Origin of the sequence: Bacteroides luti (genome assembly GCF_900128905.1) — a bacterium.
Classification (GTDB): Bacteria; Bacteroidota; Bacteroidia; order Bacteroidales; family Bacteroidaceae; genus Bacteroides; species Bacteroides luti.
This window is the reverse complement of sequence record NZ_FQTV01000010.1, coordinates 1-57,671: the sequence shown is the minus strand read 5'-3', so window position 1 is coordinate 57,671 and position 57,671 is coordinate 1. Positions and strand designations below refer to the sequence as shown.

39 protein-coding genes and 1 tRNA gene are annotated in these 57,671 nt (G+C 36.6%); 25 read left to right on the top strand and 15 right to left on the bottom strand.

Features of this window, described 5'->3' with window-relative positions; genetic code table 11:
- Positions 1-187: 187 nt before the first annotated feature.
- Complete coding sequence (locus tag BUC21_RS10205; protein ID WP_073401890.1) at positions 188-1,096, bottom strand: glycoside hydrolase family 25 protein; 909 nt, start codon at positions 1,094-1,096, stop codon at positions 188-190.
- A 150-nt stretch (positions 1,097-1,246) separates the two neighbouring features.
- Positions 1,247-2,893 carry a diphosphate--fructose-6-phosphate 1-phosphotransferase gene (locus BUC21_RS10200; RefSeq protein WP_073401887.1) on the bottom strand — a complete coding sequence of 549 codons (1,647 nt, stop codon included), beginning with the start codon at positions 2,891-2,893 and terminating at the stop codon, positions 1,247-1,249.
- Positions 2,894-3,268: 375 nt separating this feature from the next.
- Here BUC21_RS10200 and BUC21_RS10195 point away from each other — a divergent pair, with 375 nt between their 5' ends.
- The 7 genes from BUC21_RS10195 (at position 3,269) to BUC21_RS10165 (ending at position 12,454) form a co-directional block, all read left to right on the top strand.
- On the top strand, positions 3,269-3,538 hold the full coding sequence (locus tag BUC21_RS10195) for a hypothetical protein (RefSeq protein ID WP_073401885.1): 270 nt from the start codon (positions 3,269-3,271) through the stop codon (positions 3,536-3,538).
- A 24-nt stretch (positions 3,539-3,562) separates the two neighbouring features.
- Positions 3,563-4,114, top strand: coding sequence for a 1-acyl-sn-glycerol-3-phosphate acyltransferase (locus tag BUC21_RS10190; RefSeq protein WP_073401883.1), 552 nt, complete (start codon positions 3,563-3,565; stop codon positions 4,112-4,114).
- 12 nt (positions 4,115-4,126) lie between these two features.
- A complete protein-coding gene (locus BUC21_RS10185) occupies positions 4,127-4,906 on the top strand; it encodes an amidohydrolase (RefSeq protein WP_073401881.1) in 780 nt (259 codons plus the stop codon).
- A gap of 158 nt (positions 4,907-5,064) precedes the next feature.
- Entirely contained in the window at positions 5,065-7,047 is a 1,983-nt protein-coding gene (locus BUC21_RS10180) for a glucosamine-6-phosphate deaminase (protein WP_073401879.1), read from the top strand.
- 115 nt (positions 7,048-7,162) lie between these two features.
- Positions 7,163-10,147 (top strand): golvesin C-terminal-like domain-containing protein, encoded by a 2,985-nt coding sequence (locus BUC21_RS10175; RefSeq protein WP_073401877.1) that lies wholly within the window; start codon positions 7,163-7,165, stop codon positions 10,145-10,147.
- A 60-nt stretch (positions 10,148-10,207) separates the two neighbouring features.
- On the top strand, positions 10,208-10,537 hold the full coding sequence (locus BUC21_RS10170; RefSeq protein WP_073401875.1) for a hypothetical protein: 330 nt from the start codon (positions 10,208-10,210) through the stop codon (positions 10,535-10,537).
- Positions 10,538-10,627: 90 nt separating this feature from the next.
- Positions 10,628-12,454: a YgiQ family radical SAM protein gene (locus tag BUC21_RS10165; protein ID WP_073401873.1), complete on the top strand. Its 1,827-nt coding sequence runs from the start codon at positions 10,628-10,630 to the stop codon at positions 12,452-12,454.
- 460 nt (positions 12,455-12,914) lie between these two features.
- Here BUC21_RS10165 and mfd read toward each other — a convergent pair whose 3' ends face one another.
- Positions 12,915-16,277 (bottom strand): transcription-repair coupling factor, encoded by a 3,363-nt coding sequence (gene mfd, locus BUC21_RS10160; RefSeq protein ID WP_073402116.1) that lies wholly within the window; start codon positions 16,275-16,277, stop codon positions 12,915-12,917.
- Between the two features lie 221 nt (positions 16,278-16,498).
- Between mfd and BUC21_RS10155 the strand changes: the two genes are divergently transcribed.
- From BUC21_RS10155 to BUC21_RS10130, 6 genes are all read left to right on the top strand, one after another.
- Entirely contained in the window at positions 16,499-17,242 is a 744-nt protein-coding gene (locus BUC21_RS10155) for a polyprenol monophosphomannose synthase (RefSeq protein WP_073401871.1), read from the top strand.
- The gene (locus BUC21_RS10150) at positions 17,239-18,576 is read left to right on the top strand and encodes a dihydroorotase (protein ID WP_073401869.1); all 1,338 of its coding nucleotides are present in this window, start codon (positions 17,239-17,241) and stop codon (positions 18,574-18,576) included. Before BUC21_RS10155 ends, BUC21_RS10150 begins: the two co-directional genes overlap by 4 nt.
- Before the next feature lie 3 nt (positions 18,577-18,579).
- Entirely contained in the window at positions 18,580-19,464 is an 885-nt protein-coding gene (locus BUC21_RS10145) for a vitamin B12 dependent-methionine synthase activation domain-containing protein (protein ID WP_073401867.1), read from the top strand.
- Positions 19,465-19,715: 251 nt separating this feature from the next.
- Positions 19,716-20,219 (top strand): RNA polymerase sigma factor, encoded by a 504-nt coding sequence (locus tag BUC21_RS10140; RefSeq protein ID WP_073401865.1) that lies wholly within the window; start codon positions 19,716-19,718, stop codon positions 20,217-20,219.
- Positions 20,220-20,229: 10 nt separating this feature from the next.
- Positions 20,230-20,832 carry a hypothetical protein gene (locus BUC21_RS10135; RefSeq protein WP_073401863.1) on the top strand — a complete coding sequence of 201 codons (603 nt, stop codon included), beginning with the start codon at positions 20,230-20,232 and terminating at the stop codon, positions 20,830-20,832.
- A gap of 81 nt (positions 20,833-20,913) precedes the next feature.
- Positions 20,914-22,086 (top strand): metallophosphoesterase, encoded by a 1,173-nt coding sequence (locus BUC21_RS10130; protein ID WP_073401861.1) that lies wholly within the window; start codon positions 20,914-20,916, stop codon positions 22,084-22,086.
- A gap of 12 nt (positions 22,087-22,098) precedes the next feature.
- Here BUC21_RS10130 and BUC21_RS10125 read toward each other — a convergent pair whose 3' ends face one another.
- Positions 22,099-26,253, bottom strand: coding sequence for a hybrid sensor histidine kinase/response regulator transcription factor (locus BUC21_RS10125; protein ID WP_073401859.1), 4,155 nt, complete (start codon positions 26,251-26,253; stop codon positions 22,099-22,101).
- A gap of 397 nt (positions 26,254-26,650) precedes the next feature.
- On the opposite strand from BUC21_RS10125, the gene BUC21_RS10120 reads away from it, so the two are divergent.
- The 8 genes from BUC21_RS10120 (at position 26,651) to BUC21_RS10085 (ending at position 37,798) form a co-directional block, all read left to right on the top strand.
- Positions 26,651-28,066, top strand: a complete 1,416-nt coding sequence (locus tag BUC21_RS10120) for a sialate O-acetylesterase (RefSeq protein WP_073401856.1) — start codon at positions 26,651-26,653, stop codon at positions 28,064-28,066.
- A 31-nt stretch (positions 28,067-28,097) separates the two neighbouring features.
- Positions 28,098-30,107, top strand: a complete 2,010-nt coding sequence (locus tag BUC21_RS10115) for a glycoside hydrolase family 97 protein (RefSeq protein ID WP_073401854.1) — start codon at positions 28,098-28,100, stop codon at positions 30,105-30,107.
- Between the two features lie 371 nt (positions 30,108-30,478).
- Entirely contained in the window at positions 30,479-30,955 is a 477-nt protein-coding gene (locus tag BUC21_RS10110) for a DUF4494 domain-containing protein (RefSeq protein ID WP_073401852.1), read from the top strand.
- Between the two features lie 4 nt (positions 30,956-30,959).
- On the top strand, positions 30,960-31,628 hold the full coding sequence (locus tag BUC21_RS10105) for a YggS family pyridoxal phosphate-dependent enzyme (RefSeq protein ID WP_073401850.1): 669 nt from the start codon (positions 30,960-30,962) through the stop codon (positions 31,626-31,628).
- 12 nt (positions 31,629-31,640) lie between these two features.
- Positions 31,641-32,618 carry a dihydroorotate dehydrogenase-like protein gene (locus BUC21_RS10100; protein WP_073401848.1) on the top strand — a complete coding sequence of 326 codons (978 nt, stop codon included), beginning with the start codon at positions 31,641-31,643 and terminating at the stop codon, positions 32,616-32,618.
- 201 nt (positions 32,619-32,819) lie between these two features.
- Positions 32,820-34,478, top strand: coding sequence for an AMP-binding protein (locus BUC21_RS10095; protein ID WP_073401846.1), 1,659 nt, complete (start codon positions 32,820-32,822; stop codon positions 34,476-34,478).
- 229 nt (positions 34,479-34,707) lie between these two features.
- Positions 34,708-36,009 (top strand): hypothetical protein, encoded by a 1,302-nt coding sequence (locus BUC21_RS10090; protein ID WP_073401844.1) that lies wholly within the window; start codon positions 34,708-34,710, stop codon positions 36,007-36,009.
- A gap of 127 nt (positions 36,010-36,136) precedes the next feature.
- A complete protein-coding gene (locus BUC21_RS10085; RefSeq protein WP_073401842.1) occupies positions 36,137-37,798 on the top strand; it encodes a putative transporter in 1,662 nt (553 codons plus the stop codon).
- Positions 37,799-37,904: 106 nt separating this feature from the next.
- Here the strand turns inward: BUC21_RS10085 and BUC21_RS10080 are convergent, their stop codons facing one another.
- Positions 37,905-39,167 (bottom strand): nucleoside permease, encoded by a 1,263-nt coding sequence (locus BUC21_RS10080; RefSeq protein ID WP_073401840.1) that lies wholly within the window; start codon positions 39,165-39,167, stop codon positions 37,905-37,907.
- Between the two features lie 147 nt (positions 39,168-39,314).
- Positions 39,315-39,644, bottom strand: coding sequence for a cupin domain-containing protein (locus BUC21_RS10075; RefSeq protein ID WP_073401838.1), 330 nt, complete (start codon positions 39,642-39,644; stop codon positions 39,315-39,317).
- 390 nt (positions 39,645-40,034) lie between these two features.
- On the opposite strand from BUC21_RS10075, the gene BUC21_RS10070 reads away from it, so the two are divergent.
- Entirely contained in the window at positions 40,035-40,835 is an 801-nt protein-coding gene (locus BUC21_RS10070) for a sulfatase-like hydrolase/transferase (RefSeq protein ID WP_245797093.1), read from the top strand.
- 240 nt (positions 40,836-41,075) lie between these two features.
- Here the strand turns inward: BUC21_RS10070 and BUC21_RS10065 are convergent, their stop codons facing one another.
- The 3 genes from BUC21_RS10065 to BUC21_RS10055 form a co-directional block, all read right to left on the bottom strand.
- Positions 41,076-43,061: an alpha-L-arabinofuranosidase C-terminal domain-containing protein gene (locus BUC21_RS10065; protein WP_073402113.1), complete on the bottom strand. Its 1,986-nt coding sequence runs from the start codon at positions 43,059-43,061 to the stop codon at positions 41,076-41,078.
- A gap of 769 nt (positions 43,062-43,830) precedes the next feature.
- Positions 43,831-43,917 (bottom strand) — tRNA-Ser (locus BUC21_RS10060).
- 118 nt (positions 43,918-44,035) lie between these two features.
- A complete protein-coding gene (locus BUC21_RS10055) occupies positions 44,036-46,153 on the bottom strand; it encodes a DUF5686 family protein (protein ID WP_245797092.1) in 2,118 nt (705 codons plus the stop codon).
- 303 nt (positions 46,154-46,456) lie between these two features.
- Here BUC21_RS10055 and BUC21_RS10050 point away from each other — a divergent pair, with 303 nt between their 5' ends.
- Together BUC21_RS10050 and BUC21_RS10045 are read left to right on the top strand one after the other, a co-directional pair.
- Complete coding sequence (locus tag BUC21_RS10050; protein ID WP_073401834.1) at positions 46,457-48,655, top strand: glutamine synthetase III family protein; 2,199 nt, start codon at positions 46,457-46,459, stop codon at positions 48,653-48,655.
- A gap of 258 nt (positions 48,656-48,913) precedes the next feature.
- Positions 48,914-49,615 carry a Crp/Fnr family transcriptional regulator gene (locus BUC21_RS10045; RefSeq protein ID WP_073401832.1) on the top strand — a complete coding sequence of 234 codons (702 nt, stop codon included), beginning with the start codon at positions 48,914-48,916 and terminating at the stop codon, positions 49,613-49,615.
- Here the strand turns inward: BUC21_RS10045 and kdsA are convergent, their stop codons facing one another.
- The 4 genes from kdsA to gap all read right to left on the bottom strand — a co-directional run bounded on the left by kdsA (position 49,616) and on the right by gap (position 53,460).
- On the bottom strand, positions 49,616-50,416 hold the full coding sequence (kdsA, locus tag BUC21_RS10040) for a 3-deoxy-8-phosphooctulonate synthase (protein WP_073402110.1): 801 nt from the start codon (positions 50,414-50,416) through the stop codon (positions 49,616-49,618). It lies immediately after the preceding gene.
- A gap of 9 nt (positions 50,417-50,425) precedes the next feature.
- Positions 50,426-51,352 (bottom strand): diacylglycerol/lipid kinase family protein, encoded by a 927-nt coding sequence (locus tag BUC21_RS10035; protein WP_073401830.1) that lies wholly within the window; start codon positions 51,350-51,352, stop codon positions 50,426-50,428.
- A gap of 5 nt (positions 51,353-51,357) precedes the next feature.
- Positions 51,358-52,275, bottom strand: coding sequence for a tRNA (adenosine(37)-N6)-dimethylallyltransferase MiaA (miaA, locus tag BUC21_RS10030; RefSeq protein WP_073401828.1), 918 nt, complete (start codon positions 52,273-52,275; stop codon positions 51,358-51,360).
- A 174-nt stretch (positions 52,276-52,449) separates the two neighbouring features.
- A complete protein-coding gene (gene gap / locus BUC21_RS10025; RefSeq protein WP_073401826.1) occupies positions 52,450-53,460 on the bottom strand; it encodes a type I glyceraldehyde-3-phosphate dehydrogenase in 1,011 nt (336 codons plus the stop codon).
- Between the two features lie 237 nt (positions 53,461-53,697).
- On the opposite strand from gap, the gene mscL reads away from it, so the two are divergent.
- Complete coding sequence (gene mscL, locus BUC21_RS10020) at positions 53,698-54,129, top strand: large-conductance mechanosensitive channel protein MscL (protein WP_073401824.1); 432 nt, start codon at positions 53,698-53,700, stop codon at positions 54,127-54,129.
- A 226-nt stretch (positions 54,130-54,355) separates the two neighbouring features.
- Here the strand turns inward: mscL and BUC21_RS10015 are convergent, their stop codons facing one another.
- On the bottom strand, positions 54,356-55,573 hold the full coding sequence (locus tag BUC21_RS10015) for a glycoside hydrolase family 88 protein (RefSeq protein ID WP_073401815.1): 1,218 nt from the start codon (positions 55,571-55,573) through the stop codon (positions 54,356-54,358).
- A 43-nt stretch (positions 55,574-55,616) separates the two neighbouring features.
- The gene (locus tag BUC21_RS10010; RefSeq protein ID WP_073402107.1) at positions 55,617-57,269 is read right to left on the bottom strand and encodes a glycoside hydrolase family 43 protein; all 1,653 of its coding nucleotides are present in this window, start codon (positions 57,267-57,269) and stop codon (positions 55,617-55,619) included.
- Between the last annotated feature and the right edge of the window lie 402 nt (positions 57,270-57,671).

The window sequence follows — 57,671 nt, the reverse complement described above, 5'->3', positions numbered from 1 at the left end:
TCTGAATCTTGAACTGTTGCTTTTTTATCTTTAGAATTTTCGGGATAAAAAATAAAAACCAACGCAACTAATATCAGGATATATAGAATCATCTGACCTGCTATTTTAAATATTTCTTTCAACATACTGCAATTTTATTAGTTTCATATAGTTTTAGATTTACTATAAAAACGAATATGAACCAATATTATTGCGTCTTGGTTGAAATTTTTCTTTTAATAGTCATGGCTTTTAATTCTTCTATCGTTCCATTAAAAATATTAAGATCTACGCTTTCTTCCACTCCTGGAACAGTGCCTACATCTGTGTGTTGCCAGAATCTCCACTTACCTTTATATTCTACAGAATCTACATAATAATGAGCTATCCAGTAAGGATATGAATTAAAAATGGAATCATTCAAATAGCTGGTCTTGAACTTATAAGATGTGTATAAAATAGGTTTCACACCATAATGAGCTTCTACAATGTCTAGCCAAAGTTTTATAGCTTTCACAAGACTTTCTTTACTCCTTATTCCTTTTTTTTCTACATCCAATACAGGTGGAAGATCTGCACTGTCAAGTTTTACAGTATTTATAAAGAACTGAGCCTGCTTTGCCGCAGGTGCTCCTGGATTAAAGAAATGATAAGCTCCGCGAATAAATCCATATTTACGAGCTGAATCAAAGTTTTTCTGAAAAGCATCATCTCCTAAATCGCCTCCTTCTGTAGCTTTAACAAACACAAACTGCAAAGGATAGTCTGGTGACTGATATTCAACAAGTTCTTCCCAGTTAATATTCCCCTGATAGTGAGATATATCAATTCCATGAACTTCAAAACCGGAAGGCATACATACACCATATTCTTTATCACCGGAACATGATTTCCATCTATATGAATATGGACGGATAAAAAACCAATAGAAAAGAGCTGAAAAAAATATAATAAGTAGAAAAGCAAGCACACGAACAACCCAACGAGGTAAGTACCACGATGCACCACTGTTTTTACGGCCATTTCTTTTTCGCGATGAAGCTGGTTTCTTTTTTACAGAGACTTTTTTTCGCGGTTTTCGTTGACCGTTAGCTGCTAGTATGGGAGCTTTGTTCATTAATTCAGTTGAAAATATCTAATTCATATAAAATATTTCACCACAAATCCCTCAGATAAAGCAAATATAAATATTTCTATATATAAGTTGATACAATCTGAGTAATTTGTGGTGAATTTAATAAAGCTAATATAAAATATTAGCAGTTATTTATTTACTTTGCTCCAGTTGCAACGTTTTTGTTGGTTGATCGCAAACTTCTGTTGGACCAAAATATTGAATAGGACCTGGATATACATAATCTGTATTAATAGCCCATTCATCGCGTTTTGCAGCAAATGCCTGGAATGGTTTTCCATCAAGTTTCACAAGTGCTTTCTGGATTACAGGCTTCATCTCACCATGACGTTTTTCCATATTCATCATCATAGTAATAGGCACACCTCCGGCAATCCATTGATCAGCAGGAGCTGTTGTATTACGAATAGAAGACATATAGCCTGTTTTACCATTAGCGATCAATGCTGAAGCAGCATAACCTAAAGAATAACAATAGTCAGCATCGTAATTTGAAGGAGCAGCACAACGACCTTCATATCCAAAGAAGTGAACTTGAGAAGCAAATTTACCTACAAATTTACCTTGTTCTTTCCACTCAGCAAGTTTATTGCCAACCATCTCAGCAAGTAATTTTTCAGTTTCGATCAATGAAACCTGAACATTTCCGTGAGGGTCACGATCTAATGTAAGCTGACGAGCAACTCCTTCTGGAAGACTTGCATATATTTCAGCATTAACCTTAGATAATTTAGAAATAATATAATCACGTTGGTGAGACTTCTTAATATGAGAGAACTCTTCTGCATTGCTTGCCAAGAAATCGTTCAATTCAGAAATCAAAGCTTTCATTGCTGGAATAAATTCAATCAGACCTTCAGGAATTAATACTGTACCAAAGTTTTTACCTTGAGCTGCACGTGCTGCTACAGAATTAGCAACATAAGTAACAACATCATCAAGTGACATGTTCTTTGCTTCTACTTCTTCAGAAACGATACAAACATTTGGTTGAACTTGCAAAGCACATTCCAAAGCAATATGAGAAGCAGAACGTCCCATTAGCTTAATAAAGTGCCAGTATTTACGTGCTGAGTTACAGTCTCTTTGAATATTACCAATAACTTCTGAGTAAACTTTACATGCTGTATCAAAACCAAATGAAGTTTCGATCATCTCATTTTTCAAGTCACCATCAATTGTTTTTGGACATCCGATTACTTGTACTCCGTATTTCTTTGCAGCATAATATTCTGCCAAAACACAAGCATTTGTATTTGAATCATCACCACCAATAATAACGATAGCTTTGATACCTAGTTCACGAATGATTTTCAGACCTTTTTCAAACTGATCTGTAGTTTCAAGTTTTGTACGACCAGAACCAATCATATCAAAACCACCAGTATTACGATATTCATCAATAATATCAGCAGTTAATTCCATATAATTGTGATCAACCAGTCCACCAGGACCTAAAATAAAGCCATAAAGTTTGCTATCTGGATTTAACTTCTTTACTCCGTCAAAAATACCAGAAATTACATTATGACCACCAGGAGCCTGACCGCCTGAAAGAATAACTCCTACATTTATTGCAGGATATTCTACTTTTTGGTCTGATTCAACAAATTTCACGATAGGCATCCCATAGGTATTTGGGAACAATTCTTTGATTGCATGCTGGTCAGCAACAGACTGTGTAGGTTCTCCCTCACTAGCCTTTACAGCTCCACGCAATGCTTTAGGCAACTTTGGTTGATAAGCTGCTCTGGCAATTTGTAATGCGCTTTTAGTCATTTTTTCTATATTTGTTTAAAGTGTGTTAGGCTTTTATTAATAAGCGTCGCAAATTTCGCTTTTTTTTCTGAATTATAAAAACTATTCCAGCTTAAAACTATATTTTTCAAAAATCAATATTACAATATAAAGTTCATGTAACAAATCTCATAATTTTAAACTACTGCAAAGATGAATAAATGTTGAATAGATTAAAACTACTACATTTAATAACAACTATTTATCAAAAGTTACTGTGCAAACATTAAAAATTTCATATTATTGATATACTTTTTCTACTATAATATTTTTTAATAGAAACAACTCAGAACTTCAGAAAAAGTCTTTATCTTTACCACAATTTACATATTAGTATTAACTTAAAATAGAAAGATTATGTCAAGCAGAAGAAACTTAAAAAAACAAGTAAACTATATTGCCGGTGAATTATTTACAGAGTGTATGATCAACAGCTTATTCGTTCCTGGAACAGATAAAGCAAAAGCTGACGAATTAATGGCTGATGTTCTTGAAATGCAGCAAGAATTCATTAGTCGTCTTAGCCATACTCAACCTGGACAAGTTAAGCAATTCTATAAAAAATACCATGAAGATTTGAACGCAAGCATTAAAGCTATAGTTGATAAAATTGGTGCGCTTAACTAAAAATACAAGGACAACAACGAAAGAATGAAGAAAGCAATTTGTAGTTTCATCTATCACAAATTATTGGGATGGAAATCAGTGGTTAATGTAGAAGATTTCGATAAACAAATTATTTGTGCTGCACCACACACTAGTAACTGGGATTTTATTATCGGCAAATTATTTTATGCATCTATTGGACGAGAAACAGGTTTTATGATGAAAAAAGAATGGTTTTTCTTTCCTTTGGGTAGCATTTTAAAAGGTATGGGAGGTATTCCTGTAGATCGCGGAAGAAAAAATTCTATGGTTGAACAAGTGGCAGATATAATAGAAAGCAGTCAAAAATTTAGTTTAGCTATCACTCCGGAAGCTACTCGATCAAGAAACCCAAATTGGAAAAAAGGTTTTTATTATATTGCACTTAAAGCGAATATTCCTATTGTATTAGTAGCGATTGACTATCCTACTAAAACAATTACAGCAGAAAAAGTGGTTATTCCTTCTGGAGATATTGAAAAAGATATGCGTGAGATAAAGCTATATTACAATCAATTTAAAGGAAAAAATCCAGAAAATTTTGCTACTGGTTTATAAAAAACATATTTAATGAAGACGGCTTTGCGTATTTCACTGGCACAAATAGACATAGCGTGGGAAAACATACAAGAGAATCTTCGCAGACTTGAAATAAAACTTCAGGCATTAAGCGGAAAGACTGATATTGTGGTTTTACCAGAAATGTTTTCAACCGGTTTTACTATGCAAAGCCATCTTTTTGCTGAAACAATTAATGGAAATACCATTTCCACTCTAAGGAAATGGGCCACAAAATATAATTTGGCTCTTGTAGGGAGTTATATTTGTTCAGAAAATGAAGCATATTACAATAGAGCTTTTTTTCTGGCTCCCAATAATGAAGAGCACTTCTATGACAAACGTCATCTTTTTAGGATGGGCAATGAACCCAAACATTTCTCAGCTGGAAACAAACGCTGTATTTTCAGCTGGCAGGGATGGAAAATAAACTTGTTAATCTGCTATGATTTGCGTTTTCCTGTATGGTCGAGAAATGTAATTAATGAATATGATCTTCTTATTTATGTAGCTAACTGGCCTGCGAGTCGTAGTCATGTTTGGGATACATTGTTATGCGCACGTGCCATTGAAAATCAAAGCTATGTATGTGGCGTAAATCGAATAGGTAATGATGCAATGGGAATTTCATATAATGGTGGATCTGCTCTTTATAACATGAGAGGAGAAAATCTTGTTAACTTCAATAAAAATGAAGAAGGGATTTGTACCGTCAACCTTGAGATAGACACCCTCCGTTCTTTTCGAACCAAGTTTCCTGTGTGGCGCGATTCAGATTTCTTTTCCTTATAAAAGTAGACTTTATATATTTATTTTTCTTGTTTGCTACTTTAATAATAAACTTTTTTATTAATTATATATTATTTCCAATAAAATATAGATTAAATAAGAAGAAATATATATCTTTGTGATTCTGATAAAAAAATCTAATCGTAATAATAAAAAGTATTATGAAGACTAATCTAAGTTCACAAATCACACTAAATCGGGTTTCAACAAAATACTACAAACCTGAAAATGCATTTGAACGTTCTGTTCTAACTCGTTTTGAAAAAATCCCTACCGATATTTATGAATCAGTAGATGAAGGTGCTCATCAAATAGCTACAGAAATAGCCTTTACCATCAGGGAAAAACAAAAGGCTGGACGTTTCTGCGTCATGGCTCTTCCTGGTGGAAATTCTCCACGCTCTGTATTCGATGAATTGGTTCGTATGCATCGCGAAGAAGCACTTAGTTTTCGCAATGTTATTGTATTTACTCTTTATGAATATTACCCATTAGCACCTGATGCTGTAAACAGCAATCTAAAGACACTGCAAACAATGTTTTTAGATTTGGTAGATATTAATAAACAAAATGTATTTAGCCCTGACGGTACAATTCCTAAAGATACAATTTTTGAACATTGTCGTTTGTACGAACAAAGAATTGAAAGCTTTGGAGGAATTGATATTTTATTACTAGGGATCGGTCGCGTAGGAAATATTGGTTTTAACGAACCTGGATCACAGGCAAATTCAAATACACGTCTGATTTTATTAGACAACACATCGCGCAACGATGCTGCCAAGTTATTTGGTGGAACAGAAAATGTACCTATCAGTTCTATTACAATGGGTATTTCAACCATACTTGCTGCAAAGAAAATATTCTTAATGGCATGGGGAGATGACAAGGCTCAAATGATAAAAGAAACAGTAGAAGGTAAAGTATCTGATACAATTCCAGCATCATACTTACAAATGCACAACAATACACGTGTTGCAATTGACCTTTCTGCTGCATCAAACCTTACTCGTATACAACGCCCTTGGCTGGTTACCTCTTGCGAATGGAATGATAAACTAATTCGTAGTGCAATTGTATGGCTTTGCATGTTGACAAAAAAGCCAATCCTTAAATTAACAAACAAGGATTATAACGAAAACGGTCTTAGCGAATTATTAGCACTTTTCGGTTCTGCATATAATGTTAATATAAAGATATTTAATGATTTACAGCACACTATTACCGGATGGCCAGGTGGAAAGCCAAATGCCGATGACACATACCGTCCGGAACGTGCAAAACCATATCCTAAACGCGTAATTGTATTTTCTCCTCACCCTGATGATGATGTTATTTCTATGGGAGGTACCGTAAGACGTCTTGTTGAACAAAAGCACGATGTACATGTTGCTTATCAAACATCTGGAAATATTGCAGTTGGTGATGAAGAAGTTGTTAGATTCATGCATTTCATTAACGGATTCAATCAGATCTTTGATGCCAATAGTGATATTATTGATAAGAAATACAAAGAGATAAGAACATTTATCAATAGCAAAAAAGAAGGAGACTTTGATAATGCAGATATGCTTCGTCTTAAAGGATTAATTCGTAGAGGTGAAGCTCGTACAGCTTGTACATACGCAGGTATCAAATCAGATCATGTTCATTTCCTTGATCTTCCTTTTTATGAAACAGGAAAGATTCAAAAATCTCCTATTTCCGAAAAAGATGTTGAAATAGTACGTGCTCTACTTCAGGAAGTAAAACCTCATCAGATTTTTGTGGCAGGTGACTTGGCAGACCCACACGGCACTCACCGTGTTTGTACTGATTCAGTTCTTGCTGCTATCGATTTGGAGAAAAGTGAAAAATGGATGAAAGAGTGCCGTATATGGATGTATCGCGGTGCATGGGCAGAATGGGAAATTGAACACATTGAAATGGCTGTTCCAATTTCTCCGGAAGAATTGAGATTGAAGAGAAATACTATTTTGAAACATCAGTCACAAATGGAAGGTGCGCCATTCCTTGGTAATGACGAACGTTTATTCTGGCAACGTTCTGAAGATCGTAACCGCGGAACTGCAGCATTATACGATAGTTTAGGATTAGCATCCTATGAAGCAATCGAAGCATTTGTAGAATATATACCTCTATAAATTCAATTAATAAATTAAAGAATCCACGGATTAACACAGATTAGCAATAAATTCTGTAACAATCCGTGGATTCTCTTTATTTAAAAATGTACTTTTGTGTATAAAATCACGAAAGATGAAGAAAAAGTACATTTTATTTCTCCTTTTAATCGTTTTCGCGGTAAAAGGCACAGCACAAGATATAGACAAAAACGTAGAAGAACGTTTAAAAAACTTTTTTGAGAATTACACTTGTTCTACTGCACAAATTGGAAAAACTAATTTAAGCAGCTTTAAGATTGACTATGATGCCAAGAAATTGGATATATATGCTTCGGAAAGTTTTGCTTATCAACCGTTTCTACCCGAAATAGTTGAAGGTATTTATCGCCATATTTCACAGATCCTTCCTGGCCCTGTATGCTATTTTAAAACTACAGTTTACAGTGATGGTAAACCTATCGAAGAACTGATTCCTAACATATACAGAAAAAGAAAGAAAGACAAATCGCGCTTATCGGGAGATATTGATTATAAAGGGACTCCCTGGGTAAATAACATCTCGCACCCTATTGATATTTCACGAGGACTACAAAGCAGACACATTGCGCTTTGGCAAAGTCACGGTAAATATTTCAAAAACGGAAACGGGAATGAGACTATTAACGGGGATGGAAATGGAGCTGGGAAAGGAAACGGCAGTAAAAATGGTACCGGAGATGGTAAATGGCTATGGCAACGTCCTCGATTATTTTGCACATCCGAAGATTTGTTTACTCAGTCAATAGTAATTCCATATCTAATACCCATGCTGGAAAATGCAGGGGCTAATGTTTTTACACCTCGTGAAAGGGATATACAGAAAAATGAGGTTATAGTTGACAATGATAATAAACAATCAGAATCATTATACATTGAAGTAAAGAATAGAAAGAGATACTGGAACACAAGTGATATTGCTGGATTTGCACAAAGAAAAAGCAGATATCAGGATGGAGAGAATCCATTTAAAGATGGAACTATTCGTTATATAAAAACTGAAAACAAAAAGAACAAAGCTTTTGCTGAATGGGTTCCTAATATTCCTGAAGAGGGAGAATATGCAGTTTATGTAACATACCAGACTTTACCGGAAAGTGTTTCGGACGCAAAATATACTGTAATCCATAAAGGTGGAGCAACTGAATTTACTGTAAACCAGAAGATAGGCGGAGGAACATGGGTTTATCTTGGAACCTTCTCCTTCGATAAAGGATCGAACGACTATGGGATGGTTATTTTGAGTAATGAAAGTAAAGAAAAAGGGGTTGTTTGCGCAGATGCTGTCCGCTTTGGAGGCGGTATGGGCAATATTTCTCGTGGAGGAACATTAAGCGGCGTACCTCGCTACCTCGAAGGAGCCCGATATTATGCACAGTGGTCAGGAATGCCTTATTCTGTTTACGGAGACGAAAAACGAATTAATGATTATGCTGATGATATAAACACCCGCTCACGGATGATTAATTACTTATCAGGTGGTTCAGTATATAATCCAAAAGAAAAAGGAGTTGGAATTCCTTTTGAAATGACAATGGCATTACACAGTGATGCAGGATATACTTCTAATGGCACAACCATTGGCTCTCTCGGAGTATACACAACAGATTTTAATGATAGCAAATTGCATTCGGGTATTTCTCGTTATGCATCAAGAGATCTGACTGATATAATGATTACTCAGCTAAAGTCGGACATAAATTCACAGTTCGACATTCAGTGGAACCGCAGAGGTATGTGGGATAAAAACTACAGCGAAACCAGACTTCCGGCTGTGCCTTCAGCAATACTTGAATTTCTATCCCATCAGAACTTTACTGATATGACATTCGGACACGATCCGAACTTTAAATTTGCAGTGGGACGCTCAATTTATAAATCAATTCTTCGGTTTGTAACTTCGCAACACGATGAAGAATGTGTAGTACAACCCCTACCCGTAAGTCATTTTGCTATAAAGTTCGGGAAAAAGAAGAATACAGTAAATCTTTCATGGAAACCGGTTGAAGATCCTCTCGAGTCATCAGCAAAACCGCATAGTTATATTGTTTATACCCGCATAGGTAATTTCGGATTCGATAATGGAGTAGTTGTAGAAGGAACATCATATACTGCTAAAATTGAGCCTGAATTGATCTATAGTTTTAAGGTAACCGCAGTAAATAAAGGAGGTGAAAGTTTTCCTTCCGAAATTCTTTCTGCCTACAAAGCAAAAAAAGAAAAAGAAAGAGTTCTTATTATCAATGGATTCGATAGAATAAGCGGTCCGGCTATAGTGAACAATCCCGATTCTGCAGGGTTCGACCTTAGAAAAGATCCGGGTGTATCTTACAAATACAACATTTCATACTGTGGATATCAAACTGGGTTTGACCGTAAGAATGCGGGTAAAGAAACTCAGGGAGGATTAGGATACAGCGGTAGCGAGCTGGAAGGATTAAAAATTGCGGGAAACACATTCGACTATGCTTTTATACATGGAAAAGCCATACAGGCTACTCCTGGATTTTCGTTTGTTTCATGCAGTAACGAAGCGGTAGAAAGTGGTCAGATAAAGCTAAACGACTATAAGATTGTTGATTATATTCTAGGATTACAAAAAGAAGATTCTACTACTATTAAGTTAATCAACAAAAGGTATAAGACTTTCACTCCTAAAATGAAAGAGCTTATTACCCGATACTGCCATAAAGGAGGTAATGTTATGGTGAGCGGTTCCTACGTTGGTAGCGATATGAGCTCAAACGAAGACAGAGGTTTTACAGAAGACGTACTTAAATACAGCTTCGAAAGCAGCGTGCAAAAGAGAGCATCAGGAAGTATCTTTGGACTGGGACGTACATTTACAATACCAAGAGAAATGAATGAAATAATTTACTCGGTTCCATCACCCGATTGTATTGTTCCTGTATCAACTGCTTTTCCGGTATTTAAATATGTAGATGAAAACAGAAGTGCAGGTACTGCTTATAAAGGTGATTATCGGACGTTTATCATGGGATTTCCTTTTGAAACAATAGATACAGATACTCATCGGGCAGAAATCATGTCTGGAATACTTCAGTTTTTAAATGGAAGATAGGTGGAATCTCATTATAATTTATATCTTTGTGAGTAGTATAAACCTAAAAACTAAAATACCATGTACACAATACAAGCAAACACGTCAGGTACCAGAACGATGGAAATTTCTGAGGAAAACCTGCAAACTATTCGTAAATTTATGCTTTTCCAGCACTTAATAAGCAGCACTGGTGTAGTAGAAGAACAAGATCTTGAAAAATTAAAAATGAATATTCGTTCATTGATAGCTTCTCAGGAAGATGACTGCAAAGATTTACTGGATTTGTGTATAGATATTATCTATCACAATAACATGAAAGCATTCGGACTTCAACAATTAATCAATCTTTATAAAGAATGGGATGCTAAATATCCTGCTGAAATTATAGAAGAAACTGTAGAAGAGTAATAATTACGTCTACTTCATTACACATTCATATTCCAGTCATTTAACCTGAATATACAATTATTTTAAGGTAAAATCCGTATCTTTGCTGCCATGAAAGAGTACAGATTAACAGATTGGCTGCCTACCACAAAGAAAGAAGTGGAGCTACGTGGATGGAATGAAGTAGACGTAATCCTTTTTTCCGGGGATGCTTATATAGATCATCCTTCATTCGGTGCGGCAGTTATCGGACGTATTCTTGAAGCAGAAGGACTTAAAGTAGCAATTATTCCTCAACCAAACTGGCGTGATGATCTCAGGGATTTTAAAAAGCTGGGACGCCCTCGTCTATTCTTTGGTATAGCTCCTGGATGCATGGACTCGATGGTGAATCATTACACTGCCAACCGCCGACTTAGGTCGGATGATGCTTATACTCCGGATGGCCGTGCTGATATGCGCCCCGACTATCCAACTATTGTCTATACTCAAATTCTAAAAAAATTATATCCTGATGTACCTGTAGTATTGGGAGGAATTGAAGCTTCCATGCGCCGACTTACTCATTATGATTACTGGCAGGATAAACTACATAAAAGTATCTTAATAGACTCTGGTGCCGATATTTTGATATATGGAATGGGTGAAAAACCTATTACTGAGCTTTGTCGGCAAATGCAGAAAGATATCCCGTTTCATAAAATAACAGAGATTCCACAAACGGTATACATTACATCAAAAGGTGATATCCTCAAAGGAGAAAAAGAAAACGATATTTTCCTCCATTCTCACGAAGAGTGTCTGAAAGATAAAAAGAAACAAGCGGAAAACTTTCGTCATATTGAAGAAGAAAGCAATAAGATGGAAGCATCACGCATACTGCAATCTGTTGATGATAAAGTGGTAGTTGTTAATCCACCCTACCCTCCTATGACGGAGGCAGAGCTGGACCGATCTTTTGATTTACCATATACCCGCCTTCCTCATCCTAAATATAAAGGGAAAAGAATTCCGGCTTTTGATATGATTAAATTTTCCGTTAATATCCATCGGGGATGTTTTGGCGGATGTGCTTTCTGTACCATTTCTGCTCATCAGGGAAAGTTTATAGTTTCACGTAGCAAAGACTCTATTTTAAAGGAAGTAAAACAGATTGTAGATCAGCCGGATTTCAAGGGATATCTTAGTGATCTTGGCGGGCCGTCAGCTAATATGTATCGCATGGGTGGAAAGGATATAAAGATTTGCAGAAAGTGCAAACGTCCTTCCTGCATTCATCCCAAAGTGTGTCCTAACTTAAATACGAATCATCGTCCGCTGCTTGATATTTATCATTCGGTAGATGCAATTAAAGGAATAAAAAAATCATTTATTGGTAGCGGAGTTCGTTATGACTTGTTACAGTACGATAGCAAGGATCCGGAAATAAACCGTTCTACTGTTGAGTATACCCGGGAACTAATTGCCAAACATGTTAGCGGACGCCTCAAGGTGGCTCCGGAACATACTTCTGATAAAGTGCTCAACTTTATGCGAAAGCCTTCTTTTTCACAGTTTCAGCAGTTCAAAAGAACCTTTGATAAACTGAACAAGGAACTAAACATGAAACAGCAGCTGATTCCATATTTCATATCATCGCACCCAGGATGCAAGGAAGAGGATATGGCTGAACTGGCTGTTATTACCAAGAACCTGGATTTTCATCTAGAGCAGGTGCAGGACTTTACTCCTACTCCGATGACTGTTTCTACCGAAGCTTATTATACCGGATATCATCCGTACACTTTAGAACCTATTTTCACAGCCCATAATCCGAAAGAAAAATTAGCTCAACGTCAGTTCTTCTTCTGGTATCAGCGCGAATATAAAAATCAGATTATTAATGAACTGAGAAAATTAGGACGAAAAGATTTAATAGACAAGTTATACGGAAAATAATGGATGGTTGTGTTTTAACAGCCATTCGCCAATAAATTAAATTCATTGGCGGAGGACTGAAATTCATTGGCGAAAGAATAAAAATGATTGGTGAATAACCGTTCAACTTTTACGGTTTCGTTTAAAGATATAAAAGAAGGTATGTTACAGCTCCGCAAGTATCTGTGCAACCCACTTTAGCTTCGTTTATAAGTATTGGAAGAGTGCTTTTACTTCGCATTATTATAACATTCTGCGAAAAAATAAATTTCATCCATAACTCCCTCACCTTTTCTTATAACATTATCAATTTTAATATATTAACTGGTGACTGTAGCATTTTCAACCATCACCAATCACTCAGTTTTAGTGTCATCTCTCACAATTTCAGCAATAAAATCGGTGATTCGCAGTGTATATTTCTAAAAACAGACAGGGGAAATAATGAATATTTCCCCTGTCTGTTTTCTATTTTTAAGCTTTACATAACATACATCTCGCTAAGAATACCGGCAGCTGTTTCTACATCATCGATGTTCTTTATAATCATACTTCTGCGATTATGCTGCTCGCGCAACTGACAATTACGGGAATATTTCTGCAAGTAAGTAATCACCTTATCGAAAGCCTCCGATTGATAGTATGGCGAATCGGGGTTGTTGACAAAGAAAAGCGTCATTTTTCCGGCTTTCAGGAATACTTTTTCTACTCCCAGCTTCTTTGCAAAACGGCGAAGACGAACAATACGCATCAGTTCAAGCCCTTCTTTTGGAATTTTGCCAAAACGATCTTCCAGGCGATGTTGGAAATCCAGCACTTCCTGATCTGTTTCCATACTGTCAAGCTCACGGTATAGCAACATTCTTTCGCTGCTACTAGGAATATATTCGTCAGGGAAAAGCAATTCCAAATCACTTTCTACCGTACATTCCTGCACAAAGCCTTCACCACTAATCTTCTCTTCTCCAACAGCAAGCTCCTCAGCATAAAGTTCTGCAAACTCATCCGTCTTTAACTCATGCACAGCCTCATTCAGAATCTTTTGATAGGTTTCATATCCTAAATCGGCAATGAAACCGCTTTGCTCAGCACCCAGCATATTTCCGGCACCACGAATATCAAGATCCTGCATGGCAATATGAATACCACTACCAAGATCACTAAAGTTTTCAATAGCCTGCAGACGGCGCTTTGCTTCTGTAGTCAGACTACTAAGCGGTGGCGCCAGCAAGTAACAGAATGCCTTTTTGTTTCCTCGTCCCACACGACCACGCAACTGGTGAAGATCACTCAATCCGAAGTTCTGAGCATTATTAATGATAATGGTGTTTACATTAGGGATATCAATACCACTTTCAATAATTGAAGTTGCAATCAATATATCATAGTCGTAATTAATAAAATCAAGGATTATCTTTTCCAGTTTTTCAGGTTCCATCTGTCCATGTCCCACACAGATGCGGGCATCCGGAACCAAGCGATGAATCAAACCTTCCAGTTCATATATGTTCTGAATACGGTTATTCACGAGGAATACCTGACCATTTCGGCTCATTTCGAAATTAATTGCCTCACCAATGATATCTTCATTGAAAGTATGAACTTCTGTCTGTATCGGGTATCGGTTAGGCGGAGGAGTACTGATAACCGAAAGATCGCGGGCACCCATCAAAGAGAACTGCAAAGTTCGGGGAATAGGTGTTGCCGTCATAGTCAGCGTATCCACATTTACCTTTAATTCTCGAAGTTTCTCCTTTACAGACACTCCAAACTTTTGTTCTTCGTCAACAATGAGTAATCCAAGATCCTTAAACTTCACCTGCTTACCGATAATTTTGTGCGTACCAATCAGTACACCAATCTTCCCTTCTTTCAGGTCGTTAAGTATATTTTTCACTTCATTCGGTTTACGGGCACGACTCAGATAGTCTACCTTGCAAGGGAAATCCTTTAACCGTTCACTGAATGTTTTGTAATGTTGTAAAGCCAAAACAGTAGTCGGCACCAAAACCGCTACTTGCTTATTATCCGTAGCAGCTTTAAAGGCAGCACGAACAGCAATTTCAGTTTTTCCAAAACCAACGTCCCCGCAAACCAAACGATCCATTGGCATTTCACGCTCCATATCCGACTTCACATCTTGTGTAGTTTTCAGCTGATCGGGTGTATCTTCATAAATGAATGATGCTTCAAGTTCGTGTTGCAGGAATGAATCGGGGCTAAAACTGAAGCCTTTTTCTTCTTTCCGTTGCGAATAAAGTTTAATCAGATCACGAGCTATATCCTTTATTTTTGTTTTAGTTCTATCCTTTAGCTTTTCCCATGCACCGGTTCCCAGTTTGTTTAAGCGAGGAGGTTCTCCTTCCTTACCTTTATATTTAGAAACCTTATGCAAAGAATGGATACTGACAAAGACCACATCTTCATTCTGATAAACCAATTTGATTACTTCTTGAGAGGTGTTTCCATTTGGAATCCTTATTAATCCGGCAAATTTACCTACACCGTGGTCAGTATGTACCACATAATCGCCAACCTGGAACTGGTTTAACTCTTTCAAAGTAAGAGCCACTTTACCACTTCTGGCATTATCACTCTTTAAGTTATACTTATGGAAACGGTCGAAAATCTGATGATCGGTAAAGAAACAGCAGCGCAACGTATTATCAACAAATCCCTCATGAATAGTTTTATCAACTGCTATAAAAGGAATATGATCGTTCCGGTCATCAAAAATAGCCTTGATACGATCCGTTTGCTTTGCACTGTCCGACAATATATAAATCTGATAGTTTTGCTCAAGATAACTCTTTAGCGAACCACTTACCAAATCAAAGTTCTTATGAAAAATAGGCTGAGCGGAGAAATCAAAATCCACCTTTGCCTCAGGAGTTCCGGTTGGTTTATTACCAAACTCAATACGGTGAAAATCCAAAGCACGGACAGTAAATTCAGAACCATCAATCAGCTTTTGCTCCAGATTCACATATTCTTGTCCATCTTGCTCCTGTGCAATCATAGCCTGTGGAGAAAGAGCCTCATCGTGTACAGCCTGAATTCGTTCGCGTAACCACAAAAAATCTTTGGTTCCAAGAATTGTCTCCTCCGGAATAAAGTCCAGGAAAGAAACTTCCTCACCTACCCCTTTTGTAAGTTCGGGCACAATCGAAATACTAGTCTTCTTTTCTTTGGATAGCTGAGTATCAACTTCAAAACTTCTGATACTTTCCACTTCATCTCCAAAGAAGTCTATACGATATGGATATTCTGATGAAAAAGAAAACACATCAATAATACTTCCACGCACAGCATATTGCCCGGGCTCGTAAACATAATCCACACGTTCAAAACCGTAATTATACAGAACTTCCGTAATGAATCCAGTATCAACTTGTTCGCCAACCTGCAGTTTCAATGTCTTATCGGTGAGTTCATTACGCGAAACAACTTTTTCGGCCAACGCATCCGGATAAGTAACAACACACAAAGGTTCTTCCGTTTTTTGCAAACGGCTTAGTACTTCTGTACGTAGAATCTCATTGGCAGCATCCTTTTGTCCGTACTTTATTGCTCTACGATAAGACGAAGGAAAGAATAAAATTTTATCTGACCCGTTTATCTGAGTAAGATCATGATAAAAATATCCCGCTTCCTCGAGGTCACCTAAAATAAAAACAAACGACTTTTTGCTACTTTTAAGAAGAGTGGAAAAAATAAGAGCTGCAGAAGAGGCACAAAGCCCCCCCAGAAAAATCTTCGTTACCGAGGATTCTTCAAGCAGCTTTGCCGTAGCCCCAATCCCGGGATGCTTGGCATATAAGCTTTGCAATTCTGATATATTCATAAAAACAATCTGTTTTTTCACCTCAGAATATGAATAAACTTGCAATTTCATCCTTATCGAAACTGTTATATAGATATAATAACAAACAAAAAACAAGGAATAAAAGCCAACTGTGGTGAAAAGATTTTAATCTTCCCTGCAAAATTACTAAAAAAATATGGTTCTCTTTTGCAGGTACAATAAATTAACTACTTTTGTCTTACTAAATATACAACAAAAATATGCAAGCCTCCGACAGTATCGTTATTATTCCAACCTATAATGAAAAGGAAAACATTGAAAATATAATCCGTGCAGTTTTCGGATTAGATAAAATATTTCACATACTAATCATTGAAGATGGTTCACCGGACGGCACAGCTTCTATCGTGAAACGACTACAACTTGAGTTCCCAGAACGTTTGTTTATGATTGAGCGTAAAGGGAAACTAGGACTTGGTACAGCATACATCACAGGTTTTAAATGGGCTATAGAAAATAAATATGATTTTATTTTTGAAATGGATGCCGATTTTTCTCACAGTCCTAACGATTTACCTCGTCTTTATCATGCATGTACAGTTTTGGGAGGAGATGTAGCCATCGGTTCACGCTATGTAAGTGGTGTAAACGTGGTGAACTGGCCAATGGGACGTGTTCTTATGTCATACTTTGCATCAAAATATGTTCGTTTTATCACAGGTATTCCGGTTGCAGATACCACTGCCGGATTTAAATGCTACCGCCGTGAAGTACTGGAAACTATAGAACTGGATAAAATAAAGTTCAAGGGATATGCATTCCAGATCGAGATGAAATTCATGGCTTACAAGTCTGGCTTCAACATATTGGAAGTTCCTGTTATTTTCATTAACCGTGAATTGGGTTCCTCAAAAATGAACAGTGGAATATTCGGAGAAGCAGTAATGGGAGTTCTTCAATTAAAATTTGATAGTTTCTTCCGTAAATACCCTCAAAAGAAATGAAACGTACACTTATCAAAGACGCCACGATTATAAACGAAGGGCGCAGTTTTACAGGCTCCGTTATAATTGAAGATGACAAAATAGCCAAAGTTATAGAAGGAGCTGTAACAACCGAAGACGCGTATACCGAAATAATTGATGCAAAAGGTAAATATCTTATCCCTGGAGTTATCGATGACCATGTGCATTTCCGCGAACCGGGACAGACTCAAAAGGCAGATATTACAAGCGAAAGCCGGGCTGCTGCTGCAGGAGGCGTTACTTCTTTTATGGATATGCCGAATACGATGCCTCAAACTACGGACCTTGATGCATTAAATGCTAAGTTTCAGCTGGGAGCCGAAAAGAGTTTAATTAACTACTCTTTTTACTTCGGCGCTACAAATACAAATTCCGATTTGCTTTCTCAGTTAGATCCTCACCGTGTGTGCGGAGTTAAACTGTTTATGGGCTCGAGTACAGGAAACATGCTGGTTGACCGCAAGGAAAGTCTGATGAAAGTTTTTGGTGGAACCGATTTGCTGATTGCTGCTCACTGCGAAGATCCTGTAATTATTGCACAGAACACTCGCCTTGCCAAAGAAAAATACGGTGATGATCCTGATATTATTTATCATCCGATGATAAGAAGTGAAGAAGCATGTTATGCATCTTCAGCATTGGCAGTTGAATTGGCTGAAAAGGCAGGTGCCAGACTACATGTTCTTCATATTTCTACAGCCAAAGAACTTGATCTATTTAAAAATGTACCGCTCAAGGAGAAGAAAATTACAGCAGAAGCCTGCGTTTCCCATCTTATTTTCGACGATACATGCTACAAAGATTTAGGTACACGTATTAAATGCAATCCTGCAATTAAAACGATGATTGACAGAGCCATATTATTGAATGCCATCACAGAAAACCGTATTGATGTGGTTGCAACAGACCATGCACCGCATTTGCTGAGTGATAAAGAAGGTGGTGCTTTACGTGCAACTTCGGGTATGCCTATGATTCAATTCTCATTGGTCTCTATGTTCGAACTTGCCGAGCCTCAGGTTTTCACAAAGGAACAGATTGTGCAAAAAATGTGTCATGCTCCGGCAGAGCTTTTCCAGATACATAATCGTGGATATATACGCGAAGGCTACCAGGCCGACCTGGTAATTGTAAACCCTAATGCAGAATGGAAACTTACTAATGATAAGATTCTCAGCAAATGTGGCTGGAGCCCATTGGAAGGTTTAAAGTTCAATCACAAAGTAGAACGTACTTTCGTTAATGGACATACTGTATACTCTGACGGACAAATAGATGATTCATATCGCGGACAGGAACTTAGATTCAGATAAACTATGGTAACTTCATATAAAATTCATGAGCTTGTAGAGTATATTGACTGGCTTTACTTTTTCCACGCTTGGAGATTGGGAGCACAGTTTGGTCAAATATCGGATATTCACGGATGCGATGCTTGCCGTGCACAATGGCTTGCCAGCTTTCCGGAGGAAGATCGTACAAAAGCGGCCGAAGCAATGCAACTTTTCAAGGAAGCAAACAGAATGCTTAACGAACTGGATAAAGATTATGAAGTTAAAGTAATGTTTGAGCTGTTTGATTCTAATTCAGACGGAGATAATCTTATCGTAGGAGACGTTGTGATTCCGTTGCTTCGTCAGCAGGTACGTAAAAAAGACAATGAGCCTTATTTATGTTTAAGTGATTATGTTCGTCCGTTTTCATCGGGAATAAAAGACACAGTGGGCGTATTTGCTTCGAGTGTTGATCCAGAAATGGAGAAAACATACGAAGACGATCCATATAAACATATATTGGTTCAGACATTGACCGACCGCCTTGCAGAAGCTGCTGTAGAAAAAATGCACGAGTACGTACGAAAAGTAGCCTGGGGATATGCCAAAGATGAGAATCTGACCATAAAAGATATGCTGAAAGTGAAGTATCAAGGCATTCGTCCGGCTGTGGGATATCCATCTATCCCCGATCAATCTATCAACTTTCTACTGAATGATTTGATTGATATGAGTAAGATAGGAATTAAACTCACAGAAAACGGAGCAATGTATCCGCATGCTTCTGTAAGCGGAATAATGATCTCGCATCCGGCATCAAGTTATTTTTCTATCGGAAAAATAGGAGAAGATCAGTTGAAAGATTATGCCCGCAGAAGAAACATGGAAGTATCTGTTATGAGAAAGTTTCTGGCAGCAAACTTATAATCGACCTTATAAGTTGAAACTCTGTTTTTTAAAGTAATATATAACCAATAATAATATAAAATTAATTGAATAGTTCATTTAAAGACCTACACCTTTATGGCAGAAAGTGTAGACTAAAAGAATAAAAGGTCTAGACCTTATTTATATATACCCTACTGCTTTGAAAAAACAATTAGTTAAAAAAAGTATTAGGTTCCCTGAAATTTTGTGATTTTTCCCTGTTACTCACGACTAATTAAGTGATTTAGCAAATGGACGAGACAAGAATAAACAAGGAATTAGAGCAGGAGTTTACGGCATGCATAAAAGAATATGAGCGTGTCATATACAAAGTCTGCTATTTATACACCACTAAGTCGGTAACGCTTAATGATTTATATCAGGAAGCAGTACTGAACATCTGGCGAGCTTTCCCGAAGTTTCGGCGCGAATGCAAAATATCTACATGGATATATCGCATTACGTTGAATACTTGTATCACATTCATTCGCAAAGAAAAAAATATACCAGAGATAGTTTCACTGACACAAGAAGCGGAATGGTTAACAGAGGAGGAAGACAGTTTCCGGGAAATGCTGGTGGAATTATATAGGCTCATAAATTGTTTGGGACAACTCGACAAATCTATTATTCTTCTCTATCTGGAGAATAAAGACTATGCAGAAATTGCAGAAATTACCGGATTAACGGTTACTAATGTTGCAACCAAGCTGAGCAGAATAAAAGATAAATTAAGAAAAATGCCTCACAACTAAATATTGAACAATGGAACTTGATGAATTGAAAAAGTCGTGGGATATACTGGATAACCGACTAAAAAAGAAAGAAATATTAGATGAGCAAACATTAAGCAAACTAATCAACGAACGAACAAAGCAAACGCATAGCTCGATGAAGAAAATGCTAATGTACTCAAAAGCGACTCTGATAGTAGGCTTTCTTGCAATTATTGGTTTAAGTTATTATTTACTGACAGCAGATCATAACAATAAAGAATACTGTTTATGGATTTTTATATGGGGAATGCTTTGCTTTGGTATGATATGGGATAGCTTAGGATATATGTATCTAAAAAGTATTGATATAGAAAAAATGCCACTAGTAACCATTGTAAAAAAGGTTACTGCCTATCACCGGAATTTTATCATTGAATGTTTTGTGGCAGCTCTCTTTTTCTTATCAGCTTTTTTAATGCAGGCATTCTGCCTTAATCTGCTTGCGCTGAATCTAGTTACCATATTAGTATTTCTCGGAGTATGGATTATTGGTTGCATTGCAGCTATTTGGGTTATAAAAAAATTATTTTACGATAAATTGAAAGATATTAAACGGAATCTTGCTGAGTTGAGAGAACTAGAACAAGATTAATTACATTACTTTACTAACAACTCTCAAAAAAAGTCTTTCCTGCTTACAAGCAGGAAAGACTTTTAAAAGCCCACAAAGAATATGATGCAGAAAGTCTTTTTATTCCTGTTATTGGTGCTTATCCTACCAGATATATTTATCTATAAGGTTTATATATCTAATTTTCAAACCAATGCTCTTATTAAGTATCTTTATTTTCTGCCTTCACTATTATTATTGGCAGGTATAATCTATCTGTTTCTCTTTGCTAATCACGACTTTATAATTGAACGAAACCGACTTGTAAGCTGGTTTATTATGTCATATTTTCTTTTTACCGTGCCCAAGCTTTCATTTATGCTTATCTCAATATTTGATCTTCCTTTGGGCTTTATCTTTAAACGTTCTTTTTCTACATTTACATACGCCGGAATTACTTCGGCTGTAATTTGGGTAGCAATACTTATTTATGGCTCATTTTGGGGCAAAACAAAATTCGAAATTAAGCCATTAACATACCAGTCATCGTTACTTCCTAAAGGATTCGATGGATACAAAATAGTGCAACTGTCGGATATTCATATCGGAAGCTGGGTAGGAAATGGAAAAGCACTGCAGGAAGCTGTAGAATTGGTAAATGCACAGCAACCTGATTTAATTGTGTTTACCGGAGATTTAATAAACAACAAAGCCAGCGAACTTAATAATTATGAAGATATTCTAAGCAAATTAAAAGCAAAAGACGGAGTATTTTCTATTCTTGGCAATCACGATTACGGGCCATACTATCGTTGGAATAATCCTAAAGAACAAGCTGATAATCTTATTTCTCTTAAACAAAAAGAAGCTAAGATGGGATGGGTTTTACTTAATAATGAGCACCGTATTCTTCATCACAAAGGTGACAGTATAGCCTTGGTTGGCGTAGAAAACTGGGGAGCACCTCCTTTTACTGGTAAGGGCGATTTAAAGAAAGCGCTTATCGGTGCAGAAGAAATTCCATTCAAATTATTACTCAGCCACAATCCCTCTCACTGGAAAAAGAAAGTATTACCGGAAAGCGATGTTGCTTTAATGCTTTCCGGACATACTCATGGTATGCAATTTGCACTCGGGAATCATTCTTTAGCCTCACTTTTTAGTTCACAATGGAGAGGTTTATATACACAAGGCAACAGATCTCTGTATGTAAACGTGGGATTAGGATTCCTTGGAATACCTTTCCGTTTTGGTGCATGGCCCGAAATATCTGTAATTACTCTAAAAAGTAAGTAACAAGTTCGTTACTTACATTTCTGCTTCATCTTTATCTTTTTTATCCTGATAGGTTGAAGGCAACATTCCAAATTCTTCTTTGAAGTATTTACTGAAATACTTAGGGTTATTAAATCCTACCTGATAAGCAACTTCTGAAATGTTTAACTGACTCTCACGGAGTAACTGAGCAGCCCTCTTCAAGCGTATGGTACGAATAAATTCAATAGGAGTCTTTCCCGTTATTGAAAGCAGCTTTTTGTATAAGTGCACTCGGCTCATACCTAAAGATTTGCTCAATTCCTCAACCGAAAGCTCACTACTGCTTATATTATCTTCTACATACTTGATAGCTTTCTGAATTAGCTTTTCATCTAAAGAAGTAATTGTAATATCGCTGGGCTTAACTTCTATTTGCTGACGGAAAGCTTCCCGGGCAGCCTCTCTCCTTTCCATAAGTTTACGGATTCTGAGCATCAGGATATCAAAATTGAACGGCTTAGTAATGTAATCATCCGCACCGGTTTCCAATCCTTCAAGCTTATGCTCTTCGGCAGTTCGTGCAGTAAGAAGAATCAATGGAATATGCGAAGTACGCAGATCGCTCTTTACCAGGCGACAAAGCTCGCATCCATCCATTTCGGGCATCATCACATCACTAATAATCATGTCTGGTAGAGAATCCAGTATTGACTCCCATGCCTCTTTTCCATTTGCAGCTTCCTGAACAATAAACTCTCCTTTGAGACTATCCTTCATAAAGGTACGGAAGTCATCATTATCATCAACCACAAGTATTGTCGACCGAACCGGAACTTCTTCATGCACTTCCTGCATATCAGTCAAGTCTTCCTGCTTTTCGGTAAGAACAGCTACTTTTCCTTCTGTTATTGTAACTTTCTTTTCTTCCTCCATTTTTCGATTTACAGGTATGGTAATAACAAAGATGCTTCCTTTTCCGGTATTGTTGTGTACTTCTACAGTTCCTTTATGCAATAGAACAAACTCTTTAACCATATTAAGACCTATTCCACTACCACCAAACTTGTGTTCATCAGTTTGTTTCACCTGATAAAAGCGATCAAATATTTTTTCTTTTTCATCATCGTTGATGCCAATACCTGTATCTGCCACACGAATTTCCAACAATTCCGGCTGACCGTCTCCCGAAGCTGGTAACAAATCAAGATGTACTTCCACGCGACCTCCTTCGTTTGTGAACTTAAATGCATTGGATAGTAAATTCATCATAATTTTTCCCATCTTATCCTCATCAAATTCCATACGCAATTCGTTTATAGCAGAATAGAAGGTTAGCCGGATATTTTTCTTTTCCGAAAGTTCGGCAAAAGTAGAGGATACACTTTTTATATAGGCTACAATATCACCATACGAAAGGTTTACCTGATGTCCCTGAACATCTAATCTACGGAAATCTATGAGTTGATTTACAAGGTGAAGTAAGCGGATTGCATTACGATGCACCATCTCGAGCTTTTGCTTCTGCTCATCGTTGTTTATTACTTTAATTACATTTTCCAATGGAGAGATAATTAAAGTAAGCGGAGTACGTAATTCATGACTTATATTAGTGAAAAAGCGTAACTTCATATCGTCAATCTCGTGATTACGTTTAGCTTCAAGTTCTATTTGCTCTAATTTATAACGATTTCGTTCACGTGTAAGAATCATAATTCTAGCACGAACCAGCAGACTTATAATAATAAGGATATAAAACAGATAAGCAAATCCGGAACGCCAGAAAGGAGGTTCTATTACTATTTTAAGTGAAGCTGCACTCTCATTCCAGAATCCGTCGCTATTTGCAGCCTTCACCATTAAAGTATAAGTTCCGGGGGCAAGATTGGTATAGGTTATTTTATGAACATTCTCGTCAGCTATCAACCAGTCCTGGTTAAAACCTTCAAGTTTATAGGCATATTTTGTCTTCTCGGGCAAAACATAATTCATAGATGAAAACTCAACAGAAAAAACATTCTGGCGATATTTCAGTTTAATTTCTTTTGTCCAGTTTAGGCCTTCTTTAAGAATTAAATTTCCGTCATAAACAGAATCAACTTTCACGCTATTGTTAAACAGTTGCAGGTCGGTAAAAACTACCTTGGGTAAAGTTCTGTTATATTTTATAATCTCGGGATTAAAAATGTTATACCCCCGAATTCCTCCCATCAGGATTTCTCCACGGGAAGATCGGAGTATAGAACGCATATTAAACTCACTACTTTGCAGACCATCACGTTCATCATAATTATAGAAGGTATACGAATAATCACCAGTCTTAGGGTTTGTAGCAACTATAATATTTGAAACCCCATTGGAAGTTGTAACCCACATATTTTTATTAGTATCTTCAATAACTCCCGTAATCACATTGTCAGGAAGTCCGTTTGTCTTAAATAGAGCAGTTATCTTATCATTTTTACGATCAAAGATATTTAACCCTTCACGAGTATCCACCCATAAAAGTCCGCGACTATCTACATACAACTGATTCACATTATTAGTAGAGAGAGGCTGATCGCCTCGTTTATTGGTTGTAAATCGTTCAAAAACACCAGTTCTTATATTGTAGGTGGTTACACCAATAGCAGTTCCTATATAAAGCATATCATCACGTCCAAGGCAAAGAGAAGATATATATTCGGAAGTAAGTAGTTGTGCCTTCCTATTATTAAAAGTAAGAAACTGTCCGGTTTTAGGATTCAGTCGCTGAAGACCATTTCCCAGCGTGCCAATCCATATATATCCTTCATTATCCTCTACAATAGACCAGATATTATTATTAGCCAAAGAATTAGGATTATTCGGATTATGTTTGTAATGAATAAAACGACTGCCATCAAAACAGTCCATTCCCCCCAGATAGGTCCCAATCCAAACCTTTCCATCTCGCGATGCACAAAGGCTAACAATTATATTTCCCGCTAAAGATGACTCTTGTCCGGGTATATGTTGATAGAGTTGCCGCATTCCAGTGGACTTATTATAGCATATTACCCCTGCCCCATTAGTACCAATCCATAAGTTTCCTTTAGTATCTTCGGCCAAAATAGTAGCATCATTATTAAAGTTTTTCTGATTAGCATAATAAGACATGTGATCTACTTCAAACTTAAAGATACTCTCACTATAATAAGATATCCCCTTTTTATAAGTCCCTACCCAAATAATATTGGTATTATCTCTATAAATACAATTTATAGTATTGTGAGAAATACTTCGTTCGTCAGTAGGATCATTCACTAGATTAATTACCTGTCCCTTTTTCTTGTTTATAACATCAATTCCACCATGGTCAGTTCCAATCCATACATTTCCGTTAGCATCCTGTGCTATATCTTTAACCACATTACTGGAAAGCGTATATACCGATTTGGTTGGCATATTACTGATATATTCCCAGCTTCTGGTATTTGCATGATAAAGCCACAAACCATAACTACCTTCAGTATACACCCAACAATCGTTATCAGAATCAACATAAACAAAAAATTTATTAGTATTTATACCAAAGTTTGCAGGAATATAGTTTTCTTTTCTAAGAATCTTTCCCGTTCTTTTGTTTATGCATTCCATCAGTCCCGATTGGAACATTATTACATAGTAAGCTTTACCTTCACGAATATCAGTAATAATACCTCTACTCAAGTTGCCAGCCCGACCATCTTGTGCAAATAAAAGCAGTTTCTTAGATGCACTCTGATATTGATAAACTCCCAATCCTCTTACATAACACAACAAATTTTTCTGCTTATCAATAAAGATTGATTCCACGTTCCGCTGAATACCCAACTTCCTTAATTCATTAGCAACATTTCTTTTGAATCGTTCTTTTCTTGAGTCATAAATTACATAACCGGAGCCTGTATTAATCCATAGATTTGCATCAGCATCTTCCTGAATATTGGATATATAGTTATCTATTATAGAAGTAGTATCCTGCTGGTTGTGCTGAAATAGTTTATAGGAATATCCATCATAACGATTTAGTCCGGAAACAGTACCAAACCACATAAATCCTCTGCTATCTTTATAGATATAATTAACCTGACTGTGAGAAAGCCCATTACTTACTTCCAGATGTTTAAACATAAATTTGCCTTGGGCAAAAGCAAAAGAAGGAAATAGAATAAGAAGAAAAAAGTATAGATATAAGTGCTTTTTCATAAAAGAACTGGGTTATCAGTGATTAACAGTTCACAAAACTCGTAAAAAAACTCGGTTTATCAAAAAATAAATTCTCGAAATGCAGAATCTTTACCCACATTTTACCAGACTAAATTATCTAAACATAAGAATCTATACTTTATTGATTTTTTATAATACAATTTTAACATCTGCAATAGTGTTCTCATTTATTTTCTGTATTTTCGGCTCCTGAATAAAAAAATGGTTTATTATAACTTTTATATTATGAAACCAACGTTTACGTTTATCGTGAGAAGTATTCTTATCTACAATTTCTGGTTTTTTACTATCAGGCAACAACTACGAACAGTAAAGCTGGTTTAACTTCAAAAATAGAAAAACAAAATAAATAACTTTTAAAACTATAAATTACACAATGAAAAACAAATTAAGTTTCCTGGTTCTGTTTACTCTTCTGGCTATGGGAGTAAATGCGAAAGTAAAATTGCCAGAGATTATAGGCGATAACATGGTATTGCAACAAAACACTAAAGTAAAACTCTGGGGAGAATCAACTCCAAATAAAATAATATCTGTTAAAGTATCCTGGAGCAAAAACAGTGTTCAAACTCAATCTGATAAAGATGGTAAGTGGCTATTGTGGGTATCAACTCCAAAGGGTAGTTATGACAGCAGAGAAATATCAATTTCAGATGGTGAGAGTGTTACACTAAAAAATATATTAATCGGTGAAGTATGGTTTTGTTCCGGACAATCAAATATGGAAATGCCACTAAACGGCTTCTGGAATTGTCCAATAATGAACGCAAACGAAACAATTGCTAATGCCGGACAAAATAAAGGAATCAGATTCGCAACAGTACCCAAAACTCCAAGCTTCACACCACAAACTTCTTGTCCAGGTAAATGGCAGGTTTGTAATCCGGAAACCGCAGCCTTGTTCAGTGCAACCGCTTATCATTTTGCCACTTCACTGAATCGTGCTCTTGATGTTCCGGTTGGTGTTATTAATTGTAGCTGGGGAGGTTCAAGGGTAGAAAGCTGGACTAACAAGGAAATTCTTGAAACATATAAGGATATTGATTTATCTAAGGAAGGTATAAACAATGTTCGTGATTATTTAAGACCATTGCTTATGTATAATGGTATGCTTAAACCATTAACTAATTATACAATTAAAGGATTCTTGTGGTATCAAGGTGAATCGAATGTGGGAAACCAAGATACTTATGCGCAAAGATTAGCAAATATGGTAGAATTATGGCGTAAAAATTGGGGACTAGGCAATCTACCTTTCTATTTCGTTGAAATTGCCCCTTTCCAATATGGCGAAGGAGAATCTGGAGCTTATTTAAGGGAAGCTCAATATAAAGCACAATCTTTAATTCCTAATAGTGGAATGATTTCCACAAATGATTTGGTTGAAGAATATGAAGCAGCCAATATACATCCAAAAAATAAAACTTTGGTAGGGAAACGTCTTTGCTATATGGCTTTAAATAAGACTTATGGCTATAACACCGTTGCATGTAATGGTCCGGAATATAAATCAATGGAAGTAAAAGATGGTAAAGCTTATCTTAGTTTCAATTATACCCAGGATGGCTTTAGTCGTGAAAAAGGAATCAATGGATTTGAAGTAGCAGGAGCTGACAAAGTATTCTATCCAGCTATTGCAACTGTAGACTTAAATAAGAAAATAGTTATTGTATACAGTGAAAATGTAATAGAGCCGGTAGCTGTAAGATACTGCTTCCGTAACTTCCAGATAGGAAATCTTTATAACAATAGAGAACTGCCAATGGTACCTTTCCGGACAGATAATTACTAATGCACTAATTTATATGTTATATAAAAGAAGTATGAATAAGAAATTACTTATAATTGTATTCTGTAGTCTTTGTGCACAAATAGGTTTTGCACAAAAAACACAGTCTGTCTCTTCTCCCGACGGAAAGATACAAACAAGCATATCAATTGGAGATAAAATAACCTATACGGTAACCAGTAATAATCAAACAGTCATTGAAGCTTCTCCTATATCCATGACTCTGAATTCAGGAGAAGTATGGGGAAAAAACGCAAAGCTTGATAAAAGCACAAAAAGAATAATAAATCAGAAAATTACTTCGCCATTCTATAAAAGAGCGCAGATCAATGATAACTGTAATGAACTGACTCTTCGGTTTAAAAAAGACTGGGGAATAAAGTTCAGGGTATATAATGACGGCGTTGCATATCGTTTTATCAATTATAGGAAAATACCATTCACTGTTCAGAACGAAGAGGTAAAATATAATTTCACGAAGGATTGTCCGGCAACAGTTCCTTATGTTCGCTTGGATGGTGTAAGTAATTATAAAGACTTTGAGAAGCAATTCCATAATTCATTCGAAAATACTTATACCACAGACAATTTATCAAAATTAGACAGTAACAGACTGATGTTTCTTCCGTTAGTAGTAGAAGCCGGCAGTGGTATTAAAGTTTGTATTACTGAAGCTGATTTGGAAAGTTATCCGGGACTTTATCTTAATAAGGCTCAGGATGGTAATTCTTTAAATGGAGTCTTTGCTCCTTATCCTAAACGTACAGAGCAAGGAGGACATAATATGTTGCAATTTAGGGTTAAAGAACGCGAAAACTATATAGCTAAGGTAAATGGTGCACGCGAGTTTCCCTGGCGTGTAGCAATTATTACTTCGGAAGATAAGCAATTTGCTGAAAGTGATATGACTTATAAACTTGCTGCTCCTTCGAGAGTTCCTGACTATTCATGGGTAAAACCCGGAAAGGTAGCCTGGGACTGGTGGAACGACTGGAATATATATAATGTAGATTTCGAAGCTGGAATAAATAACGACACCTATAAATATTACATTGATTTTGCTTCTGCAAACAGATTGGAATATGTTATTCTTGACGAAGGATGGGCAGTTAATCTAAAATGTGATTTAATGCAGGTTGTGCCGGAAATTAATATCAAGGAACTAGTTGACTATGCAGCAAAAAAGAATGTTGGTATTATACTTTGGGCAGGATATCATGCTTTTAACCGTGATATGGAAAATGTGTGCAAATACTATTCTGGACTTGGAGTTAAAGGATTTAAAGTAGATTTTATGGACCGGGACGATCAGGAGATTGTAGACTTTAACTATCGTGCTGCTGCTACATGTGCCAAGTATCATCTTATTCTTGACCTTCACGGAATGTATAAACCAGCCGGACTAAACCGCACCTACCCTAACGTCCTTAACTTTGAAGGAGTTCATGGACTAGAACAATTGAAATGGTCGCCCGCCACAACAAACATGGTAAAGTATGATGTAACTATACCTTTTATTCGTATGGCAGCCGGACCAATGGATTATACCCAGGGAGCCATGCGTAATGCAGCAAAAGGATGTTATACTCCTATTAATTCGGAACCTATGAGTCAAGGAACCCGATGCCATCAACTAGGTTTATATGTTATTCTGGAATCTCCATTCAATATGTTGTGTGATAATCCATCAAACTATATGCGCGAAACTGAATGCCTGGACTTTATAGCTAAAGTTCCTACCGTATGGGACGATACAAAAGTATTGGATGGAAAAATCGGTGAGTACATTGTTACCCAAAGACAATCCAGAAATAATTTCTATGTTGGAGGATTAACTGATTGGACTCCAAGAGATCTTGCAATTAATTTCTCTTTCTTAGGAAAAGGGGACTATAAAGCTACTGTTTTTAAAGATGGAAAAAATGCTCACCGTGCCGGCCGGGATTACAAGAAAGAAGAATTGGTTGTTAATGCTTCCTCTACTTTGAACATTCATTTAGCTCCCGGAGGAGGATTTGCAATAAAACTGGAGAAAATAAATTAGAAAAATAAAAAACACCTGCTACATCTGCCACCAATATAGCTAGAATCCTTTATCAATAGCAATTTCAATGGTGGCAGATGTTTTTTTTATCTGCTACACATCTGCTACTTTTCTGCTCATCTACCACTACTTTTAAGAGTTTTATAGCAACAATTGCTCTAAAATAAAAATAAAATCATCACTCCGTTTTATAAATTAAAAGGCATTTTATTTCCTGACCTTACAGAAAACAAATAAAAAAACAAGTATCTTTGCTTTTAGTTTATGGATAAGCTTATCCAACTTTTATAGTCTAATTATAAGAGTTTACAGCCAATTCAATAAACATATAATTTATAAATTATTTTAACGACTAATTATTAGACAGTTATATGATGCACACTTGGTTTGAATGCAAGATCCGTTACGAAAAAGTAATGGAAAACGGGATGAATAAAAAGGTTACTGAGCCATATTTGGTTGATGCTCTAAGTTTTACAGAAGCAGAAGCTCGTATCATTGAAGAGATTTCTCCGTTTATTTCGGGAGAATTTACAGTAGCTGATATTAAAAGAGCTAACTACAGCGAACTTTTTGAAGATGAAACAGGCGACCGTTGGTTTAGATGTAAACTACAATTCGTTACTCTTGATGAGAAAAGTGGTGCAGAAAAGAAAACTTCTACCAACGTACTCGTTCAGGCAGGCGACCTTCGCGAAGCAGTTAAAAACCTGGATGAAGGAATGAAGGGAACTATGGCCGATTACGTTATTGCATCTGTGGCTGAAACCGCAATTATGGATGTTTACCCATACTCTTCAGAACCTGATGTAAAACCCGAATTTCCACAAGCAGGAGAAAATCAATAATAAAATGAGCATTAAAAGCAATTTACTGGATGTACTTTCAGAACTCCCCGAAAGAGTAAGGTTGGTAGCTGTTTCCAAATTCAATCCCAAAGAATCAATTATGGAAGCATATGATGCCGGGCAACGAATTTTCGGAGAAAGTAAAGTGCAGGAAATGACAGATAAATATGAAGCTCTGCCAAAAGATATCGAATGGCATTTTATTGGTCACTTACAAACCAATAAGATAAAGTATATTGTGCCTTATGTTTCCATGATTCATGGGGTTGACAGTTTCAGATTGCTGTGCGAAATCAATAAACAGGCTGAAAAAGCCGGACGAATAATCCCTTGCTTATTACAAATTCATATTGCACAAGAAGAAACTAAGTTTGGTTTCAGTTTTGATGAATGCAAAGATATGTTAGCCAACGAAGAATGGAAAAACCTTACCCATATATCCATCCAGGGATTAATGGGTATGGCAACATACACAGATTCTACAAAACAAATTGAGGCTGAATTTTGTTCTTTAAGTAGTTTCTTTACCGAGGTAAAGCAATCTTACTTTGACCAAAAGCCGGACTTTAAAGAAATATCGATGGGCATGTCTCATGATTATCCTATGGCCATTGCTGCAGGTAGCACTTTAGTCCGAGTGGGAAGTAAGATCTTCGGAGAAAGGATTTACTAATGTGCAAAATTTATGATAGACCTAAGAACAGAATTCGCGGGATTACATTTAAAAAATCCCTTAATTGTTAGCAGTTCAGGACTGACAGGTAGTGTAGAAAAGAATGAAAGGCTGGAACTGGCGGGAGCCGGAGCCATAGTACTAAAATCTCTTTTCGAGGAACAGATCATGTTAAAAGCTGAACAGACGAATGAACAAGCATACATTCCGGAAGGTGGCAATTTTCTGACTGAGCATATCCATGAAAAAGATTTATCCGATTATCTGAAACTTATTCAGGAAAGTAAGAAGAACTGTTCAATACCTATTATTGCCAGTATAAATTGTTGTACGGACACAGAATGGATTGAATTCGTTCGTAAAATTGAACAGGCTGGTGCCGATGCGCTTGAACTGAATATATTGAGTATTCAGGCTTCTCCATATTATGAATGTGGAGAATTTGAGAAGAATCATATCAGCATTTTAAAGAATGTAAAGAGCAAGATACGTATTCCTGTTATTGTAAAGTTGGGTACGCACCTTACTAATCCTGTGTCATTAATTAATAAGCTGAGGGCTCAAGGTGCTGAAGGAATAGTATTATTCAATCGTTTATATCAAACAGATATTGATATAAAGAAGTTAGAGTATATTTCAGGAGAAGTTCTGAGTTCTCCAAGTGATCTAACCGCATCTTTAAGATGGATTGGAATCTCGTCTGCCACAGTTAGCAATATTGATTATGCTGCCTCGGGAGGAGTACACAGTGCCGAAGCTGCAATTAAATCTATTCTTGTCGGAGCATCGGCCGTAGAACTTTGCAGTGTTATCTACAAAACAGGTAGTCAGTGCATCCGTCCAATGCTGAAAACTATAGAAAACTGGATGACTGAAAAAGGTTTTGAAAATATTTCTCAATTCAAAGGATTAATGAGAGCCAAAGATGTGAATTGTGCAAACATGTACGAGAGGACTCAATTCCTTAGATATTTCAGTGAAAGAGAATAAGTTATCTAAATACTCAAAGAAAAATATCCGTTACAATAAATGTTTTGTAGCGGATATTTTTTTATTTCTAATGTCTGCTATTATTCTATTGGTACAAATAGCTCTTCTATTGGTAGCAATTCCACTTTTTCCACTTTTTAATTTGGAAAGCGATGAGAAACATATATATTTGCACAAAATAATATAGATTGTGCAGAAAACATGGAACAAAGTTTTATAGCGTTCATAGAAAATAGCATTAAAAAGAATTGGGACTTAGATGCCCTGACTGACTATAAAGGAGCTACACTCCAGTACAAAGATGTAGCCAGAAAAATCGAAAAGTTACATATTATATTAGAAGAAAGCGGCATCAAAAAAGGTGATAGAGTCGCTATTTGCGGAAGAAACAGTTCTTTTTGGGCAGTTTCGTTTCTAGCTGCGGTTACGTACGGAGCTGTGGCAGTTCCTATTCTTCACGAATTTAAAGCAGACAATGTTCACAACCTCGTGAACCATTCAGAAGCTAAATTGCTTTTTGTTGGAGATGTGGTGTGGGAGAACCTGAATGAAGCCGCAATGCCTTTACTCGAAGGTATTGTATTGATGAACGACTTTTCATTACTTGTATCACGTTCTGAGAAACTTACTCATGCACGCGAGCATTTGAATGAGATGTTCGGACAAAAATTCCCAAAAAATTTCCGTCCGGAGCATGTTTCTTACTATAAAGATAAACCAGATGAACTGGCGCTTATCAACTATACATCTGGAACAACAAGTTATTCAAAAGGCGTAATGTTATCTTACCGCAGTTTGTGGTCGAACGTTGCTTTTGCAAACGAAGTTCTGCCATTAAATGCCGGTGACAGCATCGTTTCTATGCTTCCGCTAGCCCATATGTATGGAATGGCATTTGAATTTCTATATGAATTTTCTGTGGGGTGCCATATTTACTTCCTCACAAGAATGCCCACTCCAAAGATTATATTCCAGGCTTTCGCCGAAATTAAGCCTCACCTTGTTGTAGCAGTACCTTTGATTATCGAAAAGATTATCAAGAAGAGCATTCTTCCAAAACTGGAAACTCCAACAATGAAAATCTTAATGAAGGTTCCGATTATCAATGATAAGATAAAAGCAACAATCCGCGAGCAGATGATAAATGCGTTTGGCGGTCAGTTCGCAGAAATTATCATCGGAGGTGCAGCCTTTAACAAAGAGATTGAGCAATTCCTTAAAATGATTGAATTCCCATACACTGTAGGTTATGGAATGACAGAATGCGGACCAATTATTGCTTACGAGGACTGGAAGAAATTCAAGATGGGTTCTTGCGGTAAAGCTGCTCCACGTATGGTGGTAAAGATTGATTCTCCAGATCCTGAAAATATTGCCGGCGAGATTATTACCAAAGGTGACAATGTTATGCTGGGATACTTCAAAAACGAAGAGGCAACCGCTCAGGTTATCGACAAAGACGGCTGGTTGCACACCGGCGACATGGGAGTTATAGACGCTGAAGGAAATATTACTATCAAAGGACGTAGTAAAAATATGCTTCTCAGCGCATCCGGACAAAATATTTATCCTGAAGAAATAGAAGATTTACTCAATAACCTTCCTTATGTTTCTGAGTCTCTAATTGTTTCACAGAATGATAAACTGGTAGGACTTGTTTATCCTGACTTTGACGATGCATTTGCTCACGGTTTAACTAACGAAGATATTGAAAAAGTGATGGAAGAAAACCGTGTGGAACTAAACTCAATGCTTCCGGCTTACAGTCAAATAAGCAAAATGAAGATTTATCCGGAAGAGTTTGAAAAGACTCCAAAAAGAAGTATTAAGAGATTCCTTTATACTGAAGCTAAAGGATAACGGAAGCTAAGTTAATACAAAAGAAATAGTTTTCTAAAAGGTGTACACTAAATAAACAAATGGTGTACACCTTTTTATTTTTAAGTGTAGAGCTTCCTGAAATTTGCTATAGTCCTTTTCTATTCTATTTGGTTACAAAAAGAGTTAGACATAAGGTTGTGTCAAATTAATTGTGTAATATTGCAACATAATTTTTAACTTAATACATTATACAACAATTTATATTAAGATGAAAACAACTACACGTTATATCATATTCCTTACAGCTTCATTAATTTTATGTTGTATTCCTTGCAAAGCACAAAATAAATCCGGAGGAGTTTGCCTCTCATTATGGAAAAACATTGCAACTCAACCCAGTGACACAACTCAGACTACTTATTTAAATCTGGGCATTGTTTCAAGCCTTCATCAATTAAAAGGAATAGGTCTTAACGTATTTGGTTCTTTTGCTTCAAATAGTGTATATGGTATTCAGGTATCCGGATTATCAAATATAGCCGGTGGAAGCATGAAGGGCATACAATTAAGCGGATTAACCAATATAAACGGAGATGAAGCTGCCGGATTTATCGGATCGGGCATAGCAAATGTTACCGGAAATAACCTGCACGGCATAGGAGTCAGTGGATTAATGAATATAACCGGAAACAATGTTAAGGCTCTGCTTGTATCGGGAATGATGAATATAACCGGAACAACTACCACCGGTGTAAGCATTGCCGGAATATTGAATATAGAAGGTGGCGGCATGTCTAAAGGAATAAAGATGGGTGGAATTGGGAATATTATAGGTTCTGATCTTTCCGGAGTTGCTGTTGGTGGATTAATGAATATTTCGGGCAATAACACAAATGGAATTCAGATTGCTTCTCTGACTAATATTTCAGGAGGACAAACAAGCGGTATTCAGCTTTCGGGTTTGGCCAATATAAGTGTTCACGCCAAAGGATTGCAGATTGCCGGATTAGGAAACGTTGCTCAAAGTCTGCACGGAGTCCAGATAGGTATTTATAATAGAGCTGATTTTGCTACAGATGGCGTACAAATTGGTATAGTAAACAAGAGTAAAAGTTCGGCTGCTGCTAAATTTGGTTTGGTTAATGTTAATCCGGATACTCGTTATCAGTTAATGGTATACGGCGGAAATACAACCAAGACCAATGTGGCAATGCGTTTTAAAAATAAACTATTCTACACAATACTAGGTTTAGGAAGTCACTATTTTGATTTTGATAAGAAAATATCGGCTTCTGCATTCTATAGAACCGGATTAGGATTTGATATTGCCAAAAACTTATTCTTAAGTGGTGATTTAGGCTATCAGCATATTGAGACATTCCATAACAAGTACGAGGAAAACATTCCTGAAAGAATGTATGCGCTTCAGGCTCGTATCAATCTGGAATATCATCTTACTGAGAAATTTGGAGTATTTGCTTCAGGAGGTTATGACGTAACAAGGTATTATTCAAAAAACAAAACTTTTGAAGATAAGCCTATAGTAGAACTTGGTATCGTTCTTTTTTAAAGAGTAACCCTCCAGATAAAAAAGATAATCACCATTCGACTGTATATTTTATAAATAAAAAATCAACTTTTCATAAAATAGTTTCTATCTTTGCAGCCCGAAAAAACAACCTAATAAAACCATAAGCATGGAATGGCTTAACACTCTTTTTTTGGATCATTCAGCGCTGCAAGCTGTAGTAATTTTATCCCTAATCTCTGCAATTGGGCTTGGCCTTGGAAAAATTCACGTAATGGGAATTTCACTTGGCGTTACTTTTGTATTCTTCACCGGAATCCTTGCCGGACATCTTGGTCTCTCCATTGACCCGATGATGCTTAATTACGCAGAGAGTTTTGGATTAGTGATATTTGTTTATTCATTGGGATTGCAAGTTGGTCCGGGTTTTTTCGGTTCGTTCCGCAAGGAGGGCATACAACTTAACTCACTTTCACTGATTCTTATTGCACTTGGCACCATCTTTACGATAGTTTGCCACTATACTACCGGGGTATCATTGCCGGATATGGTTGGAATACTTTGCGGAGCAACAACCAACACTCCTGCCCTTGGTGCCGCACAGCAAACACTTCAGCAAATGGGACTTCCATCGAGTGCACCGGCATTAAGTTGCGCCGTTACTTATCCGTTGGGAGTTGTAGGAGTAATTATCGCCATCTTGTTGATACGAAAAATATTTGTACGAAAAGGCGATCTAGTTGATCACGACAAAGAGAATACAAACAAAACATATATTGCAGAATTCCAGGTTTTCAATCCTGGTATTTATGGCAAAAGCATTAAAGATATAGCACATCTCAGCAGCATGAAGTTTGTTATTTCCCGTCTTTGGAGAGATGGCAAAGTAACAATTCCAACATCTGAAAAACTTTTAGCAAAGGGAGACAAATTGCTTGTTGTTACTTCAGAAAAAGATGTGGAAGCACTTACTGTACTCTTTGGTGAGCAGGAAAGTACCGACTGGAATAAAGAAGATATTGACTGGAATGCTATCGACAGTCAGCTTATCTCACAACGTATCGTTGTTACCCGCCCCGAAATTAACGGGAAAAAGCTTGGTTCACTCCGCTTGAGAAATCATTATGGAATAAACATCAGTCGTGTTTACCGCGCCGGAGTTCAGCTTCTGGCTACTTCCGAGCTGGTTTTGCAAATGGGCGACCGACTGACAGTTGTTGGAGAAGCTGCAGCCATTCAGAATGTGGAGAAGGTACTTGGTAATGCAGTGAAAAGTCTGAAGGAACCTAATCTGGTAGCTGTATTTATAGGTATCATCCTTGGATTGGCACTGGGAAGTATACCATTTACTCTTCCCGGTATCAGTGCTCCTGTTAAATTAGGATTAGCAGGTGGACCAATTGTTGTGGGAATTCTGATAGGAACCTTCGGCCCGCGTTTGCACATGGTTACTTACACTACACTTAGTGCCAACCTGATGCTAAGAGGATTAGGATTGGCAATGTATCTGGCTTGCCTTGGACTCGATGCCGGAGCACATTTCTTTGAAACAGTAGTACGTCCTGAGGGAGTTCTTTGGATTGGTTTAGGATTTGCAATCACTTTTGTTCCTGTTATTATCACCGGACTAATTGCATTAAAAGTAATGAAAGTCGATTTTGGTTCTGTATCCGGAATGCTCTGCGGAAGTATGGCCAACCCTATGGCTTTGAATTATGTTAATGATACTATTCCGGGAGATAATCCATCCGTATCTTATGCAACTGTCTATCCATTAAGCATGTTCCTTAGAGTGATTATTGCACAGATTATTTTGATGTTCTTCCTGTAATAACATCACTTATTTATCTAATTAGGTTTATTAAATCTTACTATACAAAAAAAGCTAGTTCAACGCATTGCTTGAACTAGCTTTTTCATTTATGTTTTTATGGAAGTTACTCCTTTACCATCTTACTACCATTCTTATATTTAAATACCATAGCAAAAAGAATTCCAATTACTAAGGCATAAGCTGCAAAAATAAGCCAGATAGATTGCCAATCACGGCTTACTACCTGAGTTTGTCCGGCAACAGTTGCATATTTTGAGAACAAGTCTACTATTGCTCCACTGGCATAACCACCCATTATTGCTCCAAGTCCATTAGTCATCATAAAGAAAAGTCCCTGCGCACTTGCTCTGATCTGTGGAGTTGTTTCCATCTCCACAAAAAGTGAACCGGATATATTAAAGAAGTCGAAAGCCATACCATAAACTATCATAGAAAGAATAAGCAATGGCAATCCGCTTCCCGGATTTCCAAGTCCGAAAAGTCCAAAACGGAATACCCATGCAGTCATACTAATCAGCATAACCTGCTTAATACCAAAGCGGCGTAAAAAGAACGGAATAGCAAGAATAAATAGAGTTTCAGACATTTGTGAAATAGATAAAAGAATCACAGAATGCTTTACTCCGAAAGAATTAGCATATTCAGGAATATCCTTAAAACTGCTCAGGAATAAATCGCCATACGAATTTGTAATCTGCAAAGCAGCACCCAATAGCATAGAAAACAAAAAGAAAATAGCCATTTTCTTCCGTTTAAAAAGAACCAAAGCATCTAGGCCAAAAGAGGAAAGCAACGTCTTGCTCTCACTTTTAGCAGGAGGACATTGTGGTAAAGTGAAAGAATAAAGTCCTAACAGCAAGGCAGCTCCCGCACTAACATAAAGCTGTGCACATGTATGTTTAAATCCGGTAAGGTCAACAGCCCACATTGCACAGATAAAACCTACGGTTCCCCACACTCTTATAGGAGGGAAATCTTTAACTATATCGAATTTATTATTTTCCAACGCATTGTAAGAAACTGTGTTGGTTAAGGAAAGAGTAGGCATATACACCAACAAATTAACAAGCATAGCCCAATACATTTGGTCATAACTAGTAACTGTTGAAGCATAAAACAGACAAGCCGATCCAAGTAAATGACAGATACCCAACAGACGTTCTGCATTTATCCACTTATCGGCAATAATGCCTACAAATCCAGGCATCAATAAAGAAGCAATTCCCATTGTTGCAAAAATTGCTCCTATTTGTCCACCTTCAAAATGAAGGCTTCCACCCATGTATCCTCCCAAAGAAATTAACCAAGCTCCCCACACAAAAAATTGTAGGAAGTTCATTGCAATCAAACGACCTTTAACGCTCATTCTAGAATTCTTATTATATTTATATTTTTTGCATATTATTTAATAACTCAGCAAATATAAATATAATTTTGAGAAAAAAGGTCACAATCCCGATTCTTGGAAAATCTTTTTTGTAGATATCGTTATCTCTTTCAAAAGATAATAAAATCAGATACCTTTTATCATAGTTAGTAACATTTTGAATTCTTTATCTGCAAATAAAGCATGAGTTACGTTTGCCGGCATAATAACTGATTCACCTTGCTTCAAAAGAAGAGGGTTACCTCCTATTGTTATAGTTGCTTCACCATCAAGAATCTGAACTAATGCATCGAAAGGTGCAGTATGTTCACTTAATCCTTGCCCTTTATCAAAAGAGAATAGAGTTATATTACCAGCTTCATTTTTAAGTACTTGTTTACTAATAATTCCGCCTACTGAATAATCAATTAGCTTTTCGAAATCAAGTACAGTTCCTTTTTTAAATAATTCTTCCATATCATTATAAATTTTATATATGGCAAAGGAAGAAAAACAATTATAAAAAAGATGTCACATATGTTACATTTGGAATAATAAATTCAAAAAAATCATATATATAATACAATTAGTTTAATCATACATTAAAATTTAAACATTGAATAAATAGAATTTCATTTTCAATTTTAACAATACAGTCATTTATAGTCAATATATTATTCTAAATAAATAATATACATATATAAAATAATTGAATTTGTGTTTTGATTTACAAATTATTAATTATACATTTGTTGTGCAATCATTTTACATATTTTCTATATTAATTCCATAATAAAATGAAATGGTCTTAATATTTTCTTTTGCAAATTTATATATAATCCTTATTTAAGGACGCCTGTTTATAATGTGCTTATCAAAGATAATAAAGACAAGCCATTCTTTGCCATGCTTACCTACACTTTACCACATGCTGAACTAAATCTTCCTCATGATTCCATCTATAAAATGTACGAGAATCAATTTGAAGAGAAGCCATACAATTCAAAATACGGATATTATCCTTCAGAAAAGCCTAAAGCATCTTTTGCAGCTATGGTTTCCAAGTTAGATTTTTATGTTGGACAAGTACTTGAAGAGTTAAAAAGACAAGGATTAGATAAAAACACTTTAGTTATTTTTAGTAGTGATAATGGTCCGCATCGTGAAGGAGGTGCAGATCCTGACTTCTTCAAAAGTTATGGTCCTTTAAAAGGTGTAAAGCGCGATGTTTATGAAGGAGGAATTCGTACACCGATGATTGCATGGTTACCGGGGAAAGTTCAAGCTGGCACCAAAACTAACCAAATCACTGCTTTCTGGGATATATTACCAACTCTATCAGAACTAACAAAAACTAAGTTACCTGTTAAAACGGATGGTATATCTATCCTCCCTACCCTATTTTCGGAAAAAGGTCAGAAACAGCATAAATATCTCTATTGGGAATTTCACGAAGAAGGAGGACGCCAAGCTATTCGTAAAGGGAACTGGAAAGCTATTCGTCAACATATAGTCGGCGGTAAACCAACCTTCGAACTTTATGATTTGAGTAAAGATATACACGAAGATAATGACGTCTCAGCACAATTTCCTCAAGTAGCAAAGGAAATGAAGAATCTAATGGATAAAGCACGTACCGAATCACCAATCTTTAAGTTCGGCAAGTAAAATCAGAATGTGGTAGATTAACTCTTTGTTGCTATAACTTTACCCTATCCAAAGATTTATAATAAAAGCAGCAGATCGCTACAAGTTTTCTTGTAACGATCTGCTGCTTTTTTAGATTCTCAGAAGAAATCTATCTCATTTATTTCATATTGTTCAAACTCTATGTGCATGCTTCAATCGTTCATCAGATCAAAAACATCTTCTATCACAGAGTATCGAGTTTAAAGAAACGAAACTCTATTATTTTGTTTTTATTCTGATTACTGTTAATGACATTGCCGGAGCAGAATAATCAAAAGCCTTCTTTATTTTTACAATGGACTTAATCGGAACTACTACCTGAGGATTTTCGAGTGTATTTTCAGCCTCAGCATCGCCTGTAAGAACATTCTGTTCAGCTTTTGAAGAAACATTGCCTAATCCTTTAAGATTAATTTTCATCGGTTTACTTTCGCTTCCAAAGTTTACCATTTTCAGTATAATATCTCCGGTTTTGCTATCCTGAACACAAGAAGCAGCTAAGTTTGCATCTTTCTCATCTTTCTGAATCACATTGTCGAAATAATAATCTCCTTGATTGGCAGAAAACATTTTTTGTACGTAGTAATTAGGCGTTGGATTGATTCTTGTATTATCAAAGAATATCATATCGGTCTTCCACTGAGTGAAATCCTTCTTTGCCAACAAAGGAGCATACGAAGCCATTCTCACTACATCACCATTGCGCTCAAGAGCCGTCATATATGCAGCTTCGGATATAGCATTGCGCATTTTATTTCCCCATGAAGCATATTCCCCAAGATAAACTTCCGTTGCATTACGTTTGTAGGAATCATAGCGATTCTGATGAGAAATGAACCAGTTTGGATCAGTATAATAATGTTCATCAACTACCGGAACTTTCAAATCATCGGCCAGTTTCCATCCTTTTGTAAAGTCTTCACCATCGGGAGAGGGACCAACAGTGCCTACGACTGTTATTTCAGGATGCTTTGCTTTAACAGCATTAAAGATAATTTTAAAGCGTTCCTCAAATTCGGGAGTTATTTTATCTTCATTACCAATACCAACATATTGTAAGTTAAATGGAGCCGGATGTCCTGCAGCTGCACGTTTAGCTCCCCAGGTAGAAGTAGCGGGAGCATTTGCCCATTCTATCAAGTCTAATACTTCCTGAATATAATCCTGCATTTCATCCATAGGAATAGCTTTTTGTCCGGTTCCGCCTACACGCCATGTACCACCCGAGTTTTGGCAACTGACTGCAGCCGGTAAAACTGGCAACGGTTTTGCACCTATATCTTCACAGAACTGGAAATACTCAAAATAGCCCAATCCCGTTGTTTGATGATATCCCCAGATATTACGTTGCTCTTTACGCTGTTCTATCGGGCCAATCGTATTTTTCCAACGGTACATATTTTCCAGACCATCGCCATGAGAAAGGCAACCTCCGGGAAAACGAATGAAACGAGGTTTCATATCGGCCAGCAGTTGTGCCAGGTCTGCCCTCAAACCATTGGGACGATTCTTGAATGTTTTTTCAGGAAACAAAGAAATTACATCCATAGCTAGTTTACCCTTTGTTGTAGCTAGAACAACTAAACTGACTGTATCATTACTTTCTGTAGGAGTCAAACTTGCTGTATATTTATTCCAACTATCAGTTGATGTGGATATTTTAGTTTCTGCCAGTACTTTTCCTTTAGGAGTCTGCAAGCTAATATTGAGTTCTATTGGCTCTTTACTAAGCTGACGTGCAAACATAGAAAAGTTGTATTTATCACCTGCTTTTACAACCATACCACTGAAGCCTGAGTTTTTAATACCCACTCCAGACAAACCAGGAGTATTGGCTTCGTGCCCCACATGTTCAATATCAAGCACCATGTAATGAGGATTATTAGGGTGAATAGGCGATGAAGTTTCAACACTTATTTTGCCGTAGGAAAATCCGGGAGTAATGTATTCCCAAAAAGAGTAAGGATTCCACTCCCTACGTTCTGTGGGGTTATACTCAAACGAACGGTTTTGTACTAACTCTGCGTAAAGTCCCCCATCGGCAGAATAATTAATGTCTTCAAAAAAGAGTCCAAACAAATCAGGACTAATTTTCTTTCCTCCTTTAGCCGCCTGAATGGTTAGCGGAAATAAAAAACATATTCCAAGTAAAGCCAGACTTTGAAATGAATTGCATGTTAATCTTTGACTAAAAAACGTCTTCATGATTTTCATATTTATTAGTTTATTGTTACTAGATTCTCGTTTATACTATTAATTGTTCACAAAGATGGGATATTTTTAGCTTACTCATTTCTATTTATCGATAATCGTAGTCAAATTCTAGATAATTCCGGCCTTTACAGATAGATCGGCATAGAATAATTAATTCAAATAGACATATTCTTCTGTACACCCGGATGTACCCATTTCTTACACCCGGGTCTACCCTCACCTTCCACCCGGGTGTACCAATTGTGTACACCCGGATGGACGCATAATATCTGATTATTTAATTTTTTTATCAAAGGTCAGATGATTAATAGAGAGATACTTTATTTATCAATCATCTCATGCTGAATATCCGCTAGACTGCTAGATTAGTGCTAGATCAACTGTGTTTGATCTAGCGGGTGCAATTTATTAGTTATCTGGTAATTAAGTACCAAGTGCTAGATTGCTAGATCAATTTGTAGTTTTTAATTTTTATATAGATGATAAGTAGGGATCAATCTTAAAATCCGATTATAAAATTGATAAAAGATTGATATCAATTGGTAGCATTCGCAAAATATGTGGTAGCATATTTGGAAGCAATTTTGCTCAAATTTATTTGCCATAATAGATTACCATTATAATGTTGACAATAATTTTTAGCATTCTAACTTTAAGATTATATAGTTGATTATCTGGGATTTTAGGATCTAATTGACGGCCCTAGAGCTGACCTACAGACATAAAAAAAGAGACCTGTATAGGTCTCTTTTTATCGCTGCGGAAGCTGGGGGATTCGAACCCCCGGTACGGTTACCCGTACGTCAGTTTAGCAAACTGGTGGTTTCAGCCACTCACCCAAACTTCCCCGGGCTTGTGCTTTTTCTCAAATGCGATGCGAAGATAGGCAGATATTTTGAACTACGCAAATCTTTTTTAATCATTTTTTAAAGAAAAATCAGAGTTAAATCGTAATATTCTAAATATCAACGATTAAATAATTCGAAGGTAAACTTACATCCAATCTGTTTAAAACTCGTTTTTGAGTAACTAACAAAGATTCCTGCATCAAAAACATGAGTTCCTATTCCATATCCAAATTCTAAATAAGGATTTAGATGTGGCACACAAAGAGCACTAAAATAAAGACGCTCATTAAGAACATTGCAAGTTAACTTCTTTAGATGAGTAAGCAAAAGAAAGGGAGACTGATAAGTAAAGTGCGCCCGTGCATAATGATCCGAAGAGTTATACCATCTTCTATCCAGCAATTGGAATACTCCACCAATATCATCATTCCAACCAACCGGCAGATTGCGCTTGGAGAAATTAGCAAAATCCACAAAATAGAGTTCATGCTTATTTGTAAAAGCACCGGCCCCTACCCTATAATATATATCACGCATTAAACCCAACCGGATATGATGTTGCATATCAACTTCTATCTTTTCATATCTTCCGGTACTATTTAGTACACCCTTTATGCCTCGTTCATAATCAAAAGAAAAAGTAGGGAAATAAGAATATAGGTTAATCTTGCGATTTCCCTTTAAATAATAAAATTGCCCCGGAGTCCATTCCAATTGCAAACGAGGAGCAAAACTTATATATCTGGTTTTAAGTTCGGAAATAATATCAAGGGAACCATCGCTCTCCCCACCCGGCTGAAGAATAATAATTGTAGAAGGCTTAACCGCATCTCTTTGGTGCACAGTTACACCAGCCTTAATAAAGAAGCCATTTGTAACCTCCACACTGTGATTTAGTTCAAAAAACAAGTCATTAAAATAATCGAGATGCAAATCATCGAAATTAAATAAGCTATCTGGAATATCTTTAATTTTCTCCACTACTTTACTGCTGTAAATCCGGTTACCATTACCAAATTTTAATTGAATGGATGCTCTTTTCTCCGGCCAATAGTCGTAGTTTGAATTAACGGTCCAATAAAATTCCCGGCGCTTGAAGTTATAACCTATTTTAGGTACGATACGCAACAAACGTCCATCTGCAAAAAGTCGGTTATACTTAAAGTCCTGCCTATATGCAATACCATCATTATGACTGTAACTCAATAAAAATGGATTGATTATTGGAGAACATTTCACACTCCCTATAGACGACATGTTCACCGTATAGCTATTGGTCAAAACATCCCCTATCTGTCCCCAAAAAGTATAATCCTTCTTTTTATTATTACCGTTAATATGAAAAGAATCACGTGAAAGAGCAAAATCACGATATAATAGCTTTTCATTATCAGATAAAGGAATTGGTCTTAATCGTGAGAAGCTAGTACTATCTGTAATGCAGGAATCTTTCAAACAGCTCAACGAAAAAGATTCTGTAAGGTCATGATAATGTCTATTTTTTCTTTTAATATCAACCCCATCCTCATTTAAACGAATATTACTATATTTTAAGTCAGCCAGATAATTAATATCTATATCATTACCCAGCATTCTGACAAAAACATCTATATCATACTTTACCGGAAGATATTCTTCCGAGTCTTTTTCTCCCATCGATATTTTTGCATTATACTTCATATATTCAGTTTGACCTTGAATATAAAGTTCGCGCACTTTCCAGGTAGGATTACTGACAATCATGTATCCGCTTACCAGCTGATAGCTACGAATTTTAGGGATAACTTTTATTTTATACTTAACCTCGCCATTGGATATAAAGGCCGATTCTATTCTATACCTATAATAGTCCCGGGCATTAGATGCCAGAGGTGAAAGAAGCTTATCATACAATAAAGTGGAAGAATATATATTCACTTTAAAATATGGTAATATTAATTCCGAAGGACCCGATAAACGAGAAGTATTTCCGTTCATCGCTTTAATTCTCATATCATAAACATTAGGAGCAGAATAATGAAACTCACTCAAAGATTCAGTAATGGTGTGTTTTACATTTCTGTAGGTTCTAAGAGTGGATGGAGCAAAGCGAAGAAGAAAATTCTTCTTTTTAACCTGCATAGATCTTTTTAGATATAGTTCGGCATCATACCCGGCTATTATCTTTTCATATTTGGAAGAATACAGCAAAACATTATCAAGAATGGAATCCACCAATTTAGGGTGTTTTTTCATTCCAATGCTCACCTCAGAAGCCATTACTGAATGTGGAACTAAGGTATAAAAGCAAACAAACAATAATATATGTATTATATAGTGCTTCAAATAGTAATCTTAATCAGTCGAACAGACACAAATATAATGATTTTCAACAACAAACAAGAGACTTTACATATTTTAAATTTGTCAACAGGGATATCAGGGATAAGCAAATTATCAAAAATACAATAAAAAACAAAACTACCCTATATTTTTAGGGGGTAGTTTACAGAAAAGTACTACTTTTGCACAAACAACCACTAAAGAATAAGACTAAGTATGTCAAAAATGCGTTTTTTTGCTCTACAAGAGCTTTCAAACAGAAAGCCTATTGAGATTTCAAATCCTTCAAACAAATTATCCAGTTATTACGGTTGCCATGTATTCGACCGTAAAAATATGCAGGAGTATCTTCCAAAAGAAGCTTTTAAAGCTGTAATGAATGCTATTGAAAAAGGTGCGCCAATAAGTCGTGAAATGGCAGACTTAATAGCTAATGGAATGAAAAGCTGGGCTAAATCATATAATGTAACTCATTATACACACTGGTTTCAGCCGCTAACAGATGGCACGGCCGAGAAGCACGACGGGTTTATAGAATTCGGCGACGACACGGAAATAATTGAGCGCTTTTCCGGCAAACTGCTTATCCAACAAGAGCCTGATGCTTCTTCTTTCCCAAATGGTGGCATAAGAAATACATTCGAAGCTCGTGGATATACGGCATGGGATGTTTCATCTCCTGCATTTATAGTTGATACAACTCTTTGTATTCCTACTATCTTTATTTCCTACACCGGTGAGGCTCTCGACTACAAGACTCCATTATTAAAAGCTCTTGCTTCGGTAGATAAAGCTGCAACAGAAGTTTGTCAGCTATTCGATAAAAACGTAACAAAGGTATTTGCCAACCTGGGATGGGAACAGGAATATTTTCTTGTAGACAGTGCTTTATTCAATGCTCGTCCCGACCTTTGCCTTACCGGACGCACGCTTATGGGACATTCTTCAGCAAAAGACCAACAGCTGGAAGACCATTACTTTGGTTCGATACCTCCACGTGTTACCAGTTTTATGAAAGAGCTGGAACTTGAATGCCATAAACTAGGAATTCCTGTTAAGACTCGCCATAACGAAGTAGCGCCAAATCAGTTTGAGCTGGCTCCTATCTTTGAAAATGCAAATCTTGCCAACGACCACAATCAGTTAGTTATGGACTTAATGAAGCGTATTGCACAAAAACATAACTTCCATGTACTGTTCCACGAAAAGCCATTTGCAGGCATTAATGGTTCAGGTAAACACAACAACTGGTCACTTTGCACAGACAATGGCATTAATCTTTTTGCACCGGGCAAGAATCCAAAAGGAAACATGCTGTTTATTACCTTCATTGTTAATGTACTTATGATGGTTTATAAGAATCAGGATTTACTTCGTGCATCTATTATGAGTGCAAGCAACAGTTATCGTCTGGGTGCTAACGAAGCTCCTCCTGCAATTCTTTCAATCTTTCTGGGCAAGCATCTTTCTAATAAGCTTGACGAAATAGTTGAGCAGGTAGAACAGGCAGGAAATACCAAAATGACTCCGGAAGAAAAGACTATCTTAAAACTTGGAGTAGGACGAATTCCTGAAATTCTTTTGGATAACACCGATCGTAACCGTACTTCTCCGTTTGCTTTCACCGGAAACAGATTTGAGTTCCGCGCTGCCGGATCATCATCCAACTGTGCAGCAGCAATGATTGCTATCAACGCAGCAATGGCTCACCAGCTTAATGAATTCAAAGCTTCTGTAGACAAACTTATAAACGACGGTGTAGGTAGAGACGAAGCTATCTTCCGTATTTTAAAGGAAACCATTATTGCCTCTAAAGACATTCGCTTTGAAGGAGATGGTTATTCCGATCAATGGAAAGAAGAAGCAGCAAAAAGAGGATTGACAAACATCTGCCATGTACCAGAGGCTTTACTAAAATATAATGACAAACAAGCCCGAGAAGTATTAATTGGAGAAAAAATCTTTGATGAAACAGAGCTGACAAGTCGCCTGGAAGTGGAACTTGAAAAGTATACCATGAAAGTGCAAATTGAGAGCCGCGTTCTGGGAGATCTTGCAATTAACCACATTGTACCTACAGCTATTACTTATCAGAACCGATTGCTGGATAATCTGAGAGGTATGAAAGAAGTGTTCTCTGAAGAAGAATTCTGCGAATTGAGTCATGACAGAAAAGAACTGATTAAAGAAATATCTCATCGCGTAACACAGATCAAGATTCTTGTACGGGAAATGACAGAAGCACGCAAGGTTGCCAATCATCTTGAAAGTCAGGAAGAAAAAGCATTTGCGTATGAAGAAAAAGTTCGCCCATATCTTGAGCTGATCCGCGATCATATAGATCATTTAGAAATGGAAATAGATGACGAAATATGGCCATTGCCTAAATATCGCGAACTATTATTCTCTAAATAATAAAGGAAAGCTTATTCATTCTCTGTACAAAACAATTAATTCTTCTGTACAAAAGAAAGAATTGTTCTGTACAGAAGAATGAATTGTTTTGTACAAGATAAATAATTCCATCCAGTTTTTGCAGAAAAGTAAATAGCTTCTGCATGAATTTCGTGTGCCCATTTCGGCCAAAATAGATGAATTTCCCATCAAAAAAATCATTTATTAATTTTTTCTTTATATATTTGTGCTTTATAACACGGTTCTATAACACAGGCTATGATTAAGAAAAAATTGTCAGAAATAGTAATTTCAGAGCATATTGCTGATATGTGGCAGCCTCTTAGCGACGAGCAGAGGGAATACCTAATGAGTAATTTTACTATTCAAAGCTACAAAAAAAATGAGGTAATATATTGTGAAGGAGAGGCTCCTACTCACCTTATGTGCCTTCTTAGCGGAAAAGTAAAAATTTACAAAGATGGTGTAGGCGGAAGAAGCCAGATTATCAGGGTGATTAAACCGGTAGAATACTTCGGTTATCGTGCTCATTTTGCTAAAGAGGATTATCTTACGGCAGCTGCCGCTTTTGAATCTTCTACAATCTGTCTGATTCCAATGGAAATCATTATGAACCTTATCAGCCAGAATACTGAATTGGCAATGTTCTTTATCCGTCAATTATCCATCGACCTGGGTATTGCAGACGAAAGAACTGTAAATCTAACTCAAAAACACATCCGTGGACGTCTTGCAGAATCTCTTATATTCCTAAAAGACAGTTATGGAGTGGAAGAGGATGGATCTACACTTAGCATTTATCTATCACGTGAAGACTTGGCCAACTTATCAAACATGACCACCTCGAACGCTATACGTACCCTTTCCAACTTTTCTAATGAACGCCTGATCAGTATCGATGGACGAAAGATTAAGATCATAGACGAAGAAAAGTTGAAAAAGATCAGTAAAATAGGCTAATTACTTAACCGCTTCTCTTATACGTACTAGTTTTACAAGCAGTCCTTCAAGAAGGTCTAACTGCAACATATTTGCACCGTCGCTCTTTGCCACGGCAGGGTTTTCGTGTGTTTCAATAAACAGACCGTCAACACCTACTGCCACACCCGCTTTAGCTACAGTTTCAATAAGTTGTGGCATACCACCCGTTACCCCGCTTGTTTGATTTGGTTGTTGCAGAGAGTGAGTAACGTCGAGAATAACAGGGAAACCAAACTTCTGCATTTCGGGTATACCACGGTAATCAACAATTAAGTCCTGATAACCAAAAGTTGTTCCACGCTCAGTAATCATCACATTATTATTACCAGCCTCTACAACCTTATTGGCAGCAAATTGCATGGCTCCCGGAGACAAGAACTGTCCTTTCTTTATATTCACAATCTTTCCGGTTTTTGCAGCAGCAATCAACAAATCTGTCTGACGACAAAGAAAAGCAGGAATCTGAAGAACATCAGCATATTCGGCAGCCATTGCAGCCTCTTCTGCAGAATGGATATCTGTAACTGTTGGCACACCAAACGTTTCGTTTACTTTCTTTAAAATCTTAAGTGCTTTTTCATCACCAATACCCATGAAAGAATCAAGGCGAGAACGATTAGCTTTGCGATAGGACCCTTTAAAAACATAAGGGATACGAAGCTGATCGGTTATTTTCACAATTCGTTCAGCAATACGAAGAGCCATCTCCTCTCCTTCAATAACACAAGGACCGGCAAGCAAAAAGAAATTGCCGGAATCTGTATTCTTTAAATCTTTAATATTCATATTTTAATTAGGTATAATCAATGTAATAGCTTCACTCTGAATGCCCACTTCCAAAGGATAATGACTTGGAATAATTCGTCCGTCAACATCAACAGCTGCATTACGTGCTTTGTAAACACGCACCATTTTTGTACGATAGGACTTAACCATTTTATGATTTAAAATGCGCCCCTGAATAAGCATCCAAAGTCCGGAAAGTATTTGCAGCGGTTCCGGACGGTAAATTACAGAAACATCCAGCCAACCGTTATAAGGAACAGCACTCGGCGTTTGTCCGTATCCGCTTGCATTACCCACGCATACAGTCATAACTCTTCCACGCACATGTTCGTCGTTAATCTTCAGATGAACTCTATATAGTTTATGTTCAAAAAACAACAAAAACAAGGAAGCAAGATAAGACAAGAATTTAACTCCCCAAAAACGTTTGGTCTGATCGGTAATCTTCACAATACGAGCACCTAAACCAATATTCAAGGCATTTAGAAAATAACGACGTTCATGTTTATGAGCATCGTAGTAGGAACAATATCCCACATCTATCTTCTTTCTGCGATTATTAATAATCCAGTCAACAGCTTCTTTATAATCCAGATTAAGATCCCAGTAACGAGCAAAGTCATTTCCAATACCATTTGGAATAATGCCAATAGCAATATCACTGATTTGTTCGGCAGAAGAAGTAAGAATTCCATTAATTGCATCATTAAGAGCTCCATCACCACCTACAACAACAATAATACGATACCCTTCGCTCGCGTAAGCACGTGCCAAAACTTCCACAGTACCAAAGCCTTCAGACTGCACATAATCGAAAGCGACCTGTTTGCTTTCAATGTACTCTTTTATCTCCTTCCATCGTTTCTGAACCTTTCGAGTTCCAGCTTTGGGATTATAAATAATCCCCCATCTATTTGGATCTGTGTTCATATCAATCAGCTGTTAAGTAAGTCTTTTACTCGTTCTATTTTCTCTTGTTGTGGTAAAGTTGCATCTAACCAGTGAATAGTAAAACCTCTACGTTCCATTCCGCGAAACCAGGTCATCTGTCGTTTAGCAAACTGATGAATAGCTATCTCAAGCTGCGAAACCATTTCCTCATAAGTTAGTTGAGAAGTTAGATACAAGGTGAGATACTTATATTCCAACCCATAATAAATAAGATCTTCAGCAGGGATTCCCTTATCCAATAATTGCTTTACTTCTTCAACCATGCCATCATCAAGACGTTGGCGAAGACGTCTGGAAATCTTTTGTCTTCTCAGTTCTCTATCAATATCAACACCAATAATCAAACTATTAAGTGCCGGGAACTCTCTTTTCGCTATATCATTATTCAAGTAATACTCTTCTATTTCAATAGCCCTGATCGCCCTCTTAACTGTATCAACATCGGTAGAATTATGAAGTTCTTTATAGGTTTTTAATATTTCAGTTAGCTCCTCCAGAGATTTATCAGCTAATTTATCACGAAGTTCTTTATTCTCAGGCACCGGAATAAGTTTATATCCCTTTAGAACGGATTCCAGATACATACCCGTTCCTCCACATAGAATAGGTAATTTGCCTTTTTCCTTTATCTCATTATATGCAACAAGAAAATCTCTCTGATACTCAAAAACATTATACTTGTAGCCAGGTTCGGCTATATCTATCAGATGATACGGAATTTGCTTTCCATTTACCGTATAATCCACAAGATCTTTTCCGGTTCCCAAATCCATTTGCTTATAAATCTGACGAGAATCAGCACTGATTATCTCAGTATCCAATTCGTATGCTAAAGCAGCTGCAAAAGGGGTTTTTCCAGAAGCTGTTGGGCCTAGTATAGTAATTAAGTCGAAATTTGCCATAACTTCACAAGTAATAATGTCTACAAACTTACACAAAAATTCCCGAATATATGAAGCTATAACTTAAAAAAGGAATCTTTGTCTTTACATATAAATAAGTAAAGGAAAAACTAAAGAATAAAAAAACCGCTTCGGTTACCCGAAGCGGTTTCAAAAATATAAAGAAATAATTTCTTAAGCGTTAACTGATGCCATGTGAGCAACCAAGTCAAGAACTTTGTTTGAGTAACCAATTTCGTTATCATACCAAGATACAACTTTTACGAAAGTATCAGTTAAAGCGATACCTGCTTTTGCATCGAAGATAGAAGTACGAGTGTCACCCAAGAAGTCAGAAGAAACAACTGCATCTTCAGTGTAACCAAGAACACCTTTCAATTCGTTTTCAGAAGCTTCTTTCATTGCAGCGCAAATTTCAGCATAAGTAGCTGGTTTTGCCAAGTTAACTGTCAAGTCAACTACAGAAACGTCCAAAGTAGGAACACGCATTGACATACCTGTCAATTTACCGTTCAATTCAGGAATTACTTTACCTACAGCTTTAGCAGCACCAGTAGATGAAGGGATAATGTTACCAGAAGCAGCACGACCACCTCTCCAGTCTTTCATAGAAGGACCGTCAACTGTTTTTTGAGTAGCAGTTGTAGAGTGAACTGTAGTCATCAAACCATCTAAGATACCGAACTTATCGTTCAATACTTTAGCGATAGGAGCCAAACAGTTAGTAGTACATGAAGCGTTAGATACAAATTGAGTACCTTTTACGTATGATTTTTCGTTAACACCACAAACAAACATTGGAGTGCTATCAGAAGAAGGAGCTGACATTACAACGTATTTTGCACCAGCTTGGATATGAGCTTGAGCTTTTTCTTGAGTTAAGAATAAGCCAGTTGACTCAACTACGTATTCTGCACCTACTGCATCCCATTTCAAATCAGCTGGGTTTCTTTCAGCTGTGATACGGATAGGATTACCGTTTACGATCAATAGACTTTTTTCAACATCAGCTTCGATAGTTCCTTCGAACTGACCGTGCATAGTGTCATACTTTAACATATATGCCAAGTAATCTACAGGGCAAAGGTCGTTAATACCTACGATCTGAATGTCGTTTCTTGTTTGAGCAGCACGGAATACAAAACGTCCGATACGGCCGAATCCATTAATACCTACTTTAATCATTTTGTTAAACTTTTAAGGGTTTTATAATATTCATTCTAAAATATCCGATGTTACTTCAGGAAATAAACTTAAACATAATCGCATATAAAAGTGTTCTTTATACAACCTTTTAATATGCGCAAAGCAGCTATAATATTAATGTGTTGCTATCTATGGAAATTTATTTCCTAATTGCAGCGCAAAAGTACGAAATTGTTTTTATATTAGCACATAATTTTATATTAAATATAAAAAAATATGGGAAAAAGTAACTTTCTACAAGAATTCAAGGCATTTGCTATGAGAGGCAATGTTATTGACATGGCTGTCGGTGTGATTATTGGTGGCGCTTTTGGGAAAATAGTTTCCTCTTTAGTTGCCGATGTTGTAATGCCTGCTATCGGTATTTTTGTTGGCGGCGTTAACTTTAAAGAGCTAAAATGGGTTATTAAAGAAGCTACTTATTCAGCCGATGGAAAAGAGCTCACAGCTGCAGCTACTTTAAATTATGGTAACTTTCTGCAGTCAACATTCGACTTCATCATTATTGCATTTGCAATTTTCTTATTTATCAAATTTATGGGTAAATTTACAAGAAAGCAAGAAGAAGCTCCAGCTCCCGAACCACCGGCTCCAAGTAAGGAAGAGACTTTACTTACCGAAATACGTGATATCTTGAAACAGAAATAAGGAGTGAAATACCCAACCTATATTAAAATGCCCAGACTAAAAAAATCCGGGCATTTTTTTATCTATTTTCATCTCATTCAAAGAAATATAAAACAATTATTACAAGATATTTAGAGACAAAAGCATTGACCGCTTACAGCTAATTATTATACTTTTAATTCACAATTGCTATAAAAAACAGAACTGCAAATAAAAATAGATAATGACTTTTACTATTCATACCCCATTATAATTTTTCTAATATGTCTTTATTTTCATTTAGCTTTTTGAAACGCAGTAGTGCCTCAATATAATAATAATCTGCATATATAATAGAAGCATCAATTTCAGAGCCATTAGGCCAATGTCCTGTAGAATGAAGTAAGAAAGCTGGTTTCGCATCTCCACATTGATATGCAGGAGAGCTTAGACTCTTCAACATCTTCACTGCCGCATCCTTATACTCTTCGGACTTATCCTTATCCAAATAAGTTGAAAGTTCAAGTAATGCAGAAGCAACAACACACGCTGCAGAAGCATCCCGGGGAGCCTTTGGAATATCCGGCGCACTAAAATCCCAGTAAGGAACATTATCTTCAGGAAGTCCTTTTAAGTATATATCTGTAACCTTTTGCACAAAGCTCAAGTATTCAGGATTCTTTGTTTCACGGTAACACACAGTAAAACCATAGATTGCCCAAGCCTGACCACGAGCCCACATAGAATTATCTGCATAACCTTGATGAGTTACACCTTTAATAAGATTACCTGTTACAGTATCATAGACTGCTACATGATAAGAAGAATAATCCGGGCGAAACTGGCATTTCATTGTTTTATTTGCATGAGAAACTGCAATGTCATATAACCTTTTATCACCACCATTCTTTGCTGCCCAGAAAAGCATTTCAAGATTAATCATATTATCCATAATTGTGTTATGAGGCCAGTTTCTAGCCTTTACTTCACGTGGCCATGAAAGTATAGTTCCAACTTTAGGATTAAATAATGTAGCAAGTGAATCGGCAGTATCTAAAATTATCTTCTTATAAACCGGATTCTTAGTCAGTCTATATGCATTGCCATAACTGCAGAATACCAGAAAGCCTAAATCATGATCATAAGCGGGAGTTTTGGAAAGGAAGCCCAAAGATGCAGTAAATTTCTCTGCTTCTGCTTTAATTTTTGGATCTTTTGTTGCCTCATAATCATACCACAAAATACCAGGCCAAAAACCCGAAGTCCATTCCTCTTTTGATGCTTTACGGCAACTCCATGTATTAAGACTGTCCATTATATTACGCGGCATCATTGTATAATCAATTGGCTCTAATTCCTTTAAAGTCCGATTGGTTTGTGCGGAACAGTATTTTAATGCTCCATTTACATCGAACGAATTGTCACTATGATTGGCTGAGCAAGCACAAAATAACAACACCACTAATCCTAAAATAATTTTCTTCATACCTTCTATCTTGTAGTCTCTTTTATCATATTTATATTCTATATTATCTATCTATACGGAACCAATCTACATCCACCCAACCCTTATTTCCAGATTGATTGGGATTCACACAGAACAATCCAACTTTTGCGCCAATCCATTTACCTTGACGCGCAATAAACTCATCGCCTACTGATATATATTTCCTATCATCAAGACTATAAGCGAAAGTGCACTTACCACCTTTACTTACTGTTACTTTGAGATAGATATACTTAATATAGTTAGGTGCACCAACCGAAATAATTTTATCTATTGGAAAACTAGCCAAATCTTTAACTTGTTCCGGAGTTTGCTTTTCGGCATCCTTACAGAGTGCTTGCTGAAGCACAAATAAATTGTCTCTTTTACATATTGAAATATAACTATAGTCCCATCCCATAACAATTAGTCCAGCCTTTTCTCCATCTTGCTTGGCTGTGAATGCTAGTTTTGTCTTTGCAACAAACTCCTCGGCAGGAAACTTCTGCATTAGCAGATTAGGAACTTCCCAGAAATTGACGAATTTTTCTGATAAATAACCTGCATACAAACGCATAAAACCAGAATTAGAAGGAAAGCCATAAACGTCTTTATAATTTGCATGCCATTCCCATTGCAGGCCCAATCTTGCAGATGAGAACTCATCACTTTCAACCGGAGTTTCTTTAGGGTATACTTTTCCCACATTTGGTTTTTTATATTCAGTTACAGGTTCTCCACACCCATCACCATCCTTGTCTACACCAATTACAGGCCAGTCGTTTATCCATTTCATGGGATTCAGATGAAGTACTCGTCCATACATCGCCTTATCCTGAAAATTGATAAACCATGATTCTCCTGCATTTGTCTCAACCCAAGCTCCTTGATGAGGACCATTGATAGCGCTTTTACCTTGCGCCATTACAATCTTCGACTCATATGGACCATAGATATTTTTTGAGCGCATAGCTAATTGCCATCCCTGTTCAACACCTCCTGCCGGAGCCATTATATAATAATATCCATTACGTTTATAAAACTTAGGACCTTCAACAGTGTGATTCACTCCATCGTTACCATCGAAAACCATAACAGGATCGCTTATCACTTTCGTTCCTTCAGAGTTCATTTCAGAAACCACAAGAACGCTATTAATGCCACATCTACTTCCGGCCCACGCATTTATAAGATAAACTTTTCCATCTTCATCCCACAAAGGAGAAGGGTCAATCATTCCTTTTCCGGCTTTTACTAATACCGGTTCGCTCCATTCGTCCTCAGGATTGCTTGTTTTTATCATATAAATTCCAAAATCAGGATCTCCCCAATAAATATAAAATTCACCTTTGTGATAGCGTATACAAGGAGCCCATACACCTTTGCCATGCTGAGGTTTATCATATATTTCAGTCGGAATCTGTTTTTTCAGTGCATAATTCACAATCTTCCAATTCACTAAATCATTTGAATGAAGAATAGGTAATCCTGGGATACAATTAAAACTAGAAGCCGTGAGATAGAAATCATTTCCAACTGCACAAACATCCGGATCCGAATAATCAGCATTAATAATCGGATTTATATAAGTCCCGTTTCCCTGATCCGCCACCCATACTTTCGACACATAATTCTGTGCCGAAATGCCGGATGAAATAGACAAACTTAAAATGAAAAAACAGACAATATTCTTCATATATTTCAAAATACTAGCACTATTAATATTTATCCTGAACATATATCTACTGAGAAAAATTCCCTCAGCAGATATATATCTTCTTACCTTAAACCTAATTAAAACAAACTATTTTTAGAATCTAACATTATGAAGTCCTCTAAGTCTTCATCAACATATATTAATACGTAGCAATATGAGAACACACTTAGTCCGCCTTTACTTTTTTTGAACTTAATTAGAATAAAAGTGTATCCATTGAATTGAAAGAAGAGTTTTAAATCTTATATCATAATAAAAAAGAGGCTATAGCATCAAGTTATTAATTACAATACTCCGTTAAATAATTAATCAAACCCTTGTAAAACAATGAATTATATTTGAATTATGTCATAAAATAATTGGTTAAGTCGCTGATTTTTA

Bases quoted from the DNA above. Each gene is read 5' to 3' on its own strand.
- BUC21_RS10205 (WP_073401890.1), bottom strand. From the start codon at position 1,096: ATGAACAAAGCTCCCATACTAGCAGCTAACGGTCAACGAAAACCGCGA.
- BUC21_RS10200 (WP_073401887.1), bottom strand. From the start codon at position 2,893: ATGACTAAAAGCGCATTACAAATTGCCAGAGCAGCTTATCAACCAAAG.
- BUC21_RS10195 (WP_073401885.1), top strand. From the start codon at position 3,269: ATGTCAAGCAGAAGAAACTTAAAAAAACAAGTAAACTATATTGCCGGT.
- BUC21_RS10190 (WP_073401883.1), top strand. From the start codon at position 3,563: ATGAAGAAAGCAATTTGTAGTTTCATCTATCACAAATTATTGGGATGG.
- BUC21_RS10185 (WP_073401881.1), top strand. From the start codon at position 4,127: ATGAAGACGGCTTTGCGTATTTCACTGGCACAAATAGACATAGCGTGG.
- BUC21_RS10180 (WP_073401879.1), top strand. From the start codon at position 5,065: ATGAAGACTAATCTAAGTTCACAAATCACACTAAATCGGGTTTCAACA.
- BUC21_RS10175 (WP_073401877.1), top strand. From the start codon at position 7,163: ATGAAGAAAAAGTACATTTTATTTCTCCTTTTAATCGTTTTCGCGGTA.
- BUC21_RS10170 (WP_073401875.1), top strand. From the start codon at position 10,208: ATGTACACAATACAAGCAAACACGTCAGGTACCAGAACGATGGAAATT.
- BUC21_RS10165 (WP_073401873.1), top strand. From the start codon at position 10,628: ATGAAAGAGTACAGATTAACAGATTGGCTGCCTACCACAAAGAAAGAA.
- mfd (WP_073402116.1), bottom strand. From the start codon at position 16,277: ATGAATATATCAGAATTGCAAAGCTTATATGCCAAGCATCCCGGGATT.
- BUC21_RS10155 (WP_073401871.1), top strand. From the start codon at position 16,499: ATGCAAGCCTCCGACAGTATCGTTATTATTCCAACCTATAATGAAAAG.
- BUC21_RS10150 (WP_073401869.1), top strand. From the start codon at position 17,239: ATGAAACGTACACTTATCAAAGACGCCACGATTATAAACGAAGGGCGC.
- BUC21_RS10145 (WP_073401867.1), top strand. From the start codon at position 18,580: ATGGTAACTTCATATAAAATTCATGAGCTTGTAGAGTATATTGACTGG.
- BUC21_RS10140 (WP_073401865.1), top strand. From the start codon at position 19,716: ATGGACGAGACAAGAATAAACAAGGAATTAGAGCAGGAGTTTACGGCA.
- BUC21_RS10135 (WP_073401863.1), top strand. From the start codon at position 20,230: ATGGAACTTGATGAATTGAAAAAGTCGTGGGATATACTGGATAACCGA.
- BUC21_RS10130 (WP_073401861.1), top strand. From the start codon at position 20,914: ATGATGCAGAAAGTCTTTTTATTCCTGTTATTGGTGCTTATCCTACCA.
- BUC21_RS10125 (WP_073401859.1), bottom strand. From the start codon at position 26,253: ATGAAAAAGCACTTATATCTATACTTTTTTCTTCTTATTCTATTTCCT.
- BUC21_RS10120 (WP_073401856.1), top strand. From the start codon at position 26,651: ATGAAAAACAAATTAAGTTTCCTGGTTCTGTTTACTCTTCTGGCTATG.
- BUC21_RS10115 (WP_073401854.1), top strand. From the start codon at position 28,098: ATGAATAAGAAATTACTTATAATTGTATTCTGTAGTCTTTGTGCACAA.
- BUC21_RS10110 (WP_073401852.1), top strand. From the start codon at position 30,479: ATGATGCACACTTGGTTTGAATGCAAGATCCGTTACGAAAAAGTAATG.
- BUC21_RS10105 (WP_073401850.1), top strand. From the start codon at position 30,960: ATGAGCATTAAAAGCAATTTACTGGATGTACTTTCAGAACTCCCCGAA.
- BUC21_RS10100 (WP_073401848.1), top strand. From the start codon at position 31,641: ATGATAGACCTAAGAACAGAATTCGCGGGATTACATTTAAAAAATCCC.
- BUC21_RS10095 (WP_073401846.1), top strand. From the start codon at position 32,820: ATGGAACAAAGTTTTATAGCGTTCATAGAAAATAGCATTAAAAAGAAT.
- BUC21_RS10090 (WP_073401844.1), top strand. From the start codon at position 34,708: ATGAAAACAACTACACGTTATATCATATTCCTTACAGCTTCATTAATT.
- BUC21_RS10085 (WP_073401842.1), top strand. From the start codon at position 36,137: ATGGAATGGCTTAACACTCTTTTTTTGGATCATTCAGCGCTGCAAGCT.
- BUC21_RS10080 (WP_073401840.1), bottom strand. From the start codon at position 39,167: ATGAGCGTTAAAGGTCGTTTGATTGCAATGAACTTCCTACAATTTTTT.
- BUC21_RS10075 (WP_073401838.1), bottom strand. From the start codon at position 39,644: ATGGAAGAATTATTTAAAAAAGGAACTGTACTTGATTTCGAAAAGCTA.
- BUC21_RS10065 (WP_073402113.1), bottom strand. From the start codon at position 43,061: ATGAAGACGTTTTTTAGTCAAAGATTAACATGCAATTCATTTCAAAGT.
- BUC21_RS10055 (WP_245797092.1), bottom strand. From the start codon at position 46,153: ATGAAAAAACACCCTAAATTGGTGGATTCCATTCTTGATAATGTTTTG.
- BUC21_RS10050 (WP_073401834.1), top strand. From the start codon at position 46,457: ATGTCAAAAATGCGTTTTTTTGCTCTACAAGAGCTTTCAAACAGAAAG.
- BUC21_RS10045 (WP_073401832.1), top strand. From the start codon at position 48,914: ATGATTAAGAAAAAATTGTCAGAAATAGTAATTTCAGAGCATATTGCT.
- BUC21_RS10035 (WP_073401830.1), bottom strand. From the start codon at position 51,352: ATGAACACAGATCCAAATAGATGGGGGATTATTTATAATCCCAAAGCT.
- miaA (WP_073401828.1), bottom strand. From the start codon at position 52,275: ATGGCAAATTTCGACTTAATTACTATACTAGGCCCAACAGCTTCTGGA.
- gap (WP_073401826.1), bottom strand. From the start codon at position 53,460: ATGATTAAAGTAGGTATTAATGGATTCGGCCGTATCGGACGTTTTGTA.
- mscL (WP_073401824.1), top strand. From the start codon at position 53,698: ATGGGAAAAAGTAACTTTCTACAAGAATTCAAGGCATTTGCTATGAGA.
- BUC21_RS10015 (WP_073401815.1), bottom strand. From the start codon at position 55,573: ATGAAGAAAATTATTTTAGGATTAGTGGTGTTGTTATTTTGTGCTTGC.
- BUC21_RS10010 (WP_073402107.1), bottom strand. From the start codon at position 57,269: ATGAAGAATATTGTCTGTTTTTTCATTTTAAGTTTGTCTATTTCATCC.